Here is a 56,613-nt window from a genome sequence, read left to right on the forward strand (position 1 = left end):
CTGAATTCAAAGACGTAACCATTGAAGTAGCGCAGGCTGCCATCGCCCCGCACCAGCGAAATCGTCACCATCTTGCCCTGCACTTCCTTCAGAGGAATGCGGGCGTCAGTGGCAAGCACTTCCACCGTGAATTCGAAATCGCGGGACAGTTCTTCTTTGGCTTCCAGCCGATTCGCCACTAGCGAAGCAGCTGGACCATCGTTATTGGGGAACGATAATTTCAATATGCGATGGTGTTGACGTCCGTGCAACAAGGCCAGTAGGGTTTGGGACAAATTAGTCATATGGTGTGGACTCCCTCGATATCGGCTGGGCACCTCGGAAAACCTACTGCGCGGCCCAATCTCGGGGCTGCGATGCTCGCCGTACCTCTGTACGACTCCGCTTCTCGCCCCGACCTTGAACCGCTCGCTACGGCTTTCCGAAGTGCCCTACTCATTGCCGGATGGCAAAGTCCAGAATTTTATCACCACATGATTCCCACCAGAAAGAATTGACAGGGATTCTTGCTGCTATGTTGCCCCCTACGCCTTGGTCATCGACGCCTCCCGATCCGCGCCCTCCTCATCGCGCCGATGAAACAACTGGTACAAGATCGGCAGCACCAGCAAGGTCAGGATGGTCGATGACAAAATCCCGCCGATCACCACCGTCGCCAGTGGCCGCTGCACCGCGGCGCCGGTGCTGGTAGCAATCGCTATCGGCACCAGCGCCGTCATCAGCACCGGCCACTATCGAGCAGGCGTGAAGCCGTCAAGAAGCAGTCGGTGGAGCTCTACCGCATTTTCCCAGTGTTATATTTCGACATTCTGCCGTTCAACTAAATTTGAAAGGGATACGGTCATGGCAAACATCGCTTTTCTCGGTACAGGGTTGCTCGGAAGCGCATTCGCGGAGGCCGCCGCAAAACGCGGCGATTCGGTCACGGCATGGAATCGCACCATGGACAAAGTTCTCGCTCTTGCTCAGTTCGGGGTGAAGGCAGCCGCAACGCCGGCGGAAGCAGTTCGAGGCGCATCAAGGGTGCATATTGTGCTGAAAGATGACCCGGTGGTAGAAAAGGTTATTTCAGAGGCATGCGCCGGACTCTCCCCGGAAGCAATCCTGATTGATCACACCACGACATTGCCAACACTCACCGCTGAACGGGCCAGACGGTTGCATGCGGCAGGCTTGAAGTATCTGCACTGCCCCGTTTTTATGGGGCCAGCGGCGGCTCGAAATGCTCAGGGAGCGATGCTGGTCACGGGACCAAGGACGCTCTTCGACTCCGTCCAGGCGGATCTCGCCAAAATGACAGGGCGTCTCGAATATATGGGTGAGCGCACTGACCTTGCCGCGGCAAACAAATTGTTCGGAAATGCCTTAATCATTGGCCTCTCCGCGGTGATGGCGGATGTCCTTACCCTGGCGCAGGCGAGCGGTGTTAATGGTGAGGACGCGATCAAGTTGCTCGGGTTGCTTGATTTGAATGCGATGGTGGCGGGGCGAGGTCTGAACATGGCAAAGGGCAATTTCACCCCGAGTTTTGAGTTGGCAATGGCTCGCAAGGATGTTCAATTGATGCTGGAGACCGCGGGTGATCGACCGTTGGCGGCGCTACCCGCGATCGCAGCCAGAATGGACCAACTCATTTCAGCCGGACATGGTGCTGCGGATGCAAGCGTCCTTGGCATTGACGCGGTGCCTCGACCTTAATCGTTTGGTCATCACTTTCAAGCATATGAAAACTGCAGAACAAATAGGATTGAAGGTCATGAACAACAAACGAGATGTAGCGCCAGACAGCACTGCAGCACGAGTCGCCTTGTGGCGCGCTTTGCATGTCGAGGCCGACCCGCCGCCGCATGTGCTGGAAGACGAAATCGGCCTTAAGCTGCTGGCCCCGGACCAGGACTGGCGTCAACGCGGGGACATGGACCCGCAGTTCACGCGTCCCTTCCGCGCCTCAATCGTGGCTCGCGCCCGCTTCATCGAGGATCTGGTCGTGGAACAGGCCGGCCGCGGGCTTGATCAGTATGTCATCCTCGGCGCCGGCCTTGACAGCTTTGCACAACGGCGACCGCAGATCGCGTCCCGTCTCAAGGTGTTCGAGGTTGACCAGCCAGGCCCTCAGGCATGGAAGCGTCAGCGCCTGATCGAGCTCGGCTTCGGTGTCCCGGACTGGCTGCGCTTCGTGCCGGTCGATTTCGAGGCGGGGGCCGCCTGGCGGGACGAGCTCGTGACCGCCGGCTTCGATGACAGCAAGCCGGCAATCGTGGTCTCCACGGGTGTTAGCATGTACCTCACCAAGGATGCGAACGCAACCACGTTGCGCCAAGTCGCGGGCCTCGCCCCAGGATCAACGCTCGCCATGACGTTCCTGCTCCCTCTGGAGCTGGCGGACCCCGAGGTGCGTCCGGGGCTTGAGATGGCGGAAAAGGGGGCGCGTGCAAGCGGGACACCTTTTCTCAGCTTCTTCACCCCGCCGGAGATCCTGACGCTGGCCCGCGAAGCTGGCTTTAGAGAAGCACGACATGTCTCGGCGGCCGATCTGGCCCGGCGCTACTTCGTGGGCAGGACAGATGATCTGCGCCCGCCCAACAATGCGGAGGAACTGCTGGTAGCAGATACATAGCTGCCCGCACGCTTCCCGCCTGTCGCGACATGCGCCAGGCGATCATTCACGTACCGTGAGATCAGCGCCATCAGGATAGGTCCGTGCAGACCAGCCCAACCTGCTCTATTCTCGCTGAAGACGATCGGGTCACGTCCTCATCGCGCCGATGAAACAGCTGGTACAAGATCGGCAGCACCAGCAAGGTCAGGATAGTCGATGACAAAATCCCGCCGATCACCACCGTCGCCAGTGGCCGCTGCACCTCGGCACCGGTGCCGGTGGCAATCGCCATCGGCACAAATCCCAGCGAAGCCACCAGCGCCGTCATCAGCACCGGCCGCAAGCGGGTCAGCGCGCCTTCCCGGATTGCGGCATCCAGTCCGCGTCCATCTTCACGCAAGCTGCGGATGAAGGCGATCATCACCAGGCCATTCAGCACCGCCACCCCGGACAAGGCGATGAAGCCGACCGCCGCTGAAATCGACATCGGGATGTCGCGCAACCACAGGGCGACGATGCCGCCGGTCAATGCAAACGGGATGCCGCTAAACACCAGCAAGCCATCCTTCAGGTTGCCGAACATCGCAAACAACAAGGTCAATACCAACAGCAAGGCCACCGGTATCACGATTTGCAGGCGCTGGCTAGCCGATTGCAATTGCTCGAACTGGCCGCCCCAACTGGTCCAGTAGCCGGGCGGGATCTTGACTTGCTGTTGCAGCTGCTGTTCGGCCTCCGACACGAACGAGCCGATGTCGCGACCGCGCACGTTGGCGCTGACCACGATGCGCCGCTTGCCGTTTTCACGGCTGACCTGATTTGGCCCCGGCGCCAGTTCCAGGCTGGCGACCTCGGCCAGTGGGATGTAATTGGTGCGGCCGTCGTCGCCCTGGGTGCGCGGCAAGGAGATCGGCAAGCGCTTGAGCGCCTCCAGATCGCTGCGCAAATTCTCCGGCAGACGCACCACGATATCGAAGCGGCGATCGCCCTGGAATAAGGTGCCGGCTTCCTTACCGCCGATCGCCGTCGCGATGACTTCTTGCACGTCCGCAACGTTGAGGCCGTAACGCGCCGTTTTTTCTCGGTCGATATTGACCGTCAACATCGGCAAGCCGGAAGTCTGTTCGATCTTGATTTCCGCCGCGCCGCTGATCTTGCCCAGCAGCACCGCGACTTTACCGGCGGTGTCGTTCAGCACCGTCATGTCGTCGCCGAATATCTTGACCGCGACATCGCTGCGCACGCCGGAAATCAACTCGTTGAAACGCAGCTGGATCGGTTGCGAAAACTCGTAATTATTCCCAGGTATCTTCGCTGCCGCGTCTTGAATCGCCTCCAGCAATTGCGCCCGCGTCTTCTTCGGCTGCGGCCAGCTGCTCTCCGGCTTCAGCATGATGTAGCCGTCGGAGATATTCGGCGGCATTGGGTCGGAAGCGATTTCGGCGGTGCCGGTGCGGGCGAACACGCGCTCGATTTCCGGAAATTTCTGCTTCAACGTGCGTTCGACCTGCTTTTGCATCTCCAGCGATTGCGTCAAGCTGGTGCCCGGAATGCGCAGCGCCTGAATCGCCATATCGCCTTCGTTCAGGCTAGGCACGAACTCGCTCCCCATGCGCGCCGCCAGCACACCAGACAGCACCAGCGCCACGGTGGCGCAGCCCAGCACCAACGCCTTGCGCTGCATCACGCGCTCCAGGATCGGCGCGTACAGGCGTTTGGCGCCGCGCATCAGGATGTTTTCGGTTTCAGCTACGCGGTTGCCGATGAACAAGGCGACCGCTGCCGGAATGAAGGTCATCGACAAAATCATGGCCCCGGCCAGCGCGATCACCACCGTCAGCGCCATCGGGTTGAACATCTTCCCTTCCACCCCGGTCAGCGCAAAAATCGGCAGGTAGACCACCATGATGATCAGTTGGCCGAACAGCAGCGGCCGGCGCGATTCTTTCGACGCGGCGAACACTTCGTGGAAGCGCTCGCTGCGCGTCAGCGGCCGGCCATGCTGCGCTTGGGCATGCGCCAGACGGCGTACGCAATTTTCAACGATCACCACCGCGCCGTCGATGATGATGCCGAAATCGAGCGCACCCAGGCTTAGCAAATTGGCGCTGACCTTGTACGTCACCATGCCGGTAAACGTGAACAGCATCGACAGCGGGATCACCATCGCGGTAATGACAGCGGCGCGGATATTGCCGAGGAACAGGAACAGGATCGCAATCACCAAGATCGCGCCTTCCAGCAAATTCTTCTTGACGGTGTTGATGGCCTTGTCGACCAATACCGTGCGGTCGTACACCGTGACTGCCGCCACCCCTGCCGGCAAGCTGCGATTGATCTCGCGCATCTTGTTGTCGACCGCCTGCGACACGGCGCGGCTGTTCTCGCCGATCAGCATGAAGACCGTGCCGAGCACCACTTCGCGGCCGTTTTCCGTCGCCGCGCCGGTACGCAATTCGCGTCCGATCTCGACTTCGCCGACATCGCGGATACGGATCGGCACGCCCTGCACGTTGCCCAGGATGATGTTGCGAATGTCTTCCATCGAGCGCACCTGGCCCGGCGCCCGGATCAACAGCTGCTCGCCGCGTTTTTCGATATAACCGGCGCCGACGTTGTTGTTATTCCGGTCCAGCGCTGTCACGATGTCCTGCAAGGTCAAGCCATACGATGCCAGTTTCTCCGGCACCGGCGCCACCTGGTATTCCTTGGCAAAACCTCCAATCGCGTTGATCTCGGTCACGCCTGTGACATTGCGCAGCTGCGGCTTGATGATCCAGTCCTGGATTTCCCGCAAATCGGTCGGCGTGTAAGCCGTGCCGTCCGCTTTCTTTGCGCCCTCCTGCGCTTCCACCGTCCACAGGTAAATCTCGCCCAGGCCGCTGGAAATCGGCCCCATCGCCGGCGCGATGCCGGGCGGCAGCTTGCCCTTCGCTTCCTGAATCCGCTCGTTCACCATCTGCCGCGCAAAGTAGATGTCGGTGCCGTCCTTGAAAATCACGGTGACCTGCGACAGGCCGTAGCGCGACAAGGAACGGGTTTGCTCCAGGTTGGGCAAGCCGGACATCACCGTCTCGATCGGAAACGTGATCCGCTGCTCGGTTTCCAGTGGCGAATAACCGGCCGCCGCCGTATTGATCTGCACCTGGACATTGGTGATGTCCGGCACCGCGTCGATCGGCAACTTCTGATAGTTGGCGATACCGAGCGCAGCCATCGCGAATACGGCCAGCAGAATCAGCCAGCGCTGCTCAATCGAGAAACGTATGATGCGTTCAAACATGGGATGAGGTCCTTGATGTCATTGGCAGTATGTTGAATTAGTGAGCATGTTCGGCACTGCCTTTGCCCAGTTCAGCCTTGATAATGAAACTGCCGTCAGCCGCGTAACGCATTCCCGCCTCCAGCCCTTTGACGATTTCAACCTGTTTGCCATCGGCGCGGCCGGTGGTCACCGCTTGCGACTTGAAGCCATCCGCGATGCGGACAAATACGACTGGCTTGTCATCCACGTTCTGGATCGCCTCCGGCGCGATCGCCACCGGCACCTCGCTCTCTCCGACCGTGACCTCGACATTGACGAACAACCCCGGACGCCAGGCCATATCGGGATTGGCCAGCGTGACGCGGGCCTTGGCGGTGCGCGTCTGCTCGCCCAGCAATGCGCCGACATAGGCCACGGTGCCGGTGGCGGTCGAGTCAAACGCGGTAGCCTTGATCCGTACTTTTTCGCCCAGACGCACCGCGTTCAAATCCTTGGCCGGCACCACCATCTCGGCCCAGACCGTGGACAGATCGGAGATCGTGAAAATGCTGGTGTCCTCTTTCACCGCCTCCCCCAGCGCGATGTGCTTTTCCGTCACCAGCCCGGCGAACGGCGCGCGGATTTCATAACGGCTCAGCGAATTTGAATTGCCGGCGCCCAGCACATCCAGTTTTTGACGCGCATTCTGGACCGTGATTTCGGCTTCGTTCATGGCTTGGCGCGCTTGTTGCACATCCTGTTCGGCCGAAATTTTTTCATCCCACAGCTTTTTTTCGCGCCCGTAGGTGGTGCGGGCGAAAGCGAGCCGCTTCTGCGCCGCCAGCAGCTCGCTGCGCTGTTCGGCCAGGCCGGTGCTGGCCACCACGGCCAGCAATTGGCCTTTTTTCACTTGCTGACCGAGATTGACTGCCACCTGCTCGACCACGCCGGTCAGGCGCGGCACCACATGCGCGGTGCGGTCTTCGTTAAAGCGGATTTCTCCCGGCAAGGTGATCGCAGTATTGATGCGCGCCGCGGCGGCGGTTCGAACGACGACGCCGGCGGCCTCGATTTGGGCATCGCTCAGTTCGACCTTGCCCTCTTCGTCATCGTCATGCTGCTCCGGACCGGCATGCGCGGAGGCCGCGGCTTGCTTGCCCTCGGTTTTGGGCGGCTCTACGCTGGTCGCTTGCCGTCCCGTAAAAAAAGCGCCGGCCAGCAGCACACAAACCGCGACGACAGCAGCGATCAGCGCTGTCTTTTTCGATGTGATTTTCATGATGGATATTTACAAAGAATCTGTTGACGGAGAAGTGCCCAGTACCCGCTCGATGTCGGTGGCCGCCCGGTGCGTGTCGGCGAGTGCGCGCAGAGTTTGCGACTTGGCTTGAAACAGGACGCGTTGCGCATCCAGCACTTCCAGGAAACTGAACTTGCCCAATTCAAAGCCTTTGAGCGTCCTGTCGTAGGTGTTCTGCGCAGACGGCAGGATCTCGCTTTGCAATGACGCCACTTGCAAACGTGCCAGCTTGAGGCGCTCATGCGCATCCAGCAGTTCCGCATTCAAGCGCACTTCCGCCCCCCGCAGTTCGTCGCGCGCCTTGTCGGAACGGCGCAATGCCTCCAGCAGATTGCCCTGATTGCGGTCGAACACCGGAATCGGCATCGCCAGCCCGACCACCAATTGATTGCGCCCCAATTCTTGCGCCCGTTTGGCGCCTACGCTGACGGTCACATCGGGCACCCGGCGGCTGCGCTCAAGCCGGGTCATGGCCTCTCGCCGTTCGACTTCAAGCCTGGCGCGCTGCATGGCAGGCGCGCTCTGCAAACGCGTCAGCAATGACAGCAACTCCGGCAAAGGCGGCACCTGATCGAGCTGGCCGTCGACGCGGACAAAAGCCGCCGCCGCACTATCCAACGATGGATTGCCCCAGGTCGCGGCCAGGCGGCGCCGGCCGCTGCTGAGGGTGCTGACGGCTTGCTGCAGTTCGACGCCGACGCCGGCTTCTGCCACGCGCGCCTTGCTTTCTTCAAGCGGCGCGACTTTGCCGGCAGCGACGCGCTTGGCGGCGATCAAGGTCGCACGCTGGGCCAGCTGCAATGCGCTCTGCAACAACTGCACATGCTCTTGCGCTTCCAACACTTCAAAATAGCTGCCGACCACCAGGGCCTGAATATCGGCCCGTTTGGCAAGCAACTCAGCCTGAGCCGCATCCCGCCCTTTTTCCGCGACGGCGATGCGGGCACCGCGTTTACCGCCGGTTTCAAGCAGCTGATTCAACTGCAGCGTCGTGGTGCTGGTCTTCTTGCGCGTGTCTTCCTGCAAGATCGACAGCTCCGGATTCGGCCTGACGCCGGCCTGCACCAGCGACGCCTCGACGGCATCCAGCTCGCGCGCCGCTGCCGACAATTCCGGATTGGCGTTGAACGCCAACGCGATCGCCTGTTTCAGCGTCAGGCTGTTGCCGATTTCGGCGGCAGGCGTCGGCGGCAATTTGTAATTGATGTTCGGCTTGCTCTCCGTTTGGCCTGCCGGCGCATCGCCGGCTTGCGCAAACGGCGCGGCGCAGACATACAGCGCCAGGCCGAACGGTAAGAGAAATTTGTTCATGGATATCCCCTGTCGGAATGATGCGCCCCCCCATCGGCCCGGACCGGGCCGTCATGCCGGGCGATGGAGGGCGCATCATTTGTCACATCAGGCGCCGGAATAGATCGAACTATTTGCCTGATGCGATGCGCAGCTGGTAACTTCCTGCACAGCCGTAGGCGCGTTGCCCTTGCTGCCGCTCTTGCCGCGTCCCTTGTTAGCGTCCGATGCCAGTCTTGGATATTGCGAATCGGGCACTGACATCTCGCCGTTAGCCCGCGCCTCCTTCATTTCGGCAATGACCTGTGCACGCGTCTTGCCTGCGGACGGCGCTTGCGCCATGACGCTGCCGGCAGCGGTCAACAAAGTAACAACAGCGATCAATTGTTTGGCATTCATTTTCAATCTCCAGAAAGTTAAGGAAAAATTCAACGAAGAAGTCAACGCTTGCCAGGAAGGTGTTCCAGATGACTGCATCGTTGGAACCCAGTGTAGAAAGAAGAGCAAAACAGAAAGATGACGCATGCATTACGGTTTTGTAATCCACAGCCGCTGCCTTATCGAAGATAATCAGCCGCGGACGCACATGAACACGCGGGAGGATGCGATGCGGATTTTGTTGGTGGAAGACGAGCCTAAAGCTGGCGAATATTTGCGCAAGGGGCTCAGCGAATCAGGCTATATCGTCGATTGGGCGCAGACCGGGACCGACGGTTTGCACTGTGCGACTTCAGCCGATTACGACCTGATCGTATTGGACGTGATGCTGCCCGGCATGGACGGCTGGAAAGTGATCAGCGAACTGCGCAAGACGCACCCGACTCCGGTGCTGTTCCTGACCGCGCGCGATCACGTGGAAGACCGCATCAAAGGACTGGAACTGGGCGCCGACGATTATCTGGTCAAGCCGTTTGCGTTTGCCGAGCTGGTGGCCAGGATCCGCACCCTGTTGCGGCGCGGGCCGATCCGCGAATCCGAGTTGCTGCGCATCGCAGATATGGAAATCGACGTGATGAAGCGCCGCGTGACGCGCGGCGGCGAACGTATCGACCTGACCGCCAAGGAATTCGCGCTATTGCATCTGCTGGCCAAGCGCCAGTACGAAGTGCTGTCGCGTTCGCTGATTGCGTCCCAGGTCTGGGACATGAATTTCGATAGCGACACCAACGTGGTCGACGTTGCGGTCCGGCGACTGCGCGCCAAGCTCGATGAGCCGTTTCCGCGCAAGTTGATCCACACCGTGCGCGGCATGGGTTATGTGCTGGAGGAACGCCCTTGAAGCTGGCTGCTCCGCGCTCGCTGACGATGCGCCTGGCCTTGCTGTTTGCGCTGGTGACGCTATCCACCTTTACCATCGTCGGCACTTATCTGTATTACTCGCTGGCGCAGCAACTCGATGCGCACGATGATCAAGAACTGCTCGGAAAAATCTCGCTGATGCGTCATCTGGTGGAAAAGGCAAACTCAATCGAGGCGATCCGCGCCAATCCGCATGCATTCATGGATGCCACGCTTGGGCACAACGACCTGCTGCTGATCCTGAAAACGGCCGATGGCGCACAACTGCTGGCGACCCGGCCTAGCGCCGGCACCCTACCCTTATTGCCGATTAGCGCAACCGATCGGACACCCAATCAAACATCTCGCTTAAACCTGACGACTTCATCCGGCTTGCCGGTACGAGCGACAGCTATCTGGGGCGTCATCGAACTGACCGGAGAGAGAGTGCGCATCATCGTGGCGCACGACACCAGCGACAGCCTGAGCATGCTGGCGCGCTATAGCCAGCAAATTCTAGGCGCAGCGCTGTCCGGCGCCTTGGTGGCGGCATTGCTGGGTTACATCCTGGTGCGGCGGGGATTGCGCCCGACCCGCTCGATTGCCAAACAGGCGCAATCGATTACCGCCCAGCGTCTGGATCAGGCGCTCGATGTGGCCAGCGCGCCTGAAGAATTGCAGCAACTGGTGGTCGCATTCAACAGCATGCTGAACCGCTTGCACGATAGCTTCCAACGGCTGTCGCAGTTTTCCGCAGACTTGGCGCACGACTTGCGGACGCCGATCAACAACCTGATGGTGCAAACCCAGGTAGCGCTGGCGCAGCCGAGAACGTCGGACGAATACCAGGGCTTGCTGGAGTCGAACACCGAGGAGTATGAAAGATTGGCGCGCATGCTCGACAACATGCTGTTTCTGGCGCGCGCCGATCACGCTCATGTCGCCGTCGCCCGCGAACAGCTGGACTGCGGCTCGGAGTTGCAGCGCATCGCCGACTATTTCGAAGGCGTCGCGGAAGACGCTGGCGTGCGCTTGACGGTCTATGCGCACGGCAGCGTCAGCGCCGATCCGATGCTGCTGCGACGCGCAGTCAGCAACCTGGTCGCCAATGCCATTCGCTACACGCCAGCCGGCCATGCCATCCGGCTACAGGCCGGGCCAGCGGATGGAGTGACCAACATCAGCGTCGGCAATCCCGGGCCGGCCATCGAGCCGTCCGCCATTCCCAGACTGTTCGACCGCTTCTACCGGGGCGATCAGGCCCGCAGCGATTCGGCATCGAGCACCGGACTGGGGCTGGCGATTGTGCAGTCCATCATGAAACTGCATGACGGCCAGGTCGAAGTTGTGCGTACGCCGGACCAGATGACCGTCTTCAGCTTAAGTTTTCCGAACCGTTGACATGAAAATAGCCCCTTGGATTGTTAATCTAAAGGGCTATTTCGGAATGGGTTATTTCAAAACCAGAGCAGGCGGCATGCCGCCGCTTATTCATTTGCCGATGGCAATCACTTCCACCCGGCGCGCATCGGCATCGGTCCCGCCCAGCGAAACTTGCGGTTTCTCCAGCGTCACGCGCGCCGCTTCGACTCCGGCCAGCACCAGCACATCGCGGACCGCCTTGGCGCGTTCTTTCGATACTTCCGCGTTGACCTCGGCATTGCCGCTGGCGTCGTGATAACCGGATACGGCAACCGTTGCCGCCGGGTTGGCTTTCAGGAAATTCACGACAGGCGCCAGATCATCGGCGGCGCTGGCCGGCACTTCTGCCTTGGCGGTTTCAAAGAAGATCTTCACGGCGACAGCCGGTCCGGTCGCGGCCTGCGCGGCGAGCGCCGCCGGTGCAGAAGACTGTGCGGCAGCGGCATTCAGCAGCGCCGCATGGTCGCCCTTGCCTGCGGTGATGCCGAAATAAGCAGCCATCGCCAACACTGCCACGACGACTGTTCCGACGATTACCCCAATGATGGCCAATGCCGCTTTTTGTTCGTTGTCGTTGTTGTCCATGACTACGCTCCTGTTAGTGAATTACAAAAATAACATTCTATCCGAATAAATAATGCCACATGGAAATTCAAGGTTTCCAACAATGGCCACCTCGAAAAACCGTAAATGGTCGTGCACCAATTCGATCCAGCATTTGCACAAATAAGATGCACTAAGAGGTGCATCAAACCGAAAACTACTGTATTATCTGCGGCTGCGTTGCACTATAGGGCGCAAACAGCATGCCGCGGCGAATTCATCAAGTTGATTCCGCGCTCGCTGTAAAAAACAATAAGTAGCTACGCAAGCCTAAGCATGTCCTGGCCCCAAATTGGGACATTGCATTGTAAAAGCCCTCCCGCCCAGTGTGTCGTTCCTGACACCGTCCCGGCGCAAAGCTTTTGTGCCGAAATTTCTTTGTATTTGTTTCTTAGTCATTTCGTTGGTTGGCGTTGCTTTTTTGCGCTCTCTGCATTCGTCGCATGGTCGACTGTTTGCAGGATCGGCGCTGCACTTTACGAAAGAAATTAATGACTTTTGAATCACTAGGCCTCCACGCATCCGTTACCAAAGCACTCACCGAGGCTGGCTACACAAAACCGACCGCCGTTCAAGAACAAGCTGTTCCTGCCGCCATCGAAGGCCGCGACTTGCTGGTTTCTTCGCAAACCGGCTCCGGCAAGACCGCAGCATTCATGCTGCCTGCATTGCATAAATTCGCTTCCGAGCAGCCAGCCGCTGTCCCTGCCGGCAAGACCCCTAATCAAGAAATGCAAGCATCCCGTTCACGCGGCGAGCGCCCACGCTTCAAGCCGGCACAGCCGAAGATGCTGGTGCTGACCCCGACCCGCGAACTGGCGCTGCAAGTGACCACCGCGACCGACAAGTACGGCTCGCACATGAAGCGCATCAAGGCGATCTCGATCCTGGGCGGCATGCCTTATCCGAAGCAAATGCAATTGCTGGCCAAGAATCCTGAAATCCTGGTCGCCACTCCAGGTCGTCTGATCGACCATATGGAATCCGGCAAGATCGATTTCTCGCAACTGCAAATCCTGGTGCTGGACGAAGCCGACCGCATGCTCGACATGGGCTTCATCGACGACATCGAAAAAATCGTCGATGCGACGCCGGAAACACGTCAAACCATGTTGTTCTCGGCGACGCTGGACGGCGTGGTCGGCAATATGGCAAAACGCATCACCAAGAACCCGCTGATCATCCAGATCGCCGGTTCCGCCACCAAGCATGAAAACATCCAGCAAAAGGTGCACTTTGTCGACGACCTGTCGCACAAGAATCGCCTGCTGGACCATCTGCTGCGTGACGAAACCATGGATCAGGCAGTCGTGTTTACCGCCACCAAGCGTGACGCCGACACCATCGCCGACCGTTTGAACATCGCCGGTTTCGCTGCCGCCGCATTGCATGGCGACATGCATCAAGGCGCGCGTAACCGCACGCTGGACAGCCTGCGCCGCGGTCAAGTCCGGGTACTGGTTGCCACCGACGTTGCTGCTCGCGGCATCGACGTTCCGGCCATCACCCACGTATTCAACTACGACTTGCCGAAATTCCCGGAAGACTACGTCCACCGTATCGGCCGTACCGGCCGTGCCGGTCGCAACGGCGTTGCCGTATCGCTGGTGAATCACGCCGAAGGCATCAACGTCAAGCGCATCGAGCGCTTCACCAAACAGTTGATCCCGGTCGCTGTGGTCGAAGGATTCGAACCGAAGAAAACCGCATCGGCTCCGCGTTCGAACCACAAGCCAGGCGGCTGGAAGCCGGGCGACAATCGTGGCGGTCCGAGCAAGCCAGGCCGCACTTTCAGCAAGCCAGGCGCGGCTCCACGCAGAGAAGGCAGCGGCGGCTACAAGGGCAACCGCACCAATGACAGCGGCGCCCGTCGTTCGTTTGGCGACCGCTAAGACATTTTGACGGTCATTTACTGATCGCCAAGCTGCAAATAAAACGGCTACTGGAAATTTTCCAGTAGCCGTTTTTTATTGGGTGCTTGAATTTGAGGATTGGGCGGGATTGCGGCTTTTTCGCAGAAAATGCCGCAAGCATCTGATTTACAACGTCGCTTCGCGGAACCCGGTCTTATATCGAATTACAGGCGCGGGTAGCAAACCATTTTTCAAATAGTTATTAATTGCAGGTAAAATATCTACTATTTACACAGCAACAGCACGGAGAAAAGCATGACCACCGAGACTATCGATCATACGACACTATCCAGGCTGGCAGAAGCCGGCGCCGTGCGCAGCGCGCACGTCGTCGGGCAAGCGGGCGGCTGGGGCATCCTGGTCAAGTACGGCATGACCGAACGCGCCCTGGCAGCGCAGCGCAGCCACCAGGTGCGCATCTTCCGCAAGCTTGAAACACTGGTGAACTACCTGAAAGGCATGGGGATTGTGCGTTTTGACGTGGACGCGGTGAATTATGACCCCGACAGCCCGGAAGCCGCCCGCAGCCGTCCCGACAGTTCGGCCAAGATGAAAAGCGCCCATGAAGCTGCCGCCTATGACAAATGGCTGAAAGCAGAGATCCAGGAAGCGATTGACGACACCAGCCCGACCATTCCACACGATGAAGTGATGCGCGACGTGCGCGCCGTAATCAAGCGCGCAAGGGCGAAACGTGCATCGGCTTGAATGGAAAAAACAGGCACGCAAGGACCTGCTCAAGATCATCGAACACATCGCCCAGGACAGCCCCGACAGTGCGGACAAGCTGGCCGACGATATCGAGGCAAAAACCCAACAGCTCCGAGAACATCCTAAGCTGTACCGCGTTGGCCGCAAGCGCGGCACACGGGAGCTAGTGGCACATCAGCACTACATTGTGATTTATCGCGTGCTGGCCGCGAAGATCGAAGTCCTGCGCGTCAAACACACGGCGCAGCAGTGGCCGATCAGCTGAAAACGCCAACGAATTCATTGGTTTAGCAACCTGTCGGACTTAGGAATAATCGGCTGCAAAAACGCCTGAGCGGTCCATATTTCACCGATATTTTTTCCAATAGTCCCGCTATTGAAAAAAATATCGGCAAAATCTGTTCTCGCTCAGCCATTTTTTCGCTTCGATTCCCTAAGTCCGACAGGCTGCTAGCATTTTCCCTACGAAAAACCGCAATCCCGGCCACCCCTTAATTTATGCCTGAGCAGAACGGCTGCGGCCGGAACCCAAATACTCCGCAATCGAATCCTGCGTGACTTCACCCAGATAACTGTCGTCGCTGTCGATCACCGGCATCCAGCTGGTGCTGTGCTGATACATTTTGGACAGCACCACCCGCAGGTTTTCATCCGGCGCCGCACTGACCGTGAATGGCCTTAGTTTGTCGCCGCAGGAACCCGACGCACCGCGCGCGTCGCGTCGCGTGACGTATCCGAGGCCGCGATTGCCGGCATCGGTGACGGTCAGGTAGCGATAGTCGTTTTCATCCATCACGCCATAGGCGGCACTCAGGCTTGCATCCTGCTGCACGGTGGCCGAGGTCGTCGCCGCATCGCCGGCACGCACCAGCAACAATCGTTTCAAGGTCGCATCCTGGCCGACGAAGGAGCCGACGAACTCATCCTTTGGGTGCGCCAACAAGGTATCCGGGTGCTCCAGCTGCACCAGTTTGCCGGCGCGGAAGATCGCGATCTTGTCGCCCAGCTTGATGGCTTCGTCGATATCGTGACTGACCATGATGACGGTCTTGTTGAGCTGCCGCTGCATTTGGAAAAATTCATGCTGGATCGATTCGCGGTTGATCGGATCTACCGCGCCGAACGGCTCATCCATCAGCAATACCGGCGGGTCCGCCGCCAGCGCCCGGATCACGCCGATGCGCTGCTGCTGGCCGCCGGACAGTTCGCGCGGATAGCGCTTCAAGAAGCGTTTCGGATCGAGCGCCACCATCGCCATCAATTCGGTTGCGCGCTCGCGGCAGCGCTTTTTATCCCAGCCGAGCAAACGCGGCACCACGGTGATGTTTTCTTCTATGGTCATGTTCGGGAACAAACCGACTTGTTGAATCACGTAGCCGATTTTGCGGCGCAGCGCGACTTCATCGAGGTCGCTGGTGTCTTCGCCGTTCAGCAACACGCGGCCGGAAGTCGGCGCAATCAGGCGGTTGATCATTTTCAGCGTGGTGGTCTTGCCGCAGCCGGACGGGCCGAGAAAAACGCAGATTTCGCCTTCGGCCACAGTCAGGCTGACCTGATCCACCGCCTTGACCTGCGTGCCGTCTTTTTGCGTAAATACCTTACTGAGTTGCTCGAGTCGAATCATGATTTTTGCATTCCTTTCGGTGTGAGTAGTCGCTGCAAGCCTTGCAGCAGCAGGTCGGCGCCAATGGCCAGCAAGCTGATCAACAAAGCGCCAACCACCAGTTTCTGCATATTGCTTTGGCTGATCGCATGCAGGATCAATACGCCCAAACCGCCGGCACCGACGATCGCCGCCACCGCCATCACGCCGATGTTCATCACCACCGCCGTGCGCACGCCGCCCAGAATGACCGGCACCGACAACGGCAAATCGACCAGCCGCAAGCGCTGCCAGAAAGTCATGCCGATGCCGGTGCCGGCCTCTTTAATCCCATGCTCGATGCCATCCAGCGCCAGGTAGGTGTTGCGCATGATAGGCAATAGCGAGTACAGGAACACCGCGGTGATTGCCGGCAGCGGCCCCAAGCCCAGACCGAAGCGGGAAAACAGCGGAATCATCAAGCCGAACAGTGCAATCGACGGCAGAGTCAGCACCACGGTCGCCGCCCCCAGCATCGGACTCGCCAGCCAGCGATGCCGCATCATCGCAATCCCCAACGGCACGCCGACCAGTATCGCCAGGCCGACCGCGCTGCCGACCAGCATCAGATGCTGGATAGTCAGGTGCAGGATCTCCGGCCAGGCGCTAGCCAGATAATTAAAAAGCGTCATGTTCCCTCCCTCACTTCATATCCGGCAGCAAGCCTTCGTTGCGCAGAAAATCGGCCGCGACCTGCTCCACCGGCAACTGATCGATGTCCACCTTCTTGTTCATTTCCGCCATCCTGGCGGTGTCGATTTTGGCCGACAGCGCATTCAGCTGATCGGCAAGCTGGGGGTTGGCGTCCAGGATTTCCTTGCGCACCACCGGGGTCGCGCTATAGAACGGGAAGAAGCCCTTGTTGTCCTCCAACAGTTTCAGATTGAAGCCCCGCACTCGGCCGTCGGACGCATAGGTCAGTCCGACATTGAGTTGATCGTTATGCAGCGCGGTGTACACCAGTCCCGGGTCCATCTGCTTGACCTCGCTACGCTCGAACGCGAAGCCGTACAGTTTCTGCAACGGCTCCAGGCCATCGGGACGCGATGCAAACTCGAAATCGACGCCGATCAGGTCTTGACGATTTTGCTGATGATCCAGGTTGATCTTGTTGGCCAGATCTTCGATGCTGTTCAGCCCCTCTTCGTCGGCGCGTTTTTGCGGCACTGCCAGCGCATAAGTATTATTCAGCGCCGAAGGGGCTAGCCAGACCAGGTTCCTGGCGGCGTCCAGCTCCTTGACCCGCTGATACGATTGCTCGCGATCCAGTTTTTCATCGACTTTGTTGTACACAATCAGCGCGGTGCCGGTGTAGTCCCAGACGATGTCGAGCTGCCCGCTTTCCTGCGCCTGACGCATGATGGTCGTGCCCAAGCCGTTTTTCAGATCGACGCTGTAACCGTTGGCGCTCAAATACTGCGCAGTCATCGACGACAGGATCAATTGTTCGGTGAAGTTTTTGCCGCCGACAACCAGGTTGCCGGCAACCGCATGCGTGCTGGCGAATAGGCCGAGGATGCAGGCTAGGACAGCGGCCAATCGTGAATTCTTCATGCTTGTTCTCCTTATGGAAAATTAACGCAACAGGCCACGCTTGTTTAAGTAGACGTTGCCGCCCAGCGCGACCATCGCATCCAGCATCAAAGCCAGTACCGCGGTGGCGGTAGCGCCTAGCAGCAGTTGATCCTGGTTGTTCAAATAAATGCCGGGAAAAATCAAGCCGCCCAGACTTTCGCCGCCGATCAGGATAGCCAACGGCGCAGTGCCGACATTGATCGCCAGCGCGGTGCGCACGCCGCCGACGATAACCGGCAGCGCGTTCGGCAGTTCGACCCTGAACAGCAATTGCTGCGGCGTCATGCCTATGCCTTTGGCCGCCTCCTTCATTGCGGCCGGCACTTGCTTCAGACCTTCATAGGTATTGCGCACGATAGGCAGCAGCGATGCCAGCCATAAGGCGACGATGGCGGGCAAGTCGCCGATGCCGAACAAGGCCAGCGCCAATGCCAGTACCGCCATCGAGGGGATGGTGTTGCCGATGTTGAACAGCTGCATCCACTTTTCGGCATGCGCCGCCAACGCCTGGCGACTCAGCACGATGCCCGCCGCCAGCCCGCAGACCAATGCCAGCGACATCGACCATCCGACCAGCGACAAATGGCGGCCGCTGTAATAGATCAAATCGGCTTGATAGTGATGGAGTGCGGCGGGGCCGATCGAGTAACCGATGCCGGCGACAAGAAAAATGGTTATGGCTGCGCCGACGATGGCATTGCGATAGCGTTTCGTCATGTTTTTCCTTACAAGCGATCACGCGCCGGATAGACCGGTACATGTCTGCACGACATAAAAACTGTCTGTGTGTTATCCCGGCCGACCTTCCCGCAGGGATGGTGATGGACGGGCCGACTGCCGCATGTGGCGGCAACTGCATGCGAGGGATTTCCTCGACGTTGGATGAAACTCCGGCATTCCGGAGCATGAGACGACCCGCTGATGCGAGTCACGAAGTCAAAAAATGCGCTGTTGAGGCAGTGCAAAATTGTTGAGAAGCGGCTATTTTAAGCCGAAAACTTTGATGACGTCTAGTAATAGGATTGTTAAAAACTATTACCAGAATGTCTGAAGGAAAGAATTGCACTGCTTTTTTAGCTCAAAAAGCAGTGCAAATTTGACTTGGCGCGTTGAAAAAATTACGCGTAGGGCGTATGAGCGCAGCGTTATCCGCCGTTGGATGTACCACATGCATTCGATGCGTCCAACATGGCGGAAGGCGCTACGCTTTTCCGCCCTACGCGAATGTCGAACGGCGAGCGGGATGAATTGGCGCTCGTCCGTCCTATTTCTTCGATCGTAGCTTGGGCTGGAAAGCCCAACGTTTGGTGGCGACGGAGATGAAAATGTTGGGCTTCGCCTGCGGCTCAACGCCAACCTACTGCGCATCTAAAAATAGCATGATGCTAATAATTGCCATCGCATCCGATAGCGTTTATAGTCGCTCCCGTCCCTGAGAGAAAAATCCTGGACGTGGGTTAACAGCCACTAACAGTAACGCACGGACCGCGGCTTGCGGTTTTCTACGTGCACGACCTTTATCGCCCTCCACGGGCGGTGAAGTGGGGAGCCCTTTCGGGGGCTGCCGGGGTCGTTTAAAGTTACTGTCCGGTCTGTTAACCCTACTTTTGCCGCCCACCCACGCCAGACGGCGGGGCGCGGATTCATCCACCGCTAGGAGACCGATATGACTAGTAGTAAGAAGAAGCCTCGCCCATTCCCACCCATCCCAGATATTCCAGAGCACCAGCCATTCTCATGGTTGGACAAAGACTTGCGTACCGATCAAGCGGCGCAATGCATCGCGTTCACGCTGGACATGTGCCAGGGTATTTACAAGGGACTGGCGATGCTGCATGCCAACCATCTGGCGCAAGAGCACGGCGATCCCGACTGTCCGCCGCCGCTGAATGCTTGCGATGTCGACCTGATGCTGCGCTGGATGATGGGTTCGACCGAGGCGGTATTGGGCAAATCCGAGACCAGCGTTAATTACCTGAACGACTTGATAGCTAGACAGCGGCCGACCAACCGCTGACCGCCACCGTGGTAGGGCGGATGAGCGCAGCGTTATCCGCCGTCGGATGTGCCGCATGCGTTTGATGCATCCAAAACGGCGGAAGGGTGAAGCAGGGGTTTCGGATGGCATGCCATCCGCCTGCTGAACGGTATCCGCCTGCCAGCGGATACGCGCCCTGCAAGGGCTGCGCTTTTCCGCCCTACTTCTTCGCCTTAAATCACTTTACGCAATTTGCTGGCAGCAATCGCCAACGCAGTGATGCCCGCCCAATCGCCGGACTTCAACAAGTCCTTCGGCGTCAGCCAGGAGCCGCCGACGCAGGCGACGTTCTTGCATGCCAAAAATTCCGGTGCGGTGCTCAGCGAGATGCCGCCGGTCGGGCAAAACGTGACGTCCGACAAGGGACCGGCAATCGCGTTGAGCATGCCGACGCCGCCCGCCGGTACCGCCGGGAACAGTTTCAACTGGCGGAATCCGGCTTCGCGCGCGGCCATCACTTCGGAAGGCGTCATCACTCCCGGCAACAATGGCAAGCCGCTGGTTTTGGCGGCAGCAATCAAGGCCGGCGTCAGACCCGGGGATACGCCGAACACCGCGCCGGCATCGCGCGCGGCGGTAAATTCAGCGGCCTGGGTCAAGGTGCCGACGCCGACAATCGCCTCCGGCACCTGCTCTGCGATGGCCCGGATCGCCGGTAGGCCGTGCTCGGTGCGCAAGGTCACTTCCAGCACCCGGATCCCGCCCGCCACCAGCGCTTTTGCCAGCGGCACCGCATGGGCGATGTCGTCGATCGCGATCACCGGAATCACCGGCGACGCCCGCATGATGTCTAACAGCTGATTACCGTAAAGGATATTGGTTGATGTCATACCGTCACTTTCTGTTTTCCGAGTTGTTCGTGCTGCTCCAAAACAGGCGGCAAACCAAAGCTGGTCGCGCCCTCTTCTGCCGCGCTCACCGCTGTGCGAAACATCGCAAACAGCTCGCGTCCCATACCGACCTGATTAGCTGACAGGTCAATCTTTTCAGGCTGGCGCCGAGCCCATTCGTCAGCCGGCACCAGCGCTTCCAGGATGCCGGTCTCGGCATCCAGCCGAATCATGTCGCCGGTCCGCACCAGCCCCAGCGGGCCAGCGGCCAGCACTTCCGGCGTCACGTGGATTGCCGCCGGCACCTTGCCGGAAGCGCCCGACATGCGGCCGTCGGTGACCAGCGCGACATGGCGGCCGGCATCTTGCAAAATGCCGAGCGCCGGCGTCAGCGCGTGCAGTTCCGGCATGCCGTTGGCGCGCGGTCCCTGATGGCTCAATACCGCGACAAAATCGCGATCCAGCTGGCCGGCGCGGAACGCCTCCATGAACTCGTCCTGCGAGTTGAACACGACCGCCGGCGCCTGCACGATCCAGTGCTCTTGCTTGACGGCTGAAATCTTGATCACCGCGCGTCCCAGATTGCCGGTCAACAAACGCAAGCCGCCATCGGCCGAGAACGGCGCAGCCGCAGTGCGCAGCACCGACTCGTCGCCGCTGACCGCCGGCGCCGGCTTGAACACCACCGCCGTCCCTTCCAGGAACGGCTCCGCGCAATGGGCGCGCAGGCTGTCGCCCAGGACGGTCTTCACATCTTCATGCATCAAACCCGCATCCAGCAGCTCGCGAATCACGAAACCGGTACCGCCGGCGGCGTGGAAATGATTGACGTCGGCGTCGCCGTTCGGATAGATCCGGGTCACCAGCGGCACCACTGCCGACAAGGCGTCGAAATCGTTCCAGTCGATCACGATCCCGGCCGCCTTGGCGATCGCCACCAGATGCAAGGTGTGGTTGGTGGAGCCGCCGGTCGCCAGCAAGGTGACGATGGCGTTGACGATGCTCTTTTCGCTGACGACGTGGCCGACCGGAATGTATTGATCGCCGCGGTCGGTGATCCGCAAGGCTTGGCGGCCGGCTTCGGCGGTCAGGGCATCGCGCAGCGGCGTGTTGGGAGTGATGAATGCGGAACCGGGCAAATGCAGCCCCATGGCTTCCATCAGCATTTGATTGCTGTTGGCGGTGCCGTAAAAAGTGCAGGTGCCGGCGCTGTGATAGGACTGCGATTCGGCCTCCAGCAATTCGGCGCGGCCGATTTTTCCTTCCGCATACAGCTGGCGGATTTTGACTTTTTCCTTGTTGCTCATGCCGCTGGTCATCGGTCCGCCAGGGACAAACACCGCCGGCAAATGACCGAAATGCAAAGCGCCGATCAACAGTCCGGGCACGATCTTGTCGCAGATGCCGAGATACAGCGCGGCGTCGAACATATTGTGCGACAGCGCAATCGCGGTCGCCATCGCAATCGCGTCGCGTGAAAACAGCGACAGCTCCATGCCCGGCTGCCCTTGCGTGATGCCATCGCACATGGCCGGCGTACCGCCGGCAAACTGGGCGACGCCGCCGGCGGCATGCACCGCCTCCTTGATAATCTGCGGGAAGCGCTCGAACGGCTGATGCGCCGACAACATGTCGTTATACGAGGAGACAATCGCGACCGACGCACTCTTGTCCTGCTTCAAGCGCAATTTGTCATTCTGCGGAAAAGCCGCAAAACCATGCGCCAGATTGGTGCAGGACAACGCGCCGCGCTGCACACCCTGGCGACGGGCATGTTCCAGGCGTGCCAGATAGGCACTGCGATACGGCTGGCTGCGGGCAATGATGCGCTCGGTGACTTTGGCGACGCTGGGGTGAACGGGCATGATGGAGTCCTTGAAACATGGATGAATTTGAAATTTTACTACAAAAACAAAACCCCAGCAGCCTTTTAACGCCCTATTCAGGCATGCAGGCAATTTGCGACGGCACGGACTGCAACAAGCAATAAATCACTGTGCCGCACCACAACCACACTAGTAATAAGCGTAAGCAATTGTTATCCGGATAGACACACAGGAGCAAACACATTGCAACAAATCCGATAAATTCTCAAAATAATTTGTAGTGAATTTACCGTTAACTGCTGTATAGTCGTACAAATTCCCGATAGCCAATAAAGACTTCTGACATGTCGCAATCAGTGCTCAATATTACCGCTGCCTTCCAGGCCCTGCAGGCACATCACGCCGCGTTGCAAGGGCAAACGATGCGCGATTTGTTCGCCGCAGATCCGGCCCGCTTCGAACGATTTTCGCTGAATGCTGCCGGCCTGTTTCTGGATTACTCCAAGAACAAGGCGAGCACAGAAACCATGTCGCAGCTGTTCGCACTGGCGCGTGAACGCCAGCTCGAAAGCCGGCGCGACGCGATGTTTAGCGGCGAAAAAATCAATACCACCGAAAAGCGCGCCGTCTTGCATACCGCCTTGCGCGCACCGGCGACACTGGCACTGACGGTGGATGGCCAGCAGGTCAGCACCGACGTCCATGCGGTGCTGGCGCGGATTCAGACTTTCAGCGCGGCGCTTCGCTCCGGGGAATGGCTGGGCTATAGCGGCCAGCCGTTGACCGACATCGTCAATATCGGCATTGGCGGCTCCGACCTCGGCCCGAAAATGGTGTGCCAGGCGCTGCAGCCGTTTCAGCATGCGCGCCTCAATATGCACTTCGTGTCCAATGTCGATGGGCGCGACCTGGATGCGGTCTTGTCGCGCATCGATCCGCGCACCTCCCTGTTCGTGATTGCGTCGAAAACCTTCACCACCAACGAAACCATGATGAACGCGCGCGCTGCGCGCAACTGGTTTCTACAAAACGCGCAAGGCGCGCAAGAATCCGACCTGCGCAAACATTTTGTCGCGGTCTCGACCAATGTCCAGGCCGTCAGCGCATTCGGCATCGACCCCGCCAATATGTTTCCGTTCTGGGACTGGGTCGGCGGCCGCTACTCGGTGTGGTCGTCGATAGGCTTGTCGGTGGCGCTGGCGATCGGCTTCGAACAGTTCAGCGAATTCCTGGCCGGCGCGCATGCGATGGATCAGCACTTCCACAGCGCACCGCTGGAACAAAACATGCCGGTCATCCTGGCGATGCTCGGCGTCTGGTACCGCAATTTCTTTGGCAGCAGCTCGATTTCGATTGCTCCCTATCTGCAGGATCTGGAGCATTTCCCGTCGTATTTGCAGCAGCTGGAAATGGAAAGCAACGGCAAGCGCGTGTCCCACGACGGCAGCACTCTGACCGTCGCCACCTGCCCGGTCATCTGGGGCAATGTCGGCACCAACGGTCAACACGCTTACTTCCAGTTGCTGCACCAAGGGACCGACATCACGCCGGTCGATTTCATCGCCGCATTGAAGCCGAACTACACGGCCAGCCACGAACTGCCCGGCCATCAGGCGACCTTGCTGGCCAACTGTTTCGCCCAATCCGAGGCCTTCATGCGCGGCAAAACCGCCGATGAAGTGCGGACCGAAATGCAAGCCAAGGGCGTGCCGGAAGCCGACATCGCAGCACTGCTGCCGCACCGGACTTTTCCCGGCGACCGCCCCAGCAACACGATCCTGATGCAGGCACTGACCCCGGCCACGCTGGGTGCATTGATCGCGCTGTATGAACACAAGGTATTTGTCCAGGGCGTGATCTGGGACGTCAACAGTTTCGATCAGTGGGGCGTGGAACTGGGCAAGGTTTTGGCGACGCAGATCCTGGGCGAATTGACTGGTGCAGCGGAAGCGCAAGAGCACGACAGTTCGACCACCGGTTTGATTGCGAAAGCGCGGGCGGCTTTGTTGTAACGCCTGCTTTAAATTGACGAATAGATTTTTGGAAATGACATCATGGCTTTAGCAGAATTTGACCTGGCAATCTTTGGCGGCACCGGCGATCTGGCGATGCGCAAATTGCTGCCTGCGATGTATGCGCGCGATCGCGCCGACGACTTGCCGCCGGATGCGCGCATCCTGTGCATAGGACGGCATGACAGCAGCAACGAAGAATTCATCCAGCAGATCGAAAAAGACGCCCGCCCTCACATCAGCAAGGAAAGCTTCAACCCTGCCGTCTGGAGCCGCTTTTGCCAGCGCATCAGCTATGTCGGCATGGACGCCACCGACCCCGCCGCTTATCAGGCGCTGGTCGCTGCGATGCGGCCGGACCCGGCGATCACCAATGTGTTTTACCTGGCGACGCCACCCAGCCTGTTTTCCAAGATTTGCAACAACCTGGCTGCCTGCGGACTGGCTACGCCGAATTCGCGCGTGGTATTGGAAAAGCCGCTAGGCCGCGATCTCGCCAGCGCCAAGCAGATCAATGCCGAAGTGGCCCAGGTGTTCGCCGAATCGCAGATTTTCCGGATCGACCATTACCTCGGCAAAGAGACGGTGCAGAACCTGCTGGCGCTGCGCTTCGGCAATGTGCTGTTCGAGCCATTGTGGCGGCGCGAATGGATCTCCGACGTCCAGATCACGATTGCCGAAGAACTCGGGGTCGGCAATCGGATGGGCTATTACGAAAACTCCGGCGCGCTGCGCGACATGCTGCAAAACCACTTACTGCAATTGCTGTGCATCGTCGCCATGGAACCGCCGGTGTCGATCACGCCCGATGCGGTACGCGACGAAAAGCTCAAAGTGCTGCGCTCGCTGAAGCGCTTCACCCCGATCTCACTTGCGCAAAACGTGGTGCGCGGGCAATACCGCGCCGGTCACGTCAACGGCGTCGCGGTGCCGGGCTATCGCAAAGAGCCCGACGCCGACCCGCATTCGCGCACCGAAACCTTCGTCGCGCTGAAAACCGAAGTCGATACCTGGCGCTGGGCCGGCGTGCCGTTTTATCTGCGGACCGGCAAACGCATGGCCGACCAATTGGCGGAAATCGTGATCCGCTTCAAGTCGATCCCGCATTCGATTTTCGCCCAGCCGGGCGGCAGCTTTGAACCGAACTGCCTGGTGATCCGGTTGCAACCGGACGAAGGCTTGCACCTGAATCTGATGGCGAAGACGCCCGGCGACGGCATGCGCTTGAAACCGGTCGAGCTGGAGTTGAATTTCCGCGAGAGCTTCAAATCGCCCCGCATGGAAGCTTATGAACGGCTGCTGCTGGACGTTCTGCGCGGGCAATTGACCTTGTTCATGCGCAGCGACGAACTGGAAGCCGCCTGGGAGTGGGTCGAGCCTATCCTGGATTTCTGGGAGCAGGAAGAAAGCGATCCGATTCCGTATACCGCCGGCACCTGGGGCCCGGCCGCCGCCAGCGCCTTGATCGGGCGCGACGGTTTGCAGTGGCGTGAAGAGGCTTTACCGGAGTTATAAGTAATGACGATGCTACTAGACTCCATTCGCAGCCAGATCGACTTGCTGTCGAAGTCGGAGAAAAAGGTCGCGCTGACGATACTCGATAATCCGCAACTGGCGCTGTCGGAGAACATCACGGCGCTGGCTAAAAATGCGCTGGTGTCGGAACCGACCGTGGTCCGCTTTTGCCGCGCGATCGGTTACGACGGCTGGCACGATTTCAAATTGAAGCTGGCGCAAAGCCTGGCCATCGCGCTGCCGGGCGCCAATGAGATGCTGGCGCAGGACGATATTGCGGCCGACCTGGTCAACAAGATTTGCAGCCGCTCTATCAATACCCTGCTCGACCTGCGCAATCATTTGAGCCCCGAGGCGATCCAGCAAGCGCTGGATGTGCTGCTGAAGGCGAACAAGATCGAGTTTTACGGCCAAGGCACATCCGGGATCGTCGCGGCCGACGCCCAGCACAAGTTTTTCCGTTCCGGCGTGCCGACCGTGGCTTACTCCGACCCGCATATCCACAGCATCGCCGCGTCCCTGCTGCAACCGGGCGATGCGGTGGTCGCCATCTCGCAGCGCGGTGGCAATGCGGCGTTGCTGCGCAGCGTGCAGCTGGCCAGAAAAGGCGGTGCCGACATCATCGTGCTCGGCCCCAGCGGCACCCCGCTGGCCGAGTTGGCAACGGTACTGGTGCCGATCGACTTGAGTTTCAACACCGACCCTTACACGCCGATCTCGGCGCGGCTCGCGCACCTGGTGGTGATCGACATCCTGGCGGTCGGGCTGGCGCTCAAGCGCGGGCCGGAATTCCGCAAGAAAATGCAGAACGCGCAAAAGGCCTTGCAGCAGTTTGATATGCAATTCGATTCGTTCTTCCGCTAACATGGCGTGCAGCGGCTACTGCGCGCCTGTTTAAGGCCGGTAGCGAATCGAACAAACATACCAAACATGAGGCCAGCCATCTCCACCCTACCTTTCCGCGATCCTGAATTCCTGCGCGACCGGATGCGGCGCGATATCGCGTTTTTTCATCCGCGCGCCATCGATCCCAGCGGCGGATTTTTCCATTACTTGAACGACGACGGCAGCATTTACGATGCCGCCCATCGCCATTTGGTCAACAGCGCGCGCATGGTGTTTTGCTACGCGCTGGCGTGGCGCCTGGATCGCAAGGAAGAATATCGCGCAGCGGCGCGGCATGGCTTGCAGTTCCTGGAACAACGGCACAAGCAGCCCGACTATGGCGGTTATGCCTGGGTGCTGAAAAATGGCGTCGCAGTCGACAAGACCCAGCACTGCTACGGTCTGGCTTTCGTGTTGCTGGCGCATGCGCACGCGCTGCGGATCGGCATCGCCGAAGCAGCCGCAGGCGTGGTCGCCACGTTTGATTTGATGGAGCGCCTGTTCTGGTCGGAAGCCGACGGCCTGTATGCCGACGAAGCCACGCCACAAGGCGTGCTGTCGCCGTATCGCGGCCAGAACGCCAATATGCACAGTTGCGAAGCGCTGATCGCCGCATTCGAAGCGAGCGGCGAACAACGCTATCTGCATCGCGCCGAACGGCTGGCCCATAACATCACAGTACGGCAGGCAGCGCTGGCCGACGGCTGGATCTGGGAGCATTACCACGCCGACTGGCGTATCGACTGGGACTACAACCGCGACGACAGCAGCAATATGTTCCGGCCCTGGGGTTTCCAATCCGGCCACATGACCGAGTGGGCCAAGCTGCTGTTGCTGCTGGAACGTCATCGCGATCACTTGCAAGGCGATGCCGGATGGCTGCTGCCGCGCGCGCGCGAATTATTCGATGTAACGATGCCGCCGGCCTGGGACCAAGTATTCGGCGGCCTGGTGTACGGCCTGGCGCCGGGCGGCAGCATCTGCGACGGCGATAAATATTTCTGGGTGCAGGCCGAATCGCTGGCCACCGCCGCCCTGCTGGCGCAACGCACCGGCGATGCCGCCTATTGGGACTGGTATCAGCGATTGTGGCAGTACAGCGCCGAGCATTTGATCGACCACCAAGACGGCGGCTGGTATCGCATTTTGCACCGCGACAATCTGCGCTACGGCCTGGAAAAACCGCCGCATGGCAAAACCGATTTTTATCATCCGATGGGCGCGTATCTGGAATCGCTGGCGGCGGTCGATGCCGCACTTGATTAAACCCTGCACAGCTACCGCCATGCCTAAAGCCATCAAAACACCCGCAGACGCCCCTCTGCCCCAATTCGTCAGCATCGGCGAAGCCTTGACCGATTTGATCCGGGTCGATGGCGATCAATGGTTGAGCAAAACCGGCGGCGCCGGCTGGAATGTCGCCCGTGCGGCTGCCAGCCTTGGGCTGTCGGCGGCGTTTGCCGGCGCCATCAGCCAGGATTGGTTCGGCGATGCGCTGTCTGCCGCCAGCCAGGCGGCCGGCCTGGATTTGCGCTTCTTGCAGCGGGTGCCGTGTTCGCCGCTGTTGGCAGTGGTGTATCAAACCTCCCCGCCGCAATATAACTTCATCGGCGACGACAGCGCCGACCTGGCCTTCGATCCGGCGGCTTTGCCGGCAGCATGGCAACAGGCTGTGCAATGGGCGCACTTTGGCGGCATCAGCCTGACCCGCGCACCGCTCGCCAACCGCTTGATCGAGCTAGCGCAGGATTTGAAACGCCGCGGGGTGCGCATCAGCTACGACCCGAACTTCCGCAATGTGATGGATCAGCGCTACGATCCGGTGCTGACCGAGATGGCGCGGCTGGCCGACGTCATCAAAGTCTCCGACGAAGATCTGCGCGGCCTGTTCAGAACCGACGATACCGACGCCGCACTGGCGGCGTTGCGCAACATCAATCCCGAGGCAGCGATCTTGCTGACGCTCGGAGCGCAAGGTGCGTCGCTGTTTGTCGGCGCGCAGAATTGGCACGTCGCGCCGCCGGCTATCGAAATCGTCGATACGGTCGGCGCCGGCGATGCCGGGGTGGCCGGCTTGATTTGCTCGCTGATGGAGGAAGCAAACGCCGCGCCGCAATCGGTTCCAGCAGCAGCGAACTGGCTGCGCCACCTGCAGTTTTCCGTCGCCTGCGGCTCGGCGGCATGCCTGAACGCCGGCGCCAAGCCGCCGCAGCTGACGCAAGTCCAACCCTTGCTGGAACGCATCCAGCACTAATCCCGAACCGCCGCGCGGCGGATTGTGACATTTTTCAGCAGAAAAATGTATCAAAGCTACTTGTAGTAAAAATACCCAGAACGCTTTCACAAAGGCAAACAAAGACGTTTTCCTGCACAAACTGCTTGTGCAGTCTATCGTTGCGCCTAAAAATCCGTGAAAGAAATCTCCTCAAAGTACCGATCAGAAACAAAAATATAGTAAAACTACATAAATCGGTTTACCATCACAAACAATAAAGAAAGTCGGCATCGGCAATCGACGCGATCGTCCGCTTCAAGAATTTCGAGCTGTCAAGACTCGGAGAACGGTGGTCAACGCCACATTTTTACTTAGGAGACGAAATGAGCAAGACTGTTTTAAAAACCATGCCTTTGACGAAACCGCTCGCGGCCGCTGTAGTGCTCGCTTGCGCCTGCATCGGCCAGGCCCAGGCCCAAACCAATGTCACCGCTTACGGCCGCATCGATGCCGGCCTCAACTATCAAAGCAATCAAGTCAACGCCGCTACCGGCCAGCGCGGCGGGCAATGGGGCATAGGCGGCAACGAATGGGGCACCAGTATGTTCGGCTTCAAGGGCGCTGAAGATCTGGGCGGCGGACTGAAAGCCATCTTCACGCTGGAAAACGGGTTTGACGCCAGCAACGCCCAGACCAACGGCGGCCCGTCCAGAATCTGGTCACGCCGTTCCCTGGTTGGCTTGTCAGGCGGTTTCGGTACCGTGAAATTGGGCCGCGACTTGACGCTGCCTAGCGACATCGTCTGGAGCCTGGACCCGACCGGCCAGCAGGCGATGAGCACATCAACCCTAGTCAAAGGCCGCAACTGGCCGCAAACCAGCAACCAGATTCAATACATCTCGCCGAACATGGGCGGCTTTACGGCTCAGGGCGCATACGGCTTCGGCGAAGTTGCCGGCTCGACCAAGAAGAACAGCAGCGGCGGCGTCGCCCTCTCCTATGTACAGCCAAACTATGAAATCAAGGCGATGTACGACGTCGCCAATGATGGAAACGGCAAATATTCCGACCTGTTCACATTCTCGAAAGAGTTGACTATCGGCGGCACCGTCACCATCGACAAACTGAAACTGTTTGCCGGCTACGAAAACCTGTCGGCGCCGCAAGTCGTCGCCGGTCCGGACAAAGCCAACCACTTCTGGCTAGGCGCCAACTACCAGCTGACACCTGCGCTGACACTGATAGGCGCGGCGTATCACGTCAAGCTGAACCACAACAGCGGCAGCGCCAATCTGTTCATGCTGGGCACCAATTACAGCCTGTCCAAACGCACCCTGCTGTACGCGAGCATCGGCACCGTGCGCAACAGCGCGCAAACCAACTTCCAGGTGGAGACCGGCGACAGCCTGCCCGGCGCCAACCAGAACGCGTTCTACACCGGTATCAGCCACTCGTTCTAAGACCCTGCTTATCGCCGTCTATGCTTACTGCATGGCGGCAGCCAGACGTCCCTGGGAATCCCCAGATTTTGCCCATTCGATTTGAATGGGCATTTTTTATGGACGCGGGAATCGTCCTCTGAATGCATCACTTGATATGCGAAATCACATTCGGCGCCAGGGTCACCGCATCGTCGGCACCTGCTGAATGCCCCGGCTTGCCATCGCCCTCGGCGACGATCTTGTCGCTGGCGGACTCGCCCTGCAGCGAGGCGATGTGGGTCAGGATGCCGCGCTTGGCCTGGCGCTGCAGCTCGGCAAACGGGCTGGAACGCTTGAGCGATATCCCGACCGCCAAGACATCGATCAATAACAGCAGAAGAATCCGCGACACCATCGGGATGTGCATCGTGCTGCTTTCGTCATGCTCGACCGCCAGCGTGTAATGGGCGCGCTTGGCCAGTTGCGAATTGCTCGGCGCCAGCGCGATGATGGTGGCGCCGGAATGCACCGCGATCTCGACCGCCGGCGCCAGATGACGCAAGCGCCCCGAATTGGAGATGACCACCACCACGTCGCTGCTTTTCAGCATCGCGGCAGAGACTTCTTGCAACTGCGGATCGGTATAAGCCGAGGCCGGAATCCCGAGCCGGAAGAATTTTTGCTGAGCATCTTCGGCCACCAGGCCGCAACTGCCGAAGCCGTAAAACTCGACGCGGCTGGCCTGGCTCAATAGGTCGATCGCGCGCGACAAGGTATCCGCATTCAGGTTGTCGCGCACTTCCATCATGGCCGAAATCGTGTTGTCCACCACCTTGACGCCGACATCCAGCGAAGAATCGCCGACGTGCACCTGGCTATGGGCCACCGGCACCGTGCCGGTGACGCCGGATGCCAGCTTCAGCTTGAAGTCGGCCAGCCCCTGGCAGCCCATGGTGCGGCAAAAGCGGATCACCGTCGGCTGGCTGACATCGGCGCGGCGGGCGATCTCGGAAATCGGCTCGCTCATGACCGCGCGCGGATGGGCCAGGATCAGGCTGGCCACTTTTTGCTCGGCCGGCGAAAACTGGTCGCGCGCCTTGCGGATGCGCTCCAGGATCGGCACTGCATTGCCGCCGCCCAAATGCTCTGCCAGAATCGCCGCGACGCCGACAAACGCCGGGTACGGCGCGGTAATCACAAACGTCGGTATCTGGGCCAGATAGCCGGCAAACCGGCCTTTGCTTTCAAACCGTGCGCGGAACGGCGAACGAGCAAAATACTCGCCCAGGCGCGGCACCACGCCGCCGCCGATGTACAAGCCGCCCAGCGTGCCCAAGGTCACCGCGACGTCCGCCGCGACCGTGCCCAGCATCGCGCAAAAACACTCGACCACTTCCATGCACAGCGCGTCGCTGCCATCCAGTGCGCGCTCGACAATCTGGGCGGTTTGCAGCGCTTGCGGCTGGGCGATGCCTTGCATATCGGCCAGCGCCTGGTAAATCATTTCGATGCCGGGGCCGGATACCAGGCGTTCGGCGGAAACGTGCGCATAGGTCCTCCAGCAATACGCCAGCACCGCCGCCTCGCGTGCATCGCCCGGGGCAAACGTCACATGCCCGCCCTCACTGCCGAGCGCGATCCAGCGACCCTCGGTCGGAATCAGGCCGCCGACGCCAAGCCCGGTACCGGCGCCGACCAGGCCGATCACGCCGCCGCTCTGCGCCCGGCCGCCGCCGATTTGTACGCAGTGCGAATGCTCCAGGTGCGGCAGCGACATCGACAGTGCGGTGAAATCGTTGACGATCAGCAGCGTGTCCAGATTCAGGCGGCGGCGCGTGTTCTCGATCGAAAAGGCCCAATGGTGATTGGTCATCTTGATGTCGTCGCCCTGCACCGGATTGGCGATGGCGATCGCGGCATGCCGCACTTGCAGCTGCGGCCGCGTCGCCAGATAGGCTTCTACCGCGAGATGGAATTCGGCGTAGTCCGCGCAGCGCAGCGTCTGTATCGAGTCGATCTGCCCCGGCGCACGCTCCAGCGCAAAACGGGCATTGGTGCCGCCGACATCAGCCAATAGACGCGGACCATCCAGATAACTGGCCGCCGAGACTTCGCTCGCATTCCCGCTGATGGATGAAGACATGGTGTAGAACTTTCACTTGAATACTGTTAGTAGGATGGGGCCGACAGACGTGCCCGCATTACCCTCGAAACCCTTGCCAGGATCTGCACTGATAGTCCGGATATTGATTCCGGTCACTATTTTTGTAATAAATAAAAACTTATATTGCAATATTAATGTAGCATTACTACAATTACAAGCGATCAAGGGTAAGATACCCTCATATTTTAGGGGTAACTCGACAGACTATGTAGTTTTACTAGTTTTGATTGCAGGTAACGCTAACAAATCTGAACCGACATACCCTAAAAGATCTTTTCAGCAGCATTCATCACAAAACCATCTTTTAAAACAGGAGACAAGAATGAAACTGAATCAAATAATAAAATCGGCATTCGCCGCCACCGCACTGTTGTCCAGCGCCGCCGCAGTGCATGCCACCCAGGTCGAAGTGCTGCATTACTGGACCTCGGGTGGGGAAGCCAAGTCGGTGGCCGAACTGAAAAAGATCATGGAAGCCAAGGGCGTTACCTGGAAGGATTTCGCGGTGGCCGGCGGCGCCGGTGAAAACGCGACCACCGCGCTGAAGGCCCGCGTCATTGCCGGCAGCGCCCCGACCGCGGCTCAAATCAAGGGTCCGTCGATCCAGGAATGGGGTCAGGAAGGCGTGCTGGCGAATATCGACGCCGCCGCCACGCCCGGCAAATGGGATGCGCTGCTGCCGAAAGTAGTCTCCAACACGATGAAATATCAGGGCCACTATGTGGCGGCGCCGGTCAATGTGCATAGAGTCAACTGGCTCTGGATCAATCCGGAAGTCTTGAAAAAGGCCGGCGCCAAAACGCCGACCAACTGGCCCGAATTCTTTGAAGCGGCCGACAAAATTCAAAAGGCCGGCATGATCGCCATCGCTCACGGCGGCCAGCCCTGGCAAGATGCCACGGTATTTGAAACCGTGGCGCTCGGTGTCGGCGGCGCCGACTTCTATAACAAGGCGCTGGTCAAGCTGGACCCGGCCAGCCTGACCGGTCCGAACATGATCAAGACCTTCGATACGCTGGCCAAGATCAAGACCTACATCGACAAAAATGCCGCCGGCCGCGACTGGAACCTGGCGACCGCGATGGTCATCAACGGCAAGGCCGGCATGCAGTTCATGGGTGACTGGGCCAAGGGCGAATTCACCGCCGCCGGCAAGCACCCTGGCACGGACTTCTTGTGCGTGGCCGCTCCCGGCACCGACAAGTCATACACCTACAACATCGATTCGATCGCCATGTTCAAGGTCAAGAGCGCCGATCAGGAGAAGGCTCAGCTGACCCTGGCCAGCGCCATCATGAGCCCGGAATTCCAGGAAATCTTCAATCTGAACAAGGGTTCGATCCCGGTCCGCTCCGACGTCTCGCGCGCCAAGTTCGACAGCTGCGCGGTCAAGTCGATGGACGACATGGCGGCGTCCAGCAAGGCCGGCACGCTGGTGCCTAGCATGGCGCACGGCATGGCGGTCAACTCCGCGGTGCAAGGCGCGATGCTGGACGTGGTCGCCAAGTTCATGAATTCGACCATGACTTCACAGGCGGCCGTGCAAGCATTGGCGAAAGCGGCAAAGACGCAATAAGCTTGTTTTGCAAATTGACTCATTCGCTTGCCGGATGAGTCACAAATATAAAGGGGCCGGCATTAAATAGCGCCGGCTCCGATCCTGCTTCAGGAGACTTGCATGTCCAATTCCACCCTCCCCTTGACGGCAGCGCCGGCCGGGAGTCCATCGCAGCAACTGACGCCCAAGCGACAAGGGCGTATTGCAGCGCTTGCCGATGCCTGGCTGCCGCGCCTGGTGCTGTCGCCCACCATCATCCTGTCGCTGGTTTTCGTGTACGGCTTCATCGGCGTCACCGCCTGGCTGTCGCTGACCAATTCGCGGATGATGCCGAATTATGAAATTTCCGGCTTCAATCAATATAGCGCGCTGTTCGGCCTGGATCGCTGGTGGGTCGCCGCTACCAACCTGGGCATCTTCGGCGGCCTGTTCATTCTTTTTTGCCTGGCGATCGGCTTGCTGATGGCGATCCTGCTGGATCAGAAAATTCGCTCCGAAGGTGCGCTGCGGGCGATTTATCTGTATCCGATGGCGCTATCGTTCATCGTCACCGGCGCGGCCTGGAAGTGGATTTTGAATCCCGGCCTCGGTCTGGAAAAAATGATGCACGACTGGGGCTTTGCCAATTTTACGTTCGACTGGCTGGTCAATTCCGATTTTTCGATTTACACCGTGGTCATCGCCGGCGTCTGGCAATCGTCCGGTTTCGTGATGGCCTTGTTCCTGGCCGGCCTGCGCGGGATCGACGACAGCATCATCAAGGCTGCGATGGTGGATGGCGCCAGCTTGCCGACCATTTATCGCCGCATTGTGATCCCGGCTTTGCGCCCGGTATTTTTCAGCGTGCTGCTGGTGCTGGCCCATATCGCGATCAAGAGCTTCGACCTGGTGATGGCGCTGACCGCCGGCGGCCCCGGCACCTCGTCCGACCTCCCCGCCATTTTCATGTACCAGTTTTCATTCTCGCGCGGCCAGCTTGGACTGGGCGCGGCCTCGGCCATGATGATGCTGGCGACCGTGCTGGCCGTGCTGGTGCCGATGATGTACCTGGAAACCAAAGGAGCCCGCAATGGCCGCTAACATGAATCGCAACATCATCAACCACGGCATCGGCCACGAGCAAAGCCGCCTCAGCGTCGGCCGCGTGCTGATCTACGCCTTGCTGGTGTTCTGCGCACTGTATTATCTGGCGCCGCTATATGTGATGCTGAGCACTTCAGTCAAAACGCTGGATGAAATCCGCAGCGGCAATTTGCTGTCGCTGCCGGCCTCGCCCACCGGCGCGGCCTGGATCAAAGCCTGGAGCAGTGCTTGCACCGGGGTCGAATGCAACGGCCTGGCGCCGTTCTTCTGGAACTCGATCAGGATGGCGGTGCCGGCGGTATTGATTTCCACCCTGGTCGGTTCGCTCAACGGTTATGTGCTGGCGCACTGGCGTTTTCGCGGCTCGGAAATCGTGTTCACGGCCTTGATGGTCGGCTGCTTCATACCGTTCCAGGTCGTGATCCTGCCGATGGCGCGCCTGCTGGGCACCGTCAATCTGGCCAACACCACACCCGGCCTGGTGTTTGTTCATATCGTCTACGGCATCGCGTTTACCACGCTGTTCTTCCGCAATTATTACGTCACGGTGCCGGAAGAATTGGTAAAGGCAGCGCGGATCGACGGCGCCGGATTTTTCATGACCTATCGCAAAATCATCTTCCCGTTGTCGCTGCCGATTTTCATGGTGTGCTTCATCTGGCAGTTCACGCAGATCTGGAATGACTTTTTGTTCGGCGTGGTGTTCGGTGGCTCCGATGCCAAGCCGGTCACGGTGGCCTTGAACAACCTGGTCAACACCTCCACCGGCGTCACCGAATACAACGTCAACATGGCCGCTGCGATTATTGCCGCGTTGCCGACGCTGCTGGTGTACCTGCTGGCGGGGAAATATTTTGTACGTGGTTTGACTGCTGGCGCGGTCAAGGGTTAAGAACAGAACAATAGTTGAAGAGACGACACAAAAATGGCTAGCTTATCAATTCGCAATGTGCGCAAGGTTTACCCGAATGGCAATGAAATCCTGAAAGGCATCGACCTGGAAATCGAGGATGGTCAATTCTTGATTTTGGTCGGCGGTTCCGGCTGCGGCAAATCGACGCTGCTGAACATGATTGCCGGCCTGGAAACGGTGTCGGAAGGCGAGATCGTGATCGGCGATCGCTGCGTCAACCAGGTGCCGCCAAAGGAACGCGATATCGCGATGGTGTTTCAATCGTATGCGCTGTATCCGACCATGACCGTGCGCGAAAACATCTCGTTCGGCCTGGGCATCCGCAAGGTGCCGAAGGCGGAACAAAAGCAGATCGTGGAGCGGGTTGCGACCACTTTGCAAATCACGCATTTGCTGGATCGCAAACCCGCGCTGCTGTCTGGCGGCCAACGGCAACGGGTGGCGATGGGACGCGCCATCGCCCGCGACCCGGCGCTGTTCCTGTTCGACGAACCGCTGTCCAACCTGGATGCCAAGCTGCGGGTCGAGATGCGCGCTGAAATCAAGCTGATGCATCAACGCCTGGGCAGCACCATCGTGTATGTGACGCACGATCAGATCGAGGCCATGACGCTGGGCGACCGCATCGCCGTCATGAAGGATGGCGTGGTGCAGCAATTCGGCAGCCCGCAGGAAATCTACGACCATCCGAACAACCTGTTCGTGGCCGGTTTTATCGGTTCGCCTTCGATGAATTTCTTGCGCGGCAACCTGGTAGCCGACGGCAACGGCGCTGCATTCGTACTCGAACACGCAGGGCAAAAATCGCTGCTGCCGCTGACGCCGGCCCAAGCCCGCAGCCCGTCGATTGCCGCCTGGATCGGCCGCGAAGTGGTGCTCGGCATCCGTCCGGAACACGTCACCGACGCCCTCAGCGCCCGCGGCTCGGAGGCCGACGGCAGCCACGGCGATTACCGGCCGACGGCAGTCGCTTGCACGGTCGAGCTGACCGAACCGACCGGGCCGGACACCTTGGTGTTCACCCGTTTCAACGATGCGCGCATCACTTGCCGCACGCATCCGCGCGCTGCTGCCCGGCCGCAAGAACAGATGCAGCTGGCATTCGATTTATCCAAAGCGGTCTTGTTCGATCCGCAGTCGGAGCAGCGGATAAGCTGAAAATCCTTATGGAATTCGAGCAGAAAAATGTAAAACAGTAGCCGCTGGCGCGCTGCAATAATTTGCGTAGAATGGCAGAAAAGCATTTCCGATTAACCGTCTCTGCTTTTCTACGCTGCCATGAACCAACTTGAACAACTCAAGCAATTCACCACCATCGTTGCCGACACCGGCGATTTCCAATCCATCAAGGCATTCACGCCACGCGATGCGACCACCAATCCGTCGCTGATCCTGAAGGCGGTGCAGAAGCCCGAATATCAGCCGCTGCTGGATCAGGCGGTGCGCGATCACGCCGGCCTCTCCAGCGGCGACATCATTGATCGCCTGCTGGTCACCTTCGGCCAGGAAATCCTCAAGATCATCCCCGGCCGGGTCTCGACAGAAACCGATGCGCGGCTGTCTTTCGACACCCAGGGCACCATCGCCAAGGGCCACGCGCTGATCAAACTGTATGAGGCTGCCGGCATCGACCGCGAGCGCGTATTGATCAAGGTCGCGTCCACCTGGGAAGGCATCCGCGCCGCTGAAGTGCTGGAAAAAGCGGGCGTGCATTGCAACCTGACATTGCTGTTTTCACTGCCGCAGGCGATCGCTTGCGCCGAGGCGCGGGTACAGCTGATCTCGCCGTTCGTCGGCCGCATTTACGACTGGTACAAAAAATCCAGCGGTCAGGATTACACCGGCGCCGACGATCCCGGCGTGCAATCGGTCAAGCAGATTTACAACTACTTCCGCAAATTCGGCTATGCCACCGAGGTCATGGGCGCCAGCTTCCGCAATACTTCCCAGATCGTCGAACTGGCGGGTTGCGATCTGCTCACCATCAGCCCCGAGCTATTACAAAAACTGGCCGAAAGCGATGCCCCGGTCAGCCGCAAGCTCAGCCCTGAAACAGCACAGCAAAGCACCCTGAACAAATTCATCCTGGACGAGAAGACCTTCCGCATCATGCTGAACGACGATGCGATGGCTACCGAAAAACTGGCCGAAGGGATACGTCTGTTCAGCGCCGACGCGGTAAAACTGGAAAAGATGATCGACGCTTTGCGTTAGAAACACCTCGTATAATCTCGTCCACCACATGCGATTGCAACGCAGTCGCGTGTCTCCACAATTGCCCGCAAATCCGGGCATTTTTAACATCTAAAAATAAAGGAATATTCAATGGCTTACAAAGTTCTGGTCTCTGCGCTCGCCGCCACACTCGCATTGGGCGGTTGTGCCTCAGTGGCCAACATGGATGTATCCAAACTGACTGAAGCAGGCACCACCGCATTCAAGGCGGCAACGCTGAGCGACGCAGAGGTCCAAAACTTCTCGGCGCAATCGTGCGCCGAGAGCGATACGCAAAACAAGATCGCTGCGCCCAAGGACAAATATTCGCTGCGCCTGAATAAGGTCGTCGCAGGCTTCGCCCCAAGCATCAACGGTCAGCCGACCAATTACAAGGTATATCTGACGCAGGAACCGAACGCCTGGGCCATGGCAAACGGCTGTATTCGGGTCTATAGCGGCTTGATGGACATGATGACCGACGATGAATTGCGCGGCGTGATCGGCCATGAAATGGGACACGTTGCACTAGGCCACTCGAAGAAAGCGATGCAGGCCGCCTACGGCGTATCGGCAGCGCGTAGCGCAGTTTCCTCCGCCGGCGGCTCGGTCGTCGCCAGCCTGTCGGCATCGCAACTGGGCGACCTCACCGAGAAAGTGATCAACGCGCAATTCTCGCAATCGCAGGAAAGCGCCGCCGACGATTATTCGTTTGATTTATTGACGACGCAAAAAATGAATCGCAAGGGTTTGGTCACTGCGTTCCAGAAACTGGCCAAACTGGATGGCGGCAAAGGCGCCAGTATGTTGAGTTCGCACCCGGCATCGGCCGACCGGGCGCAGCACATTCAGCAGCGGATTGATCAAAATAAATAAAAGGCTGAATTTCGCGTTGTAGCCAAACGCTTTTGAAATGTGAGCCCGGCATCGTTGATGCCGGGCCTTTTTTCTGGGACTTCCGGCTTACTTGAACACCACCGTTTTATACCCGTTCAGCAAAATCCGATGCTCGATAAAACATTTGACCGCCCTTGCCAGCACCACGCATTCCACGTCGCGACCGATCGCGGTGAGCGCATCCGGCGCCATCGAATGATCGACCCGCGCCACGTCTTGCTCGATGATCGGCCCTTCGTCCAGATCGCCGGTCACGAAATGAGCGGTGGCGCCGATCAGCTTGACGCCGCGGTCATGCGCTTGATAATACGGCTTGGCGCCCTTGAAGCTGGGCAGGAAAGAATGGTGGATATTGATCGCCCGCCCCTTCAATGCGCTGCACATGGCCGGCGAAAGAATCTGCATGTAGCGCGCCAGCACCACCAGATCAATGTTATTGGCCTCGACGATCTCCAGCACCCGGGCTTCCTGCGCTTGCTTGGCTTCAGGCGAAGCACCCGCTGCCAGCGGCAGGTGATGAAACGGAATGTTATAGCTGGCAGCCAGTTGATAAAAATCGGTGTGATTGGAAACAATCGCAGGAATCTCTACCGGCAACAAGCCGCTCTTGTAGCGGAACAGCAAGTCGTTCAGGCAATGCCCGATCTTGGACACCATCAGCATCATGCGCGGCTTCTTGCCGGCATCATTCAATTGCCAGTGCATCTGCATGGTATCGGCCAGCGCCGCGAACTTTGCGCGCAACGCCTGATCGGAGAGAGTCGGATCTTCCGATGAAAAATGGACGCGCATGAAGAACAGCTGCGATTGGGCATCGCCGAATTGCGCGGAGTCGATAATATTGCAGCCGTGCTCGGCCAAAAAGCCCGAGACGCGATTAACAATCCCGCGTTGATCAACGCAGGACAAGGTGAGAATGTATTCCGGATGGCTCATGATATTTTTGTGGCGACAGAACACTGCGCGCTTTAGCGATGGGCGAAAAGCGCTATTGTCGCATGACTATTAATGCGGCACATAAACAAAAGGGCACCTCTAAAAACCTACTGCGCGACCCAATCTCTGGGCTGCGATGCTCACCGTACCTCCGTACGGCTGCGCTTCTCGCCCAGACCTTGGGCCGCTCGCTACGGTTTTTAAAGGCGCCCAAAACCAGGGTGCCTTCTTAAGGACGCCCTGGTTGTTTTGCTACTATCACGACCCGATCTACAACGAGTCTCGGCTTTGCGATTATTGGCTGCTTACTTAAACGGCTGTAGTCGGCGTTGCCTTGGGGCTATGTGAAGTACCGACTTGCACTTCACCGGTCAGTTGACCGCCTTCTTCAATCACCACCTTGCCGTAGCGAATTTTCCCGGAAACCTTGCCGGTCGAATAAATTACCAGTTTTTCACGGACAATCAGATCGCCGTCAAATTCGCCGTAGATCTCGGCCAGGTCGATTTCAGCCGAACCCTTGAAAGCACCCTTCTCGGCAATGTGAATCACGCGTGAATTCATGGTTGCTTCAACTCGCCCCTCGACCACCAGCGTGTCGCAATCGGTAATTTCAACGCCCTTGAGCTTGATATTGGGACCGACGATCAGCTTGCTGCCGATTTCATTTGTGCTGGAGATGTTTGATGCGCTGGAGGAAGAAACTGGTGCGCTTGGGACGCTGGACTTGGGAATGGCGCTGGTACTGCCGGAACCGAGATTGCTGGTGCTGCTGGGACTGCTGAAAGGCGAACTGGGGGTGGGTGAGCTAGGGGTGGGTGTTTCTCGCTTACCGAAAAGCGTTTCTGATCTAAGCATGTGAACTCCTGAAAAGTGGTGGGCATCGATGAGGAGTCGATTTCAACTGACCCGACAAGACGATCAAAGTCTCCAGCTTTTGAGGAGGCCTACAGGCAAAAGTTCATGATTAAAATGCGCCAAATTGTAACTGGATGTCATACAAGCCTCACCATCAATCAGTCGTGCTCTATTGACTTTCCATTGACGATCAGTCATCTTTCGGCAGGGTAATAATTACAAACACCATTCAGGGAAGAAAACCGTAATGAGTACACCAACTTTTGACGCCTCGCCTTTTGCCGATGCGTCTCACCGGCCGCCAACATCGCAGCCGCAAATCGAAGCGCTTTCGTTCTCCGGACGGGGTGGCGAATATTTCCGCATCTGGATAGTCAATCTTCTCCTGACCATCGTCACGCTTGGCATTTATTCGGCATGGGCCAAGGTGCGCCGCACTCGCTACTTCTATGACAACACCAGCGTCGCCGGCAGCAGCTTCGAGTATCACGGCAATCCGATTGCGATTTTGAAGGGGCGAATTATTGCAGTGGTCATGATTGCAGCCTATAACATTGCCTTTCGGATTTCCCCGATAGTTGGCCTGATTACAATGGCCATTTTGCTGGCTGTCATGCCATGGCTGATCTGGAAGAGCTACCAATTCAAACTGTACAACTCAAGCTATCGCGGCATCCGCTTCGGCTTTCGCGGTAGTGTCGGTCAGTCCTACCTGAATTACCTGCTGCTGCCGATATTGAGCGGCCTCAGTCTCGGTTTGTTGGCCCCGCTCGTGCATCAGCGAACCAAAAAATATCTGCACAGCGAGAGCAAATTCGGCGCCACGCATTTTTCGTTCAATGCCGGCGTCGGCGCTTTTTACAAAACTTATTTGCTGAGCTTCGGCATTGCCTTGCTTGGTTACATCGTGATCTTTGCCTTGTTCGGCAGCACCTTGGTCGTGCTGTTCTCCGACCTGAAACACGGGGGTTCGGCTGTTTTCGGCAGCATCGGCTTGATGATGTTTTCCCTGTACGCATGGACATTCTTCATCGTCCCGCTGTTCCTGACGATGATCCAGAATCTGATCTGGAGCGGCACCAAACTCGGCGAGCACCAATTCCATAGCAAGATGAAATGGTCGAAAATGACTTTCATCATGATTACCAACCTGATCGGCATCGCCCTCACACTTGGCTTGTTCACGCCGTTCGCGCACATCCGCGCGATGAAGTATCGGATTGAATCGATAGACCTGACCACCAGCGGTTCGCTCGATCATTTCCTGGCCGATGCAGAAGCGCAAGGCTCGGCCGCCAGCGAAGGAATGGCCGATTTGCTGGACTTCGACCTTTCCCTGTAAAACCTGCTCAGGGTGTACTGCCAGGTAACACACGGCAATATGGGGCATGCCTTTAGATAGACGGCATGCCCCAATCTCCATTTTTCCAAACGATCAAATTGCCAAGCTATGGTCATACCCGCGTTTTATTTCGATGGCAAAACCTCACGCAAGCATGCGGTCGAACTGACTGTCGAAGCAGGCGTCGCCACCATTACCGGGGAAGCCGAGCGGCAGTGCCCGATCACCGAGTTGCGCGTATCCGAGCGGTTCGCCCACGCAGCACGCAAGGTGACCTTTCCCGACGGCGCTTATCTGGAAATCGCAGACAACAATGCCTTCACTGAATTGCTGTCCATTACCGGTTATCAGGATTCGCTGGTAGTCAGGATGCAGCAAAACTGGCGCACCAGCCTGCAGGCGGCCGCATTGCTGGTGATTATTCTGGTACTCGGCTATCTGTATTTGTTGCCGGCTGCGTCCGGCCTGATTGCCGATGCGGTGCCGGAATCGGTCGAGCGCCGCATCGGACAAGGTGCCCTGGAGGCTCTCGATCAGCGTTTTTTCAGCCCTTCAACGCTGTCCCAGCAGCAGCGCGATGCCATCATCAGCCGCTTCGGCGCCATGCAGCCGCCGCGCGAAGATGCGCCCGCCTATCGGATTATTTTTCGCAAAAGTAAAATCGGCCCGAATGCCTTTGCCCTTCCCTCCGGCGACATCCTCCTGACCGATGAGCTGGTCAGGCTGGTCGATGACGACGATGCATTGATGGGGGTACTTGCGCATGAACTGGGACACTTGCATCAACGCCACTTGATGCGCCGCTTGATTCAGAGTTCCGCGATTGCGGCCGCTGCCGCGGTCGTGTTCGGCGATGCCTCTACGCTGCTGGCGAGCATCCCGCCGGTGATACTCGACCTGAAATATTCGCGTGACGTTGAACTGGAAGCGGATGACTATGCGATTGCAATGTTCAAGGCCAACGGCATCAGCATGAGCAAACTGGCCCGCATCTTTGAAAAACTCGACAGCGGACCGTCCACCTACGCTACCTATCTATCGACTCACCCGGCCAGCCAGGAGCGTATTGCGCGGATATTGAAGGCGCAAACGGAGTAGTCGGGAATGCGCGGCGAACGCCGCGCAATGATCGATTTCAGACCGCCATCGGCGCGGTCAGTGGCGCATGGTGCTGGTAGTCCTCAAGCGTGAAGTCGCCCGGCTCCACTTTTTCCAGCCATTCCGGCTCATACTTGCCGGTCTTCGCGTAATCCGGAATGCGGTCCGACAAGACCAATTTTGGCGCCGGATAAGGCTCGCGCTTCAATTGCTCTTCCAGCATCGGCAGATGGTTCTCGTAAATGTGCGCATCGCCGATAAAGTAGGTAAACCAGCGCGGCGTATAGCCGGTCAAACGGCCGACCAAATGCAATAGCGCGGCGCCCTCTGCCAGGTTGAATGGCGTGCCCAAGCCAATGTCGTTGCTTCTGATATACAGGCACAGCGATATTTCCTTGGTCGACGCATTCGGAATGAACTGATAAAGCAGATGACATGCGGGCAGCGCAATCGCATCCAGCTCGGCACAATTCCAGCCATGAAACAAGATGCGCCGGCTGCCGGGATTCTTGATGATGGTGTCGAGGCAATCACGCAGCTGATCGATCGCCTTATAGAGAAGCACCTTGTTCTTGCCATCCTCCTGCAACGTCGATACCACGCTGAAGCCGCGTCGTTGAGCGTCTTCAATCTGGCGCGAGTTATCGGCGTCGAGCAATTTATAAGCAGGCCATGCGCGCCATTGGACGCCATAGACCGGGCCCAGGTCGTCTTCTTGAAGACGGTAGGGGTTGGCCAGCCACTCGGCGTTTTCGTTGGCGTTCTGGTCCCAGACTTTACAACCCAGCGCGCGAAAATCGGCAGCGCTGCGTGACGCTCTCAAGAACCCCACCAATTCACCGACCACCGATTTGAATGCGAGCCGCTTGGTCGTCACCGCCGGGAAACCGTCCTTTTGCAGGTCAAAGCGCATCATCGCGCCAGGGACGCTGAGGGTCCTGGTTCCGGTTCGATTTTCCTGCCAGCTTCCTGTTTCGAGGACGGTTCGGACGAGGGAGAGGTATTGGTTCATTTGAAATTTCCGAGCGAGCTTGGGGGTGGTTTGTCTGTGCAATGCAAAGCGCACGGGCTGATCGTTATTGTTTTGAAATTGGATTTTCTCGTTGCTTCGCATGGTCGAGCGTCGAGGAGGCGTTTATTGTAAACGATGAGGAATCATTCGACGCTCCGGAAATATCGTCACGACGGTCAGCGCTTGTCAGTAGGCAAAAAAATGCCCCGACCAAGTCGGGGCATTTTTTCATATCTGGCGGAAGGTGTGAGATTCGAACTCACGAAGGCTTTAACACCTCGCCAGTTTTCAAGACTGGTGCATTCAACCGCTCTGCCAACCTTCCGGGAAGGGCGCCATTATACCCAATTTGCCACACCATAACGATGCGACGCGTTCAAATTGTTGAAATTTTCCTGTCCCGCACTACCGGTCGCTTCAATCCTGCAAAAACATTTGCTGCAAATCATTCAGGAAGCGCTGCCCCAGCACAGTTGGCTTGATCAGTTTGTGGTCGCGATACAGCAAGCCTTTGGCTTCGGCTTGATTCAACGCTTTTTCGATCGCGTTCAGAGCCAGTCCGGTCCGCTCGCCAAACAAATTCACTTCGAAACCGTCAGTCAGACGCAGTGCATTGAGCATGAATTCGAAGCCAAGATCGTCGCGACCGATTTCGACCTCTTCCTGCACCACGTTGCCCAGGCGGCTGTGCTCCAGATAGGCCTTCGGTTGTTTGTAACGCATCTGGCGGATCACCCGATGCGGGAACGACAGCTTGGAATGCGCGCCCGCGCCAATCCCAAGGTAGTCGCCAAATTGCCAGTAGTTCAAATTGTGGCGCGCTTGCCGGCCGGCTTGGGCGTATGCCGACACTTCGTAGTGACCGTAACCCGCGGCGCCGGTTTGGGCGGCGATCATATCCTGCATTTCGGCGCTGGCATCGTCGTCCGGCACCACCGGCGGATATTTGGCGAAGTAGGTATTGGGCTCCAGCGTCAGGTGGTAGAGCGACAAATGCGGCGGCGCAAAGCCGATGGCGGTGGCGACGTCCTGGCGCGCTTCTTCCAGCGTTTGCGACGGCAGCGCATACATCAAGTCGAGATTGAAATTATCGAAAGTCAATTGCGCTATTTCGACTGCGCGCCGTGCTTCGCCGTCATCGTGAATCCGTCCCAGCGCTTGCAGGTGACGGCCATTGAAGCTCTGGATGCCGATCGACAAGCGATTGATGCCGCTGTTCCGATAGGATTTGAATTTTTCGACTTCGAAGGTGCCCGGATTGGCTTCCATCGTTATTTCAGCCGCCCCGTCCAGCGGCAGCAGCGAACGGATGTCCGACATCAGACGGTCGAGTCCGGCAGCCGACATCAAACTGGGCGTGCCGCCGCCGATAAAGATCGAGTAGATCTTGCGCCCCCAGATCAGCGGCAACGCGGCTTCCAGATCGGCACGCAAGGCAGCCAGGTATTCCTGTTCCGGAAAACCGCCGGTGGCTTCATGCGAATTGAAATCGCAATACGGGCATTTTTTTACGCACCACGGAAAATGTACATACAGCGACAACGGCGGCAGCGCCGACAGGCTCAAGCTCCCGGGCTGCAAATAAGCGAGCGCCGCCTGTGCCGCAGCGGACGGTTTGTCGGCTGCCCGGTCCTTGGCTTGACCTGGCATGCCGATTGGCTTGATCGGGATCAACGCAATTTCTCGACGAGCGCGCGCAGCGCCTGACCGCGATGCGACAAGGCATTTTTTTCGGCAGGGCTTAATTCAGCGGCGGTTTTATTCAGGTCTTCCAATAAGAAGTACGGGTCATAACCGAAGCCGCCGGCGCCACGCGCCTCGGCAATGATGCGGCCATTCCAGCGGCCGTCGGCAATCACCGGTTGCGGATCGTCGGCATGCCGCACGAACACCAGCACGCAATAATAATAGGCCGACTTATCGGCATGCGATGCCAGGTCGGCAATCAGTTTACGGTTGTTTTCTGCGTCCGACTTGGGTTCGCCGGCATAGCGCGCCGATAGCACGCCGGGCGCACCGTTCAAGGCATTCACGCAAACGCCGGAGTCATCCGCCAGCGCCGGCAAGCCGGTCAGGCGCGATGCGTGACGCGCCTTGGTCAGCGCGTTTTCAACAAAAGTCAGGTACGGTTCGTCGGCTTCGGGGACATCGAATTCACCCTGCGGCCGCACTTCGAAATCGACCTGCGCCAGCATTTGGCTGAATTCTTTTAATTTACCGGCGTTATTGGACGCCAGAACCAGGGTGCGCGACATAGGCAACTCGTAGCAAATTTGGAAAAGTCGGTACTTTAGCACCGGACAGGAGCGGCCGTTGGATTCTGCAAACCAATGCTGCTGAGGAAATATTGAGATTTAGCCAGTAGGGCGGAAAAGCGTAGCGTCTTCCGCCGTTGGATGTGCCGCCCGCGCTTGATGCATCCAAAACGGCGGATAACGCTTCGCTCATCCACCCTACAGCAATTTAGTTAAGCAACCCGCTTACCCAAAATCACCAAATCGCGTTCGATGCCATCCAGGGTAGCGACCCGCGGCATATCGGCCCAACGCTCGAAACCGAAAGCATCGAACAATTTCAGGCTAGCCTGGTTGTGACCGAAAATAAATCCGAGCAAGGTATGTACGCCCAGACTCGGCGCAACGTCGATCGCGTGCGTCAGCAGGTAACGGCCAATGCCTTTGCCGCGTGCATCATGGCGGATGTAGATCGACAATTCGGCGGTGCCGGCATAAGCCGGCCGGCCGTAAAAGTCCGAGTACGACAGCCAGCCCAGAATCGTCGGCTGGCCATCCGCGCCGGCCTGCTCCACCACCCACAACGGCCTGCGCTGCGGATTGTGATGGTCAAACCATGCCTGCCGCGATGCTACCGACACCGGTTCGGTATCGGCAGTGACTTCGCGCGAAGCCACAGTGCTGTTGTAGATATCGACAATGGCCGGCAAATCCTGCTGGCGCGCCAGCCTGTGGCTATAGTTCATACGAATCTACTCAAACGAAAATCAATAGGTATGGGTCGGGCGTGCCGAACCGAGCGCAGCGCCCAGGATTTCTTCAACCCGCTTGCGCAAGCGCAGACCGCTCTCGTCCGCCGGAAAATGCACGCCGACACCTTGCGCCTTGTTGTTGTTGGCGCCGGCCGGAGTAATCCAGGCCACCTTGCCTGCAATCGGATATTTGGTGGCGTCATCCATCAGGCTCAGGATCAGATAGATTTCATCGCCGATCCCGTAGGTTTTATTGGTCGGCACAAAAATGCCGCCATTGGTCAAAAACGGCATATAAGCGGCATACAGCGCCGATTTTTCCTTAATTGCCAGCGACAACACCGATGGTCTGGCTAATTTGGCCGCCTCGACCGGAGGTGTAGGGTTCTCTGCCATCTTGTTCCTTTCAGCAAAATTCAAATAAACATTGTCGCGTAATCAAGCAGCATTTCTTCAATGAAGAGCCGCGCCGATAACGGGTGCTCTGCAATTGCGCGGCGTTCGTTGGCGGCTTTCAAAGCACGCAGCAAAGCGCCGGTGTCAGTCCTGGCAGCCAGCGCTGCAAGCGCTTTTTGGTAGCGAGGATAATACCGGATTGTGCCGCACAATTTGAACGAAAATAAATCGTATAACCAGCGCTGCTGACATGCGACCACTTCCGCGACCGGCGTTTTCTGCAGGCGTTCGGCACATTTAAGTGCGCCGTCGACGCCGGGCCTGGTCAAATGCAGCAAAAGTTCGTCTATCAGTTCGCGCCCTTCGCTTTGCGACTGTGCAAGCGCCGTCAGCGGTGCGCCGCCCTGCTCCGCCAACCAGACATCGGCGTCCTTGACCTCTTGTTGGCGCAACCAGGCCAGCGCATCCTGCTGCGACGGCAACGGCATCGCAAACTTGCGGCAGCGCGACAGGATGGTTGGCAACAAGCGGTCCAGGCTGTTTGAACTCAACAGGAACACGGTATTCGGCGGCGGTTCTTCCAGCGTTTTCAGCAAGGCATTGGCAGAGGCGGTATTGAGTGCCTCTGCCGGGTACAACAAGACTACGCGCTGGCCCTGGCGATGGGTCGATATATTCATGAAACCCGCCAGTGCGCGGATTTGGTCGATCTTGATTTCCTTGGACGGGGCTTTGGCGGATTTCTTGCCGCCGGCTGCTTCGCCGGCATCGCTGCCTTCTCCGCTATCGGCAGCGTCGTCGTCATCCAGAATCTCCGGCCGCACGCGGCGATAGTCCGGATGGTTGTATTGCACGAACCAACCGCACGAACCGCACGCGCCGCAAGCATGACCATCGGCAAGCGGCCGCTCGCACAATAAGGATTGCGCGAACTGCTCGGCAAAGGCAGTTTTGCCGATTCCTTCAGCCCCATGAAACAAGATCGCATGCGGCAAACGCGCACGCATTTGCTGGAGCTGCTGCCAGACACCGTTCTGCCAGGGGAATAAGGAATTACTCATTAATTTTCAATCGCTGACGAAACATTCTTGCTACTCAATTCATGAGAATTTATTTGCTGCACAAGGCAGCGATGATTTGCCCAAGCGTCTGCTGGATGTCGGCGATAGCCCGGGTCGAATCGATCACGCGGAAACGTTCGGGAAACTGTTCTGCGCGGCGCAAATATTCAGCACGGGTCGCCGCAAAGAACGCCGTTTTTTCCTGTTCGAATTTATCCAGCGTGCGGGTCGCGTCCAGCCGCGTCCGCGCCACTTCCAGCGGCACATCGAACAGCAAGGTCAGATCCGGTTGCAAATGCGGGTGCACCCATTGTTCCAGTGCTTCCAGCTTCGCCAGCGGCAGCTGCCGCCCGCCGCCCTGATAGGCGAAGGTGGCATCGCTGAAGCGGTCGGAAATCACCCAGTCGCCGCGCGCCAGCGCCGGCTCGATCACTTGCGCCAGGTGTTCGCGGCGGGCCGCAAACATCAGCATGGCTTCCGTCTCCAGGTGCATTTTCTGATGCAGCAAAACCTCGCGCAGCGCCTCGCCCAACTCGGTGCCGCCCGGTTCGCGGGTGGTCACGACGGTGGTGCCGCGCGCGCGCAATAGATCGGCAACAAAGCCGATATGTGTCGTTTTGCCGGCGCCGTCTATGCCTTCAAAAGTGATGAATTTTCCTGATGCCATAAAAATAACTGAGAGATGCCTGGTATTTAGAACGTTCGCGGTCATGTTGCGCGGAAAACTTAGCGCTGATATTGATTCACGGCCTGGTTATGTTCGCTGAGGTTACTCGAAAAGTGACTGCTGCCATCGCCTCTGGCGACAAAATAAAGCGCATCGGTCTTGGCCGGATGCATCGCCGCCTCCAGCGATTCACCGCCCGGCAGTGCAATCGGCGTTGGCGGCAATCCGGGGCGGGTATAAGTGTTGTAGGCGGTATCCGTGGTCAGGTCGCGCTTGTGTATCGTGCCCCGGTATTGGTCGCCCATGCCGTAAATTACGGTCGGGTCGGTTTGCAGCAGCATGCCGATCTTGAGTCGATTGACAAACACGCCGGCAATCGTGGTGCGGTCTGCGCGGCGGCCAGTTTCTTTTTCGACAATCGAGGCCATGATCAATGCCTCGTACGGCGTCTTGTACGGCACCGATGCGTCGCGGCCATCCCACGCTTGTTGCAGATGCTTCAGCAGCAAGGCGTGCGCTTGTTTATACAATTGCAAATCGCTAGAACCTTTAGCGAATAAATAAGTATCGGGGAAGAACAGGCCTTCCGGCATGCGGTAATCCGGCGCTATTTTCGCCAGCAATTCGGTGTCGGACAGCGCTGCCGTATCGTGCTTCAGCGCGGACTGGGCCGCCACTGCCAGGCGCATCTGGCGGAAAGTCCAGCCTTCGATCACGGTCAACGACTCTTGTGCGAATTCTCCGCGCACCAACTGCGTCAGCAAGCGCAATGGCGTGGTGCCTGGCTTCAATTCATAACTACCGGCCTTCAGCTTGCTGCCCTTGTTGGTCAGGCGTGCCAGCAAGGCCAGCAAATCGGGATTGACGTCGATGCCGGCGCCGGCAATCTGCTGCACTGAACTGCTCAGGTTGCTGCCTGCTTTGATCGTGAACGGCAGCGGCTGACCGGCCTCGAAAATCGGCTGCCGGGCCCAGTAAGCCATGCCCGCAGCCGCCAACCCGCCCAACACCATCACGCTCAACAACAATTTTTTAAACAAGACCGATCGCTCCGAATTTATGCCGCTGTACTCTGTTTTCCATTAGGCAAATATGGATGCTATCCAACGCCTTTTTTGCGACATCACTATAATCAAGCCAACATGATAATCGCTGAAATGAGATTGCCCACACTTTATGACTGAAACGACAACCACCTGGCTGGATTTTTTACAGCAACATTCTAGCGATCTGCAACACGGCGCTATCGGGGCCAGCGATAGTTTTGTCGCCCCACTGACCGATCTGGGCCTGATCGCGCTGACCGGCGAGGATGCCGCCAGTTTCCTGCATACCCAATTGACCAACGATGTTCAGCATTTATCGACCGGGGAAGCGCGCCTGGCCGGTTATTGCTCTCCCAAAGGCCGTCTGCTGGCGACCTTCCTGATGTGGAAGAGCGGTGACAGCCTGCTGTTGCAACTGCCGCGCACGCTGCAAGCAAGCATTCAAAAACGCCTGCAAATGTTTGTCATGCGGGCCAAGGCAAAACTGGCTGATGCCTCCGAGACGCAAGTGGCGCTGGGCTTGGCCGGAGATGCCGTCGCCGACGCCCTTGCGCCATGGTTTGCCGCCCTGCCGGCAGCGCCCTACGCCAAGATCGACAACCAGCACGGCACGCTGATTCGCGTCGCCAACGCCAATGGCAAAGCGCGCTACCAATGGATCGCCACGGTTGCGACCGCCACCATGGCCTGGCCTGTGCTGACCCAAAGCTTGCGCGCGGTTGGCAGCGGAACATGGCGATTGACTGAAATCCAAGCCGGAATCCCGCACATCACTGCGCCTACGCAAGAGCAATTCGTCCCGCAAATGATCAATTTCGAGTTGATCGGCGGCGTCAATTTCAAGAAAGGCTGCTATCCGGGCCAGGAAATCGTCGCCCGTAGTCAATATCTCGGCAAGGTCAAACGTCGTGCCGTGCTGGCCAGGGTCGATGCGGTCGAGATTGCTGCAGCCACCGAAGTATTTTCCAGTGCCGACCCGGAGCAGCCGTGCGGCATGATTATCAACGCCGAGGCCAGCGGCACCCAACGCAGCAGCTGCCTGCTTGAGATCAAACTGGCTGCGCTGGAACATGGCACGGTGCATCTCGGCTCGGCGCACGGGCCGCAGCTGAGCTTTGAGCCGCTGCCGTATCTGTTATCCGAACTCTCCGCCGCTGAAGAGTCAGCGTAAATTCATCATGAGTATGGATCTCTACATTTATTACCGTGTGGCCGCCGAACGCGCCCAGCAATTCGACCATGCGGCGACGGCGATGCAAGCCGGCTTGTCGCACCGGCATCGGATCGCCAGCGCCTTGAAGCGCCGCCCCGAGATCGAAGACGGCCATCACACCTGGATGGAAGTGTATTCTTCGGTGCCGCCGGATTTCACCCATATTGTTGAACAAGCAGTCACTCAAAGCGGCATCGCCGCCTTCATCGCAGGCCCTCGTCATACTGAATCTTTTGTGAATATCTCATCATGTGTTTGATCGTTTTTGCGTGGCAAGTCATTCCCGGCTCGCCCTTGATAGCCGCCGCCAACCGCGATGAATTTTATGCGCGCCCGAGTGCCCCTGCCGGCTGGTGGGACGACCATCCCGATATTTACGCCGGCCGTGACCTGCAAGACGGCGGGACCTGGATCGGCATCACCCGCGGCGGCCGCTTTGCCGCGCTCACCAACGTCCGGGCACCGGCCGAGCGCCGCGCTGATGCGCCGACCCGCGGCACGCTGGTATCGGATTTCCTGAGCAGCAAACAATCGGCAGCCGAATACATCGCAAAAGTTGCGCCCGACGCAGCCGCCTATAACGGCTTCAACCTGCTGGTCGGCGACGGCCGGCAACTGATCTGGTATTCCAACAAAGGCGATGCCGACGCTCGCAACGGCCAGCCGCTGACGCCAGGCATTTATGGCATATCGAATGCATTGCTGGACGTTTGCTGGCCCAAAGTGGTGCGCACCAAAGCCCAGTTTGCCAGCTTGTTATGCCAGGGTGCGCCGGACGAAACCTTCTTTGAAATGCTGACCGACACGACCCCCGCCAGCGACTGCCGCTTGCCGTCGACCGGGGTCGGGATCGATAGAGAACGGGTGCTGTCGGCGGTATTCATCGCATCCCCGGACTATGGCACCCGTGCTTCGACGCTGGTAAAAATCCAGGCGAACGGCGGCGCGGTGCTGCACGAGCGCGTCGTTCAGTCTCCGCAATAACGCTAAACGTTTAAACCCGATCGCCCTGAGGCAGTATATGGGCGCCTCGAAAAACTGTAGCGAGCTTGCCAAACCCTGCAGTAGGTTTTTCAAGGTGCCCATATGTTTTCCTCATCCGCGTCACAGACACCGATCAATCGCTTCGATGCCATGAAAGCGCTATGGGCTGCGTTGGAGCAGCCGGCCGCCGCACTGTCGCATCTGACCTTGAGCGGCAGCGAACCGGTCTTGCCATCATCGTTCGCAGTCGGCACCGCCGCCCAGGTCAGTATCGCCGCCTCGGCGCTGGCGGCGGCCGAGCTGTGGCATTTGCGCCAGCCGGGCCGTCAGCATGTGGCCGTCGACATGCGCCATGCAGCGGCTGAATTCCGCAGCGAACGCTATTTTCGGGTGGATGGCGCCAGCGCCCCGGAACTATGGGACAAGATCGCCGGCGCCTATCCCTGCGGCGACGGCAAATGGGTGCGCCTGCATACCAATTTTCCGCATCATCGCGACGGCGTGTTGAAATTGCTCCAATGCGAACATGAGCGCTCCGCGGTCGAACGCGCCTTGCAAAACTGGAGCGCCGAAGCGTTCGAAGATGCCGCCGCCAATGCCGGCCTGGTGGTCGCAGCCATGCGCTCCTTCGACGAATGGGATCGTCATCCGCAAGCGCAGGCGATGCGGGCGCTGCCCGTATTGACCATCGAAAAAATCGGCGAGGCGCCGCCGCAGGCGCTCCCTGCACCATTCTCGCAGCGGCCGCTGGATGGAGTGCGCGTGCTGGATCTGACCCGCATCATTGCCGGACCGGTATGCGGCCGCGCGCTCGCCGCGCACGGCGCCGATGTGTTGCTGGTGACCGCGCCGCATTTGCCGGCGATCGCGCCGTTGGTGATCGATACCGGCCGCGGCAAACGATCCTGCCAGCTCGACTTGCGGCAAACAGAAGGGCCGGAAGGACATATAGCGCTCAACCATTTGCTGCGCGATGCCGATATTTTTGTGCAAGGCTATCGGCCCGGCGGCCTGGATGCGCTCGGCTTCGGACCCGACGCTGCGGCAAAACGACGTCCGGGCATCGTCTATGTATCGCTATCGGCTTATGGGCATGTCGGTCCGTGGGCGGGACGACGCGGCTTCGATTCACTGGTGCAGACCGCCAGCGGTTTCAACCATGCGGAAGCGCAAGCGGCGCACAGTGCGCAGCCGAAGCCGTTACCGGCGCAAGTGCTGGATCATGCCGCGGGCTATCTGATGGCGGCTGGGGCGATGACTGCGCTGGCGCGCCGCATGACGGAAGGCGGCAGCTGGCATGTGCGGGTATCGCTGGTGCAAGTCGGGCATTGGCTGCGCCAATTTGGCCGCATCGAGAATGGCCTGGCTGCCGAGGATTTGAGCTTCGAACAAGTGCAGGACTTGCTGGAGCAAAGCGCATCCGGTTTTGGCAGCCTGATCGCAGTGCGCCATGCCGCGCAGCTGTCGCTGACGCCAGCCTACTGGGGGCTGCCTTCGGTGCCGCTGGGGACGCACGCGCCCAGCTGGTGATTGTGTGGCCGCGTTGCCTGCTCAGGCGAACACGTGGCGCATGCAGATATGCGGAATCCCTGCCTCGACAAACTCGTCGCCAACGCGGGTAAAGCCGTAACGCCCATAAAACGCTTCCACCTGAGTTTGCGCATTCAGCATGACGGCGTGATCGCCGCGCTGCCGGGCTTGCGCCATCAATGCCTGCAAAATCGCCGCGCCTACGCCCTGCCCGCGCCCAGCCAACCTGACCGCCATCCGGCCGATGTGGCCATCGGGCAGCAAGCGTCCGGTACCGATCGCCAGCCCTGCCTCGTCATACGCGACCGCATGCAGGCAAAACGCATCCATCTCGTCCCACTCCAGTTCGACCGGAATTTTTTGCTCGATGACGAATACGTCGTAGCGCACTGCGCGTGCGTCGGCTTGCTGGGCTGCCCAGTTGTCGACCGTCAGATGAAATTTCATGGTGGCCTCGCTTGATGGATTGATGACGGCTTCAGGCCGGCTTGATTTTCAGTGCCGCTCGTTGGTGCTTCAGGTATTTGAAAGTGCCCATCGCTTTTGCCACCAGTTGCTCGCCATGCCACAGCTCCGCATCGCAAAAGCACATCGTGGTGGAACGATGAAATGCCTTGCCCTTGGCGATAATCCGGCCGCCGGTGCGGCCGGCAGGTTGCAGGAAACTGATTTTCATTTCAACCGTCACCGCCGCGTCAGCCTGCGGATAAAGCGAACGGCCGGCCAGCGCCATCGCCACGTCCAGCATCGTCATCGACACCCCGCCGTGGGTGACCTGCCAGCTATTCATGTGATGCGGCTGCAAATCCAGCGCGAGTTGGGCAGCACCCTCGCCCGCCTCGACGAACTCGACGCCGAGGTAGCTCAAAAACGGATTGTCAATCGGGAAAATATGGGAAGGCAACATCGATATCGATCAAAGCGTAGTAAAAAATTTGGCAGCCCAATTCAGCTGAGGTAGTCCATGCACTGCCGCGCTTCCCGCACTGCGCCGACAAAAGGTTTAATGGCGACATGCGTTGGATGGTCTTGATAAGCGTCCAGGGCTGCTTTCGAAACGAACTCGGAATACAGCACAACGTCATAAGTGGCTTCCAATCCCGGTTGTGCAATGACTGCCTCGAATTTCAACATCCCCGGCACGACATCTGCACAACTGTCCAGCAAGGCTTTTACTTTCAATGCATTGGCTGCCTTGTCGGCGCCTTCGGCGTGTTCTTTCAATTTCCAGAAAACGATGTGTTTGAGGGTCGCGCTCATAGAATTTCTTTAGGGTAAAAAACGGTTTGTATGTTCGGCATCAATGCTAGTGGACGCAAGGCGGTCATTTTACAGCCTCAATGACGTCCGCCTGGTTCTGCCTAATGCAATTCCGACGGCGGGATCTCGTCATACTCAAGCGCCCATGCCTTGCCGCCGGCGCGCCGATCGCGGACAAAGCGCAGCAGCGCTTCATCCGTAATAAAACTGGCGGCGGAATGTGCTGCCAGGATCGCGTCCGGCGACTGCGGCTTGGCAATGATGTAGCCCTGCACATAATCGACTCCTAGCTTGGCCAGCGCTTCGATCACCTCACAATTTTCCACCCATTCGGCGACGCTCGTCATGCCCAGATTACGCGCCAGCTCAATGATGGCTTCGACGATGGCCTCGTTCGCCGGGTGCATATTCATGCTGCGGATAAACGCACCATCAATCTTGAGCGCGTCAGCCGATAGCTCCTTCAGATAAGTAAACGATGTATAGCCGGCGCCGAAATCGTCCAGCGCAACCTTGGCGCCGAGGCTTTGCAAGCGGTCGATAAAGCGGCTGGTATGTTCAAGATCGTGCAAGGCGATGCTTTCGGTAATTTCAATGCATAGCAAAGGCGCCACTTGTGCGTGCTTGCTCAAGATCACGAAGATATCCTGGATGAATTTTTCGTCGTTGAGCGATGCCCCGCTCAAATTGACGCAGACGAATTTTGTCCGCGGCAATTGCCGATGATGTAGCGTCAGCCATTCCAGCACGGTGCTCAGTACCCACCGGTCAATCGCCGCGATATTGCCGTTTTCTTCGGCCGCGGCGACCACCCTGGTTGCGGGTACCACTTTGTTGTCGGCGTCACGCAGTCTTAGCAAGACCTCGAAGTTGAGAGACTCCTCGGGAGCGCTCAGCGACATGATGGGCTGCATTTCGATAAAGAGGCCGGCAGGCAGAAACTCACCGCCCAACTTTTCGATCAAGCTCAGTTCTTCCAGCCGATCTTGAAATGCGGACGCATTCTTTTGATACACCACAATATGCTCGCTATGCGCTTTCTTGGCCTCGCGGCAGGCCCGGTCGGCGGCTGAAAT

Annotated in this window: 53 protein-coding genes, 1 tRNA gene and 1 pseudogene (1 of these 55 running past the window's edge); 26 read left to right on the top strand and 29 right to left on the bottom strand. The window is 58.6% G+C overall.

Translation table 11 applies throughout. From position 1 onward, the window contains the following. Together ACFPM8_RS09235 and ACFPM8_RS09240 are read right to left on the bottom strand one after the other, a co-directional pair. On the bottom strand, positions 1–284 hold a 284-nt coding region (locus ACFPM8_RS09235), incomplete at its 3' end, for a contractile injection system protein, VgrG/Pvc8 family (protein WP_378997441.1). Positions 285–524: 240 nt separating this feature from the next. Then, positions 525–728: pseudogene (locus tag ACFPM8_RS09240) on the bottom strand (efflux RND transporter permease subunit); the annotation flags it as partial. Positions 729–843: 115 nt separating this feature from the next. Here ACFPM8_RS09240 and ACFPM8_RS09245 point away from each other — a divergent pair. Both ACFPM8_RS09245 and ACFPM8_RS09250 read left to right on the top strand, forming a co-directional pair. Continuing rightward, positions 844–1,698: an NAD(P)-dependent oxidoreductase gene (locus ACFPM8_RS09245; RefSeq protein ID WP_378997210.1), complete on the top strand. Its 855-nt coding sequence runs from the start codon at positions 844–846 to the stop codon at positions 1,696–1,698. A gap of 58 nt (positions 1,699–1,756) precedes the next feature. Next, entirely contained in the window at positions 1,757–2,617 is an 861-nt protein-coding gene (locus ACFPM8_RS09250) for a class I SAM-dependent methyltransferase (protein ID WP_378997211.1), read from the top strand. Between the two features lie 70 nt (positions 2,618–2,687). On the opposite strand, the gene ACFPM8_RS09255 is transcribed toward ACFPM8_RS09250, so the two are convergent. The 4 genes from ACFPM8_RS09255 to ACFPM8_RS09270 form a co-directional block, all read right to left on the bottom strand. Further along, positions 2,688–5,882, bottom strand: a complete 3,195-nt coding sequence (locus ACFPM8_RS09255; protein WP_378997212.1) for a CusA/CzcA family heavy metal efflux RND transporter — start codon at positions 5,880–5,882, stop codon at positions 2,688–2,690. Positions 5,883–5,919: 37 nt separating this feature from the next. After that, the gene (locus ACFPM8_RS09260) at positions 5,920–7,122 is read right to left on the bottom strand and encodes an efflux RND transporter periplasmic adaptor subunit (protein WP_378997213.1); all 1,203 of its coding nucleotides are present in this window, start codon (positions 7,120–7,122) and stop codon (positions 5,920–5,922) included. Positions 7,123–7,131: 9 nt separating this feature from the next. Next, entirely contained in the window at positions 7,132–8,454 is a 1,323-nt protein-coding gene (locus tag ACFPM8_RS09265; RefSeq protein ID WP_378997214.1) for a TolC family protein, read from the bottom strand. An 87-nt stretch (positions 8,455–8,541) separates the two neighbouring features. Beyond that, positions 8,542–8,832 carry a DUF4148 domain-containing protein gene (locus ACFPM8_RS09270; RefSeq protein ID WP_378997215.1) on the bottom strand — a complete coding sequence of 97 codons (291 nt, stop codon included), beginning with the start codon at positions 8,830–8,832 and terminating at the stop codon, positions 8,542–8,544. Positions 8,833–9,040: 208 nt separating this feature from the next. On the opposite strand from ACFPM8_RS09270, the gene ACFPM8_RS09275 reads away from it, so the two are divergent. Together ACFPM8_RS09275 and ACFPM8_RS09280 are read left to right on the top strand one after the other, a co-directional pair. Next, positions 9,041–9,712, top strand: a complete 672-nt coding sequence (locus ACFPM8_RS09275; protein ID WP_378997442.1) for a heavy metal response regulator transcription factor — start codon at positions 9,041–9,043, stop codon at positions 9,710–9,712. Next, positions 9,709–11,112, top strand: a complete 1,404-nt coding sequence (locus tag ACFPM8_RS09280; protein ID WP_378997216.1) for a heavy metal sensor histidine kinase — start codon at positions 9,709–9,711, stop codon at positions 11,110–11,112. The genes ACFPM8_RS09275 and ACFPM8_RS09280 overlap by 4 nt, the downstream gene beginning before the upstream one ends. Before the next feature lie 90 nt (positions 11,113–11,202). On the opposite strand, the gene ACFPM8_RS09285 is transcribed toward ACFPM8_RS09280, so the two are convergent. Continuing rightward, positions 11,203–11,718, bottom strand: a complete 516-nt coding sequence (locus ACFPM8_RS09285) for an OmpA family protein (protein ID WP_378997217.1) — start codon at positions 11,716–11,718, stop codon at positions 11,203–11,205. Between the two features lie 509 nt (positions 11,719–12,227). Here ACFPM8_RS09285 and ACFPM8_RS09290 point away from each other — a divergent pair. The 3 genes from ACFPM8_RS09290 to ACFPM8_RS09300 all read left to right on the top strand — a co-directional run bounded on the left by ACFPM8_RS09290 (position 12,228) and on the right by ACFPM8_RS09300 (position 14,625). Next, a complete protein-coding gene (locus ACFPM8_RS09290) occupies positions 12,228–13,628 on the top strand; it encodes a DEAD/DEAH box helicase (protein ID WP_378997218.1) in 1,401 nt (466 codons plus the stop codon). 276 nt (positions 13,629–13,904) lie between these two features. Further along, positions 13,905–14,357 (top strand): type II toxin-antitoxin system RelB family antitoxin, encoded by a 453-nt coding sequence (gene relB, locus ACFPM8_RS09295; protein WP_378997219.1) that lies wholly within the window; start codon positions 13,905–13,907, stop codon positions 14,355–14,357. Further along, entirely contained in the window at positions 14,344–14,625 is a 282-nt protein-coding gene (locus ACFPM8_RS09300) for a type II toxin-antitoxin system RelE/ParE family toxin (RefSeq protein ID WP_378997220.1), read from the top strand. The genes relB and ACFPM8_RS09300 overlap by 14 nt, the downstream gene beginning before the upstream one ends. Before the next feature lie 231 nt (positions 14,626–14,856). On the opposite strand, the gene ACFPM8_RS09305 is transcribed toward ACFPM8_RS09300, so the two are convergent. From ACFPM8_RS09305 to ACFPM8_RS09320, 4 genes are read right to left on the bottom strand one after another with little or no spacing between them, the layout of a single operon-like run. After that, the gene (locus ACFPM8_RS09305) at positions 14,857–15,984 is read right to left on the bottom strand and encodes an osmoprotectant ABC transporter ATP-binding protein OsmV (RefSeq protein WP_378997222.1); all 1,128 of its coding nucleotides are present in this window, start codon (positions 15,982–15,984) and stop codon (positions 14,857–14,859) included. Further along, positions 15,981–16,634: an ABC transporter permease gene (locus tag ACFPM8_RS09310; RefSeq protein ID WP_378997223.1), complete on the bottom strand. Its 654-nt coding sequence runs from the start codon at positions 16,632–16,634 to the stop codon at positions 15,981–15,983. Before ACFPM8_RS09310 ends, ACFPM8_RS09305 begins: the two co-directional genes overlap by 4 nt. Positions 16,635–16,644: 10 nt before the next feature. After that, complete coding sequence (locus ACFPM8_RS09315; protein ID WP_378997224.1) at positions 16,645–17,556, bottom strand: glycine betaine ABC transporter substrate-binding protein; 912 nt, start codon at positions 17,554–17,556, stop codon at positions 16,645–16,647. A gap of 21 nt (positions 17,557–17,577) precedes the next feature. Then, entirely contained in the window at positions 17,578–18,294 is a 717-nt protein-coding gene (locus ACFPM8_RS09320; RefSeq protein WP_378997225.1) for an ABC transporter permease, read from the bottom strand. A 949-nt stretch (positions 18,295–19,243) separates the two neighbouring features. On the opposite strand from ACFPM8_RS09320, the gene ACFPM8_RS09325 reads away from it, so the two are divergent. Beyond that, a complete protein-coding gene (locus tag ACFPM8_RS09325) occupies positions 19,244–19,594 on the top strand; it encodes a hypothetical protein (protein ID WP_378997226.1) in 351 nt (116 codons plus the stop codon). Positions 19,595–19,788: 194 nt separating this feature from the next. Here ACFPM8_RS09325 and ACFPM8_RS09330 read toward each other — a convergent pair whose 3' ends face one another. Then, positions 19,789–20,445: a bifunctional 4-hydroxy-2-oxoglutarate aldolase/2-dehydro-3-deoxy-phosphogluconate aldolase gene (locus tag ACFPM8_RS09330; RefSeq protein ID WP_378997227.1), complete on the bottom strand. Its 657-nt coding sequence runs from the start codon at positions 20,443–20,445 to the stop codon at positions 19,789–19,791. Next, positions 20,442–22,310, bottom strand: a complete 1,869-nt coding sequence (gene edd, locus ACFPM8_RS09335; RefSeq protein ID WP_378997228.1) for a phosphogluconate dehydratase — start codon at positions 22,308–22,310, stop codon at positions 20,442–20,444. Before edd ends, ACFPM8_RS09330 begins: the two co-directional genes overlap by 4 nt. Positions 22,311–22,615: 305 nt before the next feature. Between edd and pgi the strand changes: the two genes are divergently transcribed. The 6 genes from pgi to ACFPM8_RS09365 all read left to right on the top strand — a co-directional run bounded on the left by pgi (position 22,616) and on the right by ACFPM8_RS09365 (position 30,358). After that, positions 22,616–24,283 carry a glucose-6-phosphate isomerase gene (gene pgi / locus ACFPM8_RS09340; protein WP_378997229.1) on the top strand — a complete coding sequence of 556 codons (1,668 nt, stop codon included), beginning with the start codon at positions 22,616–22,618 and terminating at the stop codon, positions 24,281–24,283. Positions 24,284–24,325: 42 nt separating this feature from the next. Further along, on the top strand, positions 24,326–25,798 hold the full coding sequence (gene zwf, locus ACFPM8_RS09345; protein WP_378997230.1) for a glucose-6-phosphate dehydrogenase: 1,473 nt from the start codon (positions 24,326–24,328) through the stop codon (positions 25,796–25,798). Between the two features lie 9 nt (positions 25,799–25,807). Further along, positions 25,808–26,662 (top strand): SIS domain-containing protein, encoded by an 855-nt coding sequence (locus ACFPM8_RS09350; RefSeq protein WP_378997444.1) that lies wholly within the window; start codon positions 25,808–25,810, stop codon positions 26,660–26,662. A 66-nt stretch (positions 26,663–26,728) separates the two neighbouring features. Further along, on the top strand, positions 26,729–27,949 hold the full coding sequence (locus tag ACFPM8_RS09355) for an AGE family epimerase/isomerase (RefSeq protein ID WP_378997231.1): 1,221 nt from the start codon (positions 26,729–26,731) through the stop codon (positions 27,947–27,949). Between the two features lie 19 nt (positions 27,950–27,968). Further along, positions 27,969–28,937 carry a carbohydrate kinase family protein gene (locus ACFPM8_RS09360; RefSeq protein WP_378997232.1) on the top strand — a complete coding sequence of 323 codons (969 nt, stop codon included), beginning with the start codon at positions 27,969–27,971 and terminating at the stop codon, positions 28,935–28,937. A gap of 344 nt (positions 28,938–29,281) precedes the next feature. After that, positions 29,282–30,358 (top strand): porin, encoded by a 1,077-nt coding sequence (locus tag ACFPM8_RS09365; RefSeq protein WP_378997233.1) that lies wholly within the window; start codon positions 29,282–29,284, stop codon positions 30,356–30,358. A 127-nt stretch (positions 30,359–30,485) separates the two neighbouring features. On the opposite strand, the gene ACFPM8_RS09370 is transcribed toward ACFPM8_RS09365, so the two are convergent. Beyond that, positions 30,486–32,462, bottom strand: coding sequence for a glucokinase (locus ACFPM8_RS09370; RefSeq protein ID WP_378997234.1), 1,977 nt, complete (start codon positions 32,460–32,462; stop codon positions 30,486–30,488). A gap of 343 nt (positions 32,463–32,805) precedes the next feature. Here ACFPM8_RS09370 and ACFPM8_RS09375 point away from each other — a divergent pair, with 343 nt between their 5' ends. The 6 genes from ACFPM8_RS09375 to loiP all read left to right on the top strand — a co-directional run bounded on the left by ACFPM8_RS09375 (position 32,806) and on the right by loiP (position 39,127). Beyond that, positions 32,806–34,059: an ABC transporter substrate-binding protein gene (locus ACFPM8_RS09375; RefSeq protein WP_378997235.1), complete on the top strand. Its 1,254-nt coding sequence runs from the start codon at positions 32,806–32,808 to the stop codon at positions 34,057–34,059. 102 nt (positions 34,060–34,161) lie between these two features. Beyond that, on the top strand, positions 34,162–35,121 hold the full coding sequence (locus tag ACFPM8_RS09380) for a carbohydrate ABC transporter permease (RefSeq protein ID WP_378997236.1): 960 nt from the start codon (positions 34,162–34,164) through the stop codon (positions 35,119–35,121). A 1-nt stretch (position 35,122) separates the two neighbouring features. Next, complete coding sequence (locus tag ACFPM8_RS09385) at positions 35,123–36,016, top strand: carbohydrate ABC transporter permease (protein ID WP_378997445.1); 894 nt, start codon at positions 35,123–35,125, stop codon at positions 36,014–36,016. 33 nt (positions 36,017–36,049) lie between these two features. Continuing rightward, positions 36,050–37,195: an ABC transporter ATP-binding protein gene (locus ACFPM8_RS09390; RefSeq protein WP_378997237.1), complete on the top strand. Its 1,146-nt coding sequence runs from the start codon at positions 36,050–36,052 to the stop codon at positions 37,193–37,195. A 120-nt stretch (positions 37,196–37,315) separates the two neighbouring features. Then, positions 37,316–38,251, top strand: coding sequence for a transaldolase (tal, locus tag ACFPM8_RS09395; protein WP_378997238.1), 936 nt, complete (start codon positions 37,316–37,318; stop codon positions 38,249–38,251). Positions 38,252–38,362: 111 nt separating this feature from the next. After that, positions 38,363–39,127 (top strand): metalloprotease LoiP, encoded by a 765-nt coding sequence (gene loiP, locus ACFPM8_RS09400; RefSeq protein ID WP_378997239.1) that lies wholly within the window; start codon positions 38,363–38,365, stop codon positions 39,125–39,127. Positions 39,128–39,214: 87 nt separating this feature from the next. Here the strand turns inward: loiP and purU are convergent, their stop codons facing one another. Then, a complete protein-coding gene (gene purU, locus ACFPM8_RS09405) occupies positions 39,215–40,084 on the bottom strand; it encodes a formyltetrahydrofolate deformylase (protein ID WP_378997240.1) in 870 nt (289 codons plus the stop codon). Positions 40,085–40,393: 309 nt separating this feature from the next. Beyond that, entirely contained in the window at positions 40,394–40,942 is a 549-nt protein-coding gene (locus ACFPM8_RS09410) for a bactofilin family protein (RefSeq protein WP_378997241.1), read from the bottom strand. Between the two features lie 247 nt (positions 40,943–41,189). Here ACFPM8_RS09410 and ACFPM8_RS09415 point away from each other — a divergent pair, with 247 nt between their 5' ends. Both ACFPM8_RS09415 and ACFPM8_RS09420 read left to right on the top strand, forming a co-directional pair. Further along, positions 41,190–42,284, top strand: coding sequence for a YjgN family protein (locus tag ACFPM8_RS09415; protein WP_378997242.1), 1,095 nt, complete (start codon positions 41,190–41,192; stop codon positions 42,282–42,284). Positions 42,285–42,392: 108 nt separating this feature from the next. Beyond that, positions 42,393–43,382 carry a M48 family metallopeptidase gene (locus ACFPM8_RS09420; protein WP_378997243.1) on the top strand — a complete coding sequence of 330 codons (990 nt, stop codon included), beginning with the start codon at positions 42,393–42,395 and terminating at the stop codon, positions 43,380–43,382. 37 nt (positions 43,383–43,419) lie between these two features. On the opposite strand, the gene ACFPM8_RS09425 is transcribed toward ACFPM8_RS09420, so the two are convergent. The 9 genes from ACFPM8_RS09425 to mltG form a co-directional block, all read right to left on the bottom strand. Beyond that, complete coding sequence (locus tag ACFPM8_RS09425; protein WP_378997244.1) at positions 43,420–44,394, bottom strand: thymidylate synthase; 975 nt, start codon at positions 44,392–44,394, stop codon at positions 43,420–43,422. 235 nt (positions 44,395–44,629) lie between these two features. Beyond that, a tRNA-Ser gene (locus tag ACFPM8_RS09430) sits at positions 44,630–44,719 on the bottom strand. Between the two features lie 92 nt (positions 44,720–44,811). Then, positions 44,812–46,068 (bottom strand): radical SAM family heme chaperone HemW, encoded by a 1,257-nt coding sequence (gene hemW, locus ACFPM8_RS09435; RefSeq protein ID WP_378997246.1) that lies wholly within the window; start codon positions 46,066–46,068, stop codon positions 44,812–44,814. Then, positions 46,065–46,649, bottom strand: a complete 585-nt coding sequence (gene rdgB, locus ACFPM8_RS09440) for an RdgB/HAM1 family non-canonical purine NTP pyrophosphatase (RefSeq protein WP_378997247.1) — start codon at positions 46,647–46,649, stop codon at positions 46,065–46,067. Before rdgB ends, hemW begins: the two co-directional genes overlap by 4 nt. Before the next feature lie 212 nt (positions 46,650–46,861). Continuing rightward, complete coding sequence (locus ACFPM8_RS09445) at positions 46,862–47,374, bottom strand: GNAT family N-acetyltransferase (protein ID WP_378997248.1); 513 nt, start codon at positions 47,372–47,374, stop codon at positions 46,862–46,864. Positions 47,375–47,395: 21 nt separating this feature from the next. Then, positions 47,396–47,776 (bottom strand): PilZ domain-containing protein, encoded by a 381-nt coding sequence (locus ACFPM8_RS09450; RefSeq protein ID WP_378997249.1) that lies wholly within the window; start codon positions 47,774–47,776, stop codon positions 47,396–47,398. Between the two features lie 20 nt (positions 47,777–47,796). Continuing rightward, positions 47,797–48,837 (bottom strand): DNA polymerase III subunit delta', encoded by a 1,041-nt coding sequence (locus ACFPM8_RS09455; protein WP_378997251.1) that lies wholly within the window; start codon positions 48,835–48,837, stop codon positions 47,797–47,799. A gap of 49 nt (positions 48,838–48,886) precedes the next feature. Next, positions 48,887–49,504, bottom strand: a complete 618-nt coding sequence (gene tmk, locus ACFPM8_RS09460) for a dTMP kinase (protein ID WP_378997252.1) — start codon at positions 49,502–49,504, stop codon at positions 48,887–48,889. 59 nt (positions 49,505–49,563) lie between these two features. After that, positions 49,564–50,544, bottom strand: coding sequence for an endolytic transglycosylase MltG (mltG, locus tag ACFPM8_RS09465; RefSeq protein ID WP_378997253.1), 981 nt, complete (start codon positions 50,542–50,544; stop codon positions 49,564–49,566). 136 nt (positions 50,545–50,680) lie between these two features. On the opposite strand from mltG, the gene ygfZ reads away from it, so the two are divergent. From ygfZ to ACFPM8_RS09485, 4 genes are all read left to right on the top strand, one after another. Next, the gene (gene ygfZ / locus ACFPM8_RS09470; RefSeq protein WP_378997254.1) at positions 50,681–51,721 is read left to right on the top strand and encodes a CAF17-like 4Fe-4S cluster assembly/insertion protein YgfZ; all 1,041 of its coding nucleotides are present in this window, start codon (positions 50,681–50,683) and stop codon (positions 51,719–51,721) included. A gap of 7 nt (positions 51,722–51,728) precedes the next feature. Beyond that, positions 51,729–52,022, top strand: a complete 294-nt coding sequence (locus tag ACFPM8_RS09475) for a DUF4936 family protein (RefSeq protein ID WP_378997255.1) — start codon at positions 51,729–51,731, stop codon at positions 52,020–52,022. Then, complete coding sequence (locus ACFPM8_RS09480; protein ID WP_378997257.1) at positions 52,013–52,747, top strand: NRDE family protein; 735 nt, start codon at positions 52,013–52,015, stop codon at positions 52,745–52,747. Before ACFPM8_RS09475 ends, ACFPM8_RS09480 begins: the two co-directional genes overlap by 10 nt. 102 nt (positions 52,748–52,849) lie before the next feature. Continuing rightward, positions 52,850–54,277, top strand: coding sequence for a CoA transferase (locus tag ACFPM8_RS09485; RefSeq protein ID WP_378997258.1), 1,428 nt, complete (start codon positions 52,850–52,852; stop codon positions 54,275–54,277). Positions 54,278–54,298: 21 nt separating this feature from the next. Here the strand turns inward: ACFPM8_RS09485 and ACFPM8_RS09490 are convergent, their stop codons facing one another. The 4 genes from ACFPM8_RS09490 to ACFPM8_RS09505 form a co-directional block, all read right to left on the bottom strand. Beyond that, positions 54,299–54,724, bottom strand: a complete 426-nt coding sequence (locus ACFPM8_RS09490) for a GNAT family N-acetyltransferase (protein WP_378997259.1) — start codon at positions 54,722–54,724, stop codon at positions 54,299–54,301. 31 nt (positions 54,725–54,755) lie between these two features. Further along, positions 54,756–55,184 (bottom strand): PaaI family thioesterase, encoded by a 429-nt coding sequence (locus ACFPM8_RS09495; RefSeq protein WP_378997260.1) that lies wholly within the window; start codon positions 55,182–55,184, stop codon positions 54,756–54,758. 41 nt (positions 55,185–55,225) lie between these two features. Continuing rightward, positions 55,226–55,537, bottom strand: a complete 312-nt coding sequence (locus tag ACFPM8_RS09500) for a Dabb family protein (protein WP_378997261.1) — start codon at positions 55,535–55,537, stop codon at positions 55,226–55,228. Positions 55,538–55,638: 101 nt separating this feature from the next. After that, a protein-coding gene (locus ACFPM8_RS09505) for a putative bifunctional diguanylate cyclase/phosphodiesterase (RefSeq protein WP_378997262.1) crosses the window boundary here: on the bottom strand, positions 55,639–56,613 show its 3' portion. 2,001 nt of this gene lie beyond the right edge of the window; the window shows 975 of its 2,976 coding nt (coding positions 2,002–2,976); its start codon lies beyond the right edge, outside the window; its stop codon occupies positions 55,639–55,641.

The sequence above is a fragment of the Paraherbaspirillum soli genome (assembly GCF_042654985.1).
In the GTDB taxonomy this organism is placed as follows: Bacteria; Pseudomonadota; Gammaproteobacteria; order Burkholderiales; family Burkholderiaceae_D; genus Paraherbaspirillum; species Paraherbaspirillum soli.

What these genes read in the sequence shown, in the direction of transcription:
- ACFPM8_RS09445 (WP_378997248.1), bottom strand. Translation starts at nt 47,374, where the DNA reads ATGAACTATAGCCACAGGCTGGCGCGCCAGCAGGATTTGCCGGCCATT.
- ACFPM8_RS09245 (WP_378997210.1), top strand. Translation starts at nt 844, where the DNA reads ATGGCAAACATCGCTTTTCTCGGTACAGGGTTGCTCGGAAGCGCATTC.
- ACFPM8_RS09285 (WP_378997217.1), bottom strand. Translation starts at nt 11,718, where the DNA reads ATGGACAACAACGACAACGAACAAAAAGCGGCATTGGCCATCATTGGG.
- ACFPM8_RS09305 (WP_378997222.1), bottom strand. Translation starts at nt 15,984, where the DNA reads ATGATTCGACTCGAGCAACTCAGTAAGGTATTTACGCAAAAAGACGGC.
- relB (WP_378997219.1), top strand. Translation starts at nt 13,905, where the DNA reads ATGACCACCGAGACTATCGATCATACGACACTATCCAGGCTGGCAGAA.
- ACFPM8_RS09360 (WP_378997232.1), top strand. Translation starts at nt 27,969, where the DNA reads ATGCCTAAAGCCATCAAAACACCCGCAGACGCCCCTCTGCCCCAATTC.
- ygfZ (WP_378997254.1), top strand. Translation starts at nt 50,681, where the DNA reads ATGACTGAAACGACAACCACCTGGCTGGATTTTTTACAGCAACATTCT.
- ACFPM8_RS09260 (WP_378997213.1), bottom strand. Translation starts at nt 7,122, where the DNA reads ATGAAAATCACATCGAAAAAGACAGCGCTGATCGCTGCTGTCGTCGCG.
- ACFPM8_RS09330 (WP_378997227.1), bottom strand. Translation starts at nt 20,445, where the DNA reads ATGACATCAACCAATATCCTTTACGGTAATCAGCTGTTAGACATCATG.
- rdgB (WP_378997247.1), bottom strand. Translation starts at nt 46,649, where the DNA reads ATGTCGCGCACCCTGGTTCTGGCGTCCAATAACGCCGGTAAATTAAAA.
- pgi (WP_378997229.1), top strand. Translation starts at nt 22,616, where the DNA reads ATGTCGCAATCAGTGCTCAATATTACCGCTGCCTTCCAGGCCCTGCAG.
- ACFPM8_RS09290 (WP_378997218.1), top strand. Translation starts at nt 12,228, where the DNA reads ATGACTTTTGAATCACTAGGCCTCCACGCATCCGTTACCAAAGCACTC.
- ACFPM8_RS09310 (WP_378997223.1), bottom strand. Translation starts at nt 16,634, where the DNA reads ATGACGCTTTTTAATTATCTGGCTAGCGCCTGGCCGGAGATCCTGCAC.
- ACFPM8_RS09490 (WP_378997259.1), bottom strand. Translation starts at nt 54,724, where the DNA reads ATGAAATTTCATCTGACGGTCGACAACTGGGCAGCCCAGCAAGCCGAC.
- ACFPM8_RS09500 (WP_378997261.1), bottom strand. Translation starts at nt 55,537, where the DNA reads ATGAGCGCGACCCTCAAACACATCGTTTTCTGGAAATTGAAAGAACAC.
- ACFPM8_RS09325 (WP_378997226.1), top strand. Translation starts at nt 19,244, where the DNA reads ATGACTAGTAGTAAGAAGAAGCCTCGCCCATTCCCACCCATCCCAGAT.
- ACFPM8_RS09265 (WP_378997214.1), bottom strand. Translation starts at nt 8,454, where the DNA reads ATGAACAAATTTCTCTTACCGTTCGGCCTGGCGCTGTATGTCTGCGCC.
- zwf (WP_378997230.1), top strand. Translation starts at nt 24,326, where the DNA reads ATGGCTTTAGCAGAATTTGACCTGGCAATCTTTGGCGGCACCGGCGAT.
- ACFPM8_RS09385 (WP_378997445.1), top strand. Translation starts at nt 35,123, where the DNA reads ATGAATCGCAACATCATCAACCACGGCATCGGCCACGAGCAAAGCCGC.
- ACFPM8_RS09315 (WP_378997224.1), bottom strand. Translation starts at nt 17,556, where the DNA reads ATGAAGAATTCACGATTGGCCGCTGTCCTAGCCTGCATCCTCGGCCTA.
- ACFPM8_RS09250 (WP_378997211.1), top strand. Translation starts at nt 1,757, where the DNA reads ATGAACAACAAACGAGATGTAGCGCCAGACAGCACTGCAGCACGAGTC.
- ACFPM8_RS09480 (WP_378997257.1), top strand. Translation starts at nt 52,013, where the DNA reads ATGTGTTTGATCGTTTTTGCGTGGCAAGTCATTCCCGGCTCGCCCTTG.
- ACFPM8_RS09275 (WP_378997442.1), top strand. Translation starts at nt 9,041, where the DNA reads ATGCGGATTTTGTTGGTGGAAGACGAGCCTAAAGCTGGCGAATATTTG.
- ACFPM8_RS09485 (WP_378997258.1), top strand. Translation starts at nt 52,850, where the DNA reads ATGTTTTCCTCATCCGCGTCACAGACACCGATCAATCGCTTCGATGCC.
- tal (WP_378997238.1), top strand. Translation starts at nt 37,316, where the DNA reads ATGAACCAACTTGAACAACTCAAGCAATTCACCACCATCGTTGCCGAC.
- edd (WP_378997228.1), bottom strand. Translation starts at nt 22,310, where the DNA reads ATGCCCGTTCACCCCAGCGTCGCCAAAGTCACCGAGCGCATCATTGCC.
- ACFPM8_RS09320 (WP_378997225.1), bottom strand. Translation starts at nt 18,294, where the DNA reads ATGACGAAACGCTATCGCAATGCCATCGTCGGCGCAGCCATAACCATT.
- ACFPM8_RS09255 (WP_378997212.1), bottom strand. Translation starts at nt 5,882, where the DNA reads ATGTTTGAACGCATCATACGTTTCTCGATTGAGCAGCGCTGGCTGATT.
- ACFPM8_RS09420 (WP_378997243.1), top strand. Translation starts at nt 42,393, where the DNA reads ATGGTCATACCCGCGTTTTATTTCGATGGCAAAACCTCACGCAAGCAT.
- ACFPM8_RS09370 (WP_378997234.1), bottom strand. Translation starts at nt 32,462, where the DNA reads ATGTCTTCATCCATCAGCGGGAATGCGAGCGAAGTCTCGGCGGCCAGT.
- purU (WP_378997240.1), bottom strand. Translation starts at nt 40,084, where the DNA reads ATGAGCCATCCGGAATACATTCTCACCTTGTCCTGCGTTGATCAACGC.
- ACFPM8_RS09390 (WP_378997237.1), top strand. Translation starts at nt 36,050, where the DNA reads ATGGCTAGCTTATCAATTCGCAATGTGCGCAAGGTTTACCCGAATGGC.
- ACFPM8_RS09375 (WP_378997235.1), top strand. Translation starts at nt 32,806, where the DNA reads ATGAAACTGAATCAAATAATAAAATCGGCATTCGCCGCCACCGCACTG.
- ACFPM8_RS09350 (WP_378997444.1), top strand. Translation starts at nt 25,808, where the DNA reads ATGCTACTAGACTCCATTCGCAGCCAGATCGACTTGCTGTCGAAGTCG.
- ACFPM8_RS09410 (WP_378997241.1), bottom strand. Translation starts at nt 40,942, where the DNA reads ATGCTTAGATCAGAAACGCTTTTCGGTAAGCGAGAAACACCCACCCCT.
- ACFPM8_RS09380 (WP_378997236.1), top strand. Translation starts at nt 34,162, where the DNA reads ATGTCCAATTCCACCCTCCCCTTGACGGCAGCGCCGGCCGGGAGTCCA.
- tmk (WP_378997252.1), bottom strand. Translation starts at nt 49,504, where the DNA reads ATGGCATCAGGAAAATTCATCACTTTTGAAGGCATAGACGGCGCCGGC.
- ACFPM8_RS09450 (WP_378997249.1), bottom strand. Translation starts at nt 47,776, where the DNA reads ATGGCAGAGAACCCTACACCTCCGGTCGAGGCGGCCAAATTAGCCAGA.
- ACFPM8_RS09425 (WP_378997244.1), bottom strand. Translation starts at nt 44,394, where the DNA reads ATGAACCAATACCTCTCCCTCGTCCGAACCGTCCTCGAAACAGGAAGC.
- ACFPM8_RS09455 (WP_378997251.1), bottom strand. Translation starts at nt 48,837, where the DNA reads ATGAGTAATTCCTTATTCCCCTGGCAGAACGGTGTCTGGCAGCAGCTC.
- ACFPM8_RS09495 (WP_378997260.1), bottom strand. Translation starts at nt 55,184, where the DNA reads ATGTTGCCTTCCCATATTTTCCCGATTGACAATCCGTTTTTGAGCTAC.
- ACFPM8_RS09415 (WP_378997242.1), top strand. Translation starts at nt 41,190, where the DNA reads ATGAGTACACCAACTTTTGACGCCTCGCCTTTTGCCGATGCGTCTCAC.
- ACFPM8_RS09355 (WP_378997231.1), top strand. Translation starts at nt 26,729, where the DNA reads ATGAGGCCAGCCATCTCCACCCTACCTTTCCGCGATCCTGAATTCCTG.
- ACFPM8_RS09270 (WP_378997215.1), bottom strand. Translation starts at nt 8,832, where the DNA reads ATGAATGCCAAACAATTGATCGCTGTTGTTACTTTGTTGACCGCTGCC.
- ACFPM8_RS09365 (WP_378997233.1), top strand. Translation starts at nt 29,282, where the DNA reads ATGAGCAAGACTGTTTTAAAAACCATGCCTTTGACGAAACCGCTCGCG.
- loiP (WP_378997239.1), top strand. Translation starts at nt 38,363, where the DNA reads ATGGCTTACAAAGTTCTGGTCTCTGCGCTCGCCGCCACACTCGCATTG.
- ACFPM8_RS09475 (WP_378997255.1), top strand. Translation starts at nt 51,729, where the DNA reads ATGAGTATGGATCTCTACATTTATTACCGTGTGGCCGCCGAACGCGCC.